Origin of the sequence: Pseudoalteromonas sp. NZS127 (assembly GCF_015864805.1) — a bacterium.
Taxonomy (GTDB): Bacteria; Pseudomonadota; Gammaproteobacteria; order Enterobacterales; family Alteromonadaceae; genus Pseudoalteromonas; species Pseudoalteromonas nigrifaciens.
This window is the reverse complement of sequence record NZ_JADYWN010000001.1, coordinates 287,206-344,876: the sequence shown is the minus strand read 5'-3', so window position 1 is coordinate 344,876 and position 57,671 is coordinate 287,206. Positions and strand designations below refer to the sequence as shown.

Below are 57,671 nucleotides of genomic sequence, written 5' to 3'. Positions count from 1 at the left end.
GCTTTCTAAACTCTAACCCCTGCGCGGCCGCTAACCATTCAACAGCAAGTACGCCCTGGGTGTTATCGGCCATTTCCTTCAAGCGCCTTGCCGCAAAAGTGGCCATAGACACATGATCTTCTTGATTCGCCGAGGTTGGCAAACTATCTACAGAAGCTGGGTGGGCAAGTGATTTGTTTTCAGATGCCAGGGCTGCGGCAGTTACTTGGGCGATCATAAAGCCTGAGTTTACGCCGCCATTTTCAACTAAAAAAGGCGGCAATTTAGATAGGCTAGAGTCAATTAGTAAAGCAATTCGGCGCTCGGCAAGTGCGCCAATTTCAGCAATGGCAATTGCTAAGTTATCGGCGGCCATTGCCACCGGCTCTGCATGAAAATTACCGCCAGAAATAATATCACCCACATCAGCAAATACCAGCGGGTTGTCGGTTACGCCGTTAGACTCACATAATAAAACTTCTGCCGCCTGGCGAATTTGGGTTAAGCAAGCACCAAGCACTTGTGGCTGACAGCGTAAAGAGTAGGGGTCTTGTACTTTTTCGCAATTTACGTGTGATTCACTAATTTGTGATTGTGGACCTAACAAGGCTCTAAATATAGCTGCAGTATCTATTTGCCCTTGTTGGCCTCGAATTTCATGAATACGCGCATCAAATGGTGCTCGGCTGCCCATGGCCGCTTCAATACTCATAGCGCCAATTACGCAGCTTTGTGCGTATAAATCTTCTGCTCTAAATAGCCCTTGTAATGCAAAAGCAGTCGAGGCTTGGGTGCCGTTTAAAAGGGCTAAGCCTTCTTTAGCGGCTAAGGTAAGTGGTTTTAGCCCCGCAATTTTAAGCCCTTGCTCGGCACTGATTATTTGCCCTTGGTGGCGCATGTGGCCTTCGGCTAGTAACGGCAAGCACATATGAGCAAGCGGTGCTAAATCGCCCGATGCACCCACCGAGCCTTTTTTAGGCACGCAAGGGTATACTTGGCTATTAAGCAACTGGATAAAAAATTCAATGACCTGCAAACGAATACCAGAATAGCCACGCGACAGTGAATTAATTTTTAAGATGATCATTAAGCGTACGGTACTGTCATCCATATACTCGCCAATACCTGCCGCATGCGAAAGCACAATAGAGCGTTGTAATAGCTCTAGTTCGTTATCGGCAATTTTGGTGTTAGCTAATAAGCCAAAACCGGTATTAATACCATATACAGTACGGTGCTCGTTAATTACGTTTTGTACTGTTTGTGCGCTGGCAGCTATTTGTGACTCGGCATGCTTTATAAGGCTCAATTTTACCGGTGAATTATTAATTTTTCTTAGCGTGTTTAAATCAAGCGATCCGGGGGTGAGAGTAAGTTCAAGCATGATCATTCCTCGTTTAACATTGGTAAGTCTAGGTTTTGCTCTTTTGCACAATTTTTTGCTATATCGTAGCCTGCATCTGCGTGGCGCATAACTCCAGTTGCAGGGTCGTTCCACAGTACGCGGGCAATACGCTGTTTTGCTTCGTCGCTGCCATCAGCCACAATAACTACGCCTGCATGTTGGCTAAAGCCCATACCTACACCGCCGCCGTGGTGTAGCGATACCCAAGTAGCACCACTGGCAGTGTTAAGGAGTGCATTGAGTAATGGCCAATCAGATACCGCATCAGAGCCATCTTTCATAGCTTCGGTTTCGCGGTTAGGGCTAGCAACCGAGCCTGAGTCGAGGTGGTCGCGACCAATAACAACTGGGGCTTTAAGCTCGCCATTTTTAACCATGTTGTTAAAAGCGAGCGCAAGACGGGCTCTGTCTTTTAATCCTACCCAGCAAATACGCGCCGGTAAGCCTTGAAACTGAATGCGTTCACGCGCCATATCAAGCCAGTTATGTAAGTGTGCGTCATCGGGGATTAACTCTTTAACTTTGGCATCGGTTTTATAAATATCTTCGGGGTCGCCCGACAGTGCCACCCATCTAAATGGGCCAATGCCTTCGCAAAATAAAGGACGAATATACGCAGGGACAAACCCCGGAAAATCAAACGCGTTACTTACTCCTTCATCAAATGCCATTTGCCGAATATTGTTGCCATAATCAGTGGTAGCAGCGCCCGCTTGTTGCAGCGCGAGCATAGCGCTTACTTGCACCGCCATTGATTGCTTAGCTGCTGTTACAACCGCTTTTGGGTCTTGTTCGCGCATTTTAGCTGCATGTTCCATGCTCCAGCCTTGCGGTAAATAGCCATTTAGCGGATCGTGTGCTGAGGTTTGATCGGTGACCACATCGGGAGTAACGCTACTTTTAACTAAAGTGCTAAACACATCGGCAGCATTACCAAGTAACCCGACCGAAAGAGCGTCACCTTTTACGCACGCATCAGTTATAAGTTGTAGTGCGTGTTCGAGGTTATTGGCTTTAATATCTACGTAACCGGTTTTTATTCTAAAATCGATACGGGTTTCATCGCATTCCACCACTAATGCACAAAAGCCTGCCATAGTTGCAGCAAGAGGTTGTGCGCCGCCCATGCCACCAAGCCCGCCAGTTAATACCCATTTACCTTTAGCACTGCCAGCAAAATGTTGTTTAGCCATGGCCACAAAAGTTTCGTAAGTGCCTTGCACTATGCCTTGTGAGCCAATGTAAATCCAAGATCCCGCGGTCATTTGCCCGTACATCATCAAGCCCTTTTTATCGAGCTCGTTAAAGTGCTCCCAATTAGCCCAGTGCGGTACTAAGTTAGAATTAGCTATGAGTACTCGCGGCGCATTACTGTGGGTTTTAAATACCCCTACAGGTTTACCCGATTGTACGAGTAGCGTTTCGTCATCTTCGAGTCTATCGAGAGTTGCTATAATTTTGTCGTAACTGGGCCAGTCACGTGCAGCGCGACCAATGCCGCCATAAACAACTAATGCATGGGGATGCTCTGCAACGTCAGGGTCTAAGTTATTCATTAACATGCGTTTAGCGGCTTCGGTTTGCCAACTTTTAGCGCTAATTTTATCGCCGTGGGGGGCGCGTATTGTGCGGTTGTTGTCGAGTCGATTGTTCATATTTACTCCTGTTGTAGTTTTTAATTATTATTTTTAAAAGTTAAGTGACCACCTAAACGATACTTACTCCCTGGTGAAACAAGTCGGGCATAACTCACAATGCCGTTGCTTGACCAAGTACGGCGAATGAGTTGCAGGCAAGGTTCTTGACTCGATAAGTTAAGCCACTGGCACATTTGTTTATTGGGCATAATGGCTTCCACTGTATGCGTTGCTTGGGTAAGCGGGGCTACATTCGATAAGTACTCATGTGGAGTAAGTAGCGTAAAATTTTGTTGTAAGTACTGCGTGGCAAAAGTGGGATTTACAAAGCGCTCCTCTATTTGCAGTGGTTTAGTATTTTCGTTATGCAGCAATACACTGCGATACACAGTGCTGTTAACTTTAATACCCAGTGCAATGGCAATACTAGTGATTGCGGGTAGCGACTCAAGGGCCAATACCGTACAGCTATAATTACCATTGCGTTCTTTTACTTCATCGGCAATATTTTTAATTTCAAGCAATGACGACTGCGATTTAAAGCTAGCAACAAAGGTGCCTAACCCTTGGCTGCGAGTTAAAATTCCCGCCTCGGTTAGCTCGCTTAATGCGCGTCGAGCGGTCATACGGCTTACAGAAAATTGATTGCTTAGCTCGTTTTCAGAAGGCACACGCTGGTTTTCTTGCCATGTAGCACTGCTAATTTTATCAACTATAAACTGTTTTATTTGTGCAAATTTAGGCGTTGTCATGGTGTATTTAATTGTATTAAAAATAAACTATAAGATTAAGATGGCATAATTACCTTGTATATACAAGATGGGTTGTTAGACTATATTTTAGTCATTATAAAAAACACAAGGGCGCGCAATATGCAAAGTGCAACACCAGGTTATGAATTAGAAGATATTGATTTACTGCTTACCGATGCCAACATTGCCACTATGGATAGTGCTGTAGAGGCGCCTTATGGCGCGATAGAAAATGCAGCCTTAGCAATCAAAAATGGAAAAATTATGTGGCTAGGTGAGCAAAAAAACTTACCTAGTTTTGATGTGTTTGCAACGCCTACCTTGAGTATAAAAGGGCAATGGTTAACCCCAGGGTTAATAGATTGCCACACGCATTTAGTATTTGCAGGCTCTAGATCAGAGGAGTTTGAGCAGCGCTTACAAGGGGTGAGTTATGAGCAAATTGCTGCCCAAGGTGGCGGTATAACTAGTACAGTTAAAGCCACCCGCGCTGCCGATCATGAGCAGTTATTTGTAGCCGCCAAAGATAGGTTAAATACGTTACTGGCAGAGGGCGTGACAACTGTTGAAATAAAGTCGGGTTATGGACTCGATACTGCCAACGAAGTAAAAATATTAGAAGTGGCGCGCTTACTTGATGAGCATCACCCTATTAATATTAAAACCACCTTCTTAGGGGCGCATGCGCTACCACCAGAGTACAAAGGGCGTAGCGATGACTATATTGATTTAGTATGTAACGATATGCTTGATCAGGTAGTGGCTAATAACCTTGCTGATGCGGTTGATGTTTTTTGTGAGAATGTAGGCTTTAGCTATACCCAAACTAAGAGGGTGTTCGAGGCGGCAAAAAAACATAACTTGCCAGTAAAATGCCATGCCGAGCAGCTCTCTAATCAACACGGTGCTGAGCTGGTGGCGCAATTTAACGGGCTATCGGCTGATCATATTGAATACCTAGATGAAGATGGCGTAAAAGCGATGGCACAGGCCGGCACAGTAGCAGTATTGTTGCCTGGCGCATTTTACTTTTTAAGAGAAACACAACTTCCGCCAATAGCTTTGCTTAATCAATATAAAGTGCCTATAGCGATTGCTAGCGACTTTAATCCGGGCACCTCACCGCTGTGTTCGCTACAATTAATGATGAATATGGCATGCACATTATTTAGATTAACACCCGAGCAGTCACTTGCTGGAGTAACTCGTAATGCTGCTAAAGCTTTAGGATTAACAGACCGCGGAGTTTTAAAAGTAGGTGCGAGGGCCGACATTGCACATTGGCAAATAAGCCATCCAGCACAATTAAGTTACCAGTTTGGGGTAAATAAACTGTTAAACTTATGGATTATGGGTAAACTTATTTAGTCACACCTTTACCCCAGACCGATAAGTAGGCCTTAATATTTATGCTTTTATTTAATTTTTTAGCCAGTACCAGTAGTGCTAATTTGAGCTTGCTTAGCGACAGTGGCTTGCCGGTTTTTTTTAGTGGCGCCTTACTTATGGCGATGATCGCTACCTTGCTGAGCGTAAAAAATACAGCATCTAGATTAAGCTACTTATGCACAGGGTTAATAGGGTTGGCTATTTTAAGCAGTGGTGCTGCATGGCTTAGCGCTTTACTCGCATTAGGTTTTGGCTTTAATTTGTGGCATGCAATTGTACATAAAAACAAGCTGTTAATTATATTAAGTGCACTTGCTGCGGTGTTGTTTATAGCATTACTTATAGCCATTGCAGCGTTTGGCATTGCACTGTTTTGGATTGTTAGTGCGGTGTTGTTATTATCATTAACTGGGTTTATTACTAATAATGAGACACTTAATCAAGCGCCCTTGAAGCAGCAGCAAGCAGCACCTGAACATTACATCGAAAGCTCTCCGCTGGCCTCTTTTGCCGATAAACAAAAATTACGTCAAGGTTATAATACGTGGCGTAATAAAGCACCGTCACTAGGGGCGTTGGTAATTCTTCGTTTAGAAGGTTTTGAGCAAGTTAATCAGCATATTGGGCGTGATTTTGGTGATTTACTGCTTGCTCAGTCGGCGAATAGAATAAAAGAATTACTCAATAATGATGGCATTGTATCGTTAGAGGACGATGAAAAACTAGCCCATTTAGGAGGGCTTAATTTTGCTTTTATTTGTAACTTAGCCAGCCATAAACACTTGCATGAAAAAATAATTACCGAAATATTTGGCGCTACACTTAAACCTTTTAATGTGGCTAACTGCACTATAGAAGTGACCGCAAGAGCAAGCTATGTGCATTGTAATGAGCAAGATGAAGACTTTGATAATTTAATTAAATCGGCTTATTTAGCACTTGATAGCCAGCCAAAACAACAGGTGGTTGCTTATCATCAACAAATGATGATCGAGCAGTTAGAGCAGCAAGCACGATTAAAAGAGCTTGCAGAAATTGATTTCACCAATGAGTTCGAGCTGTATTTTCAGCCGGTTATTGTAAATGATAATGGCCAAATTGAATTTTTAGAACTATTACTGCGTTGGCAGCATCCTAAGCAAGGCATACTTTCAGCGAGTCGTTTTATTGATGATATTAGAATTGCAGGGCTTGCTTACCCACTGGCTATATTTGTTATAGAGCGCGCTGCTGAACTTGCAATGGCATTGCGTATGGAGGGCTTTGCAGTGCCATTGAGCATTAATGTATTTGGCCCTGAAATGCTCAATGAAGAGTTTGTAGAATTTGTAACGAGTGCTATGAAAGAGCATAACTTAAGGCCTGGCGATTTAATTGTTGAGTGCCCGCTACATATTTTTACTAACCTAGATGACAAAGGGCGAGCCATGATTGCGCGGCTTAATAATATAGGCTTAAAAGTGTGTGTTGATGGTTTGGGCGATAACCCCGTTTCGCTCTCTAAGTTACCTAGTTTAGCGGTAGAATACATTAAAGTCGCGCCAGCATTAACTGCTGATTTTAGTAATCAAAACAATATTCGCAGCCTAGTTGTTGGTATGGTACAAATGCATAATCAACAAAGTACTAAGGTTATTTTTGAAGGGGTTGAAACCCTAGATCAGCTTAAATTTGTAAAAAGCCTAAAAGGCTATGCTGCACAAGGCTATTATTTTGGCCACCCATTAAGCAGTGTTGGTTTAATGAGCTGGTTAAAGCAGTGGCAATTAGCGCAGCAGCAAAGTAATTAAGCACACTCTTTGGCTTGCAGGTAACTATTCACTAGTGCGCTAATAACTTGTCCGCAATGCACTTTACCGGCTTTAATCCCGCTGGGATGTTGAATGGGAGCTGCTTCGCATAAGTGTAAGTAGTGAGAGTGGCGGTTGCTTGCAGCTAAATGCACAAAGTGCTCAGCGTCACTTACGCTAAAACCACTACAGGTATAAGCACTTACAGGCATAAATGCAATGCTATCTAAATCAACCTCAACACCTAGAGGCGCTGCATCAAAACTCTTCAGCGCATTGCTCACTGCTTGAGTTAGATTAATTTCACGTTTAACGGCGATTGACTGATAGCTATTAAAAGTAAAATTAGCAGCGGCTAACGCATCTATAATAGCTTGATTGTTTTTTAGCTCGTGCAAGCCAATAACATGGTAACTTTTTAAACACTGCGCGCTGTACGCATAGCTAAAGCCATTACCACTGTGGCGGCCTTCGCATTCTCGAAAGTCGGCGTGGGGATCAAAATTTATAGCGTTAATAGCGGTGTTTTTATACTTAGCTAACGCTTTTATAATACCTAAGCAATTATTATGGCCACCACCAATAACAATGGGTTCAAGCCCCGCTTTAAATATTAAACTTAATATAGCTTCTACGCGTTGATCAAGTTGCTCACATAACTCACGCAACTGTGTTAAATGGGCAGGTTTTTGGTTGTCGAGTAGAGCGCTTTGCGCCATTAAATCAGCTGTGTGCACTTCGCCAAGTAACAGTACTTTTTGCGTGGCAATAAATTGATTATAAGGCTGGTTTAAAAAACGTTGTAAAAAAGCCGGCCATGCTTGCTCTGCACCCCCGGCTCCTAAGTTTGCTTTTGGGCCAATATCTTCACAAATACCCAGTAACACGTAGCGCATGCCAAATTGTGCGGCATCGCTAAGCGCTTGTTGTATATTTACGTCGGTATCGAGTAATGACATTGACTGCCATACTTTGGTTTCGTTAGCGCGACTAGTGCAAAACGACTTAACCGCGCTTTCATCGTAAACGTTTAAATAGTGCGCCACGTTATATTTCTACGATTTCCAGTTCTAGCTCTTCTGCAGATAATACAATGCCGGTGCTGTCGGCATAAATAAAGTCATCATCAAAAAACGATACGCCAGCAAAGTTAACCCCAATGCCGTCTTCGCCTGCGCCTTGGCTATCTGCTGCAACCGGAATAGAGGCAATAGCTTGAATGCCTAAATCAAGCTCTTCAATTTCGTCTACGTGGCGTACAGCCCCGTAAACAATAATACCTTGCCAGTTGTTTTCAAGTGCAAGTTCGGCCAGTTCAATATCGATAAGCGCACGACGAGTAGAGCCACCACCGTCAATAAGTAGCACTAGGTCTGTACCATCTTGAGAAAGTAATTCACGGATAAGTTCATTATTTTCAAAACATTTAACCGTTTTAATGCGGCCACCAAAGCTGTGTCGGCCACCAAAGTTGATGAACATAGGTTCAAGCACGTCAACCACATCGGCAAAGTGGTCACATAAGTCAGAAGTGCTGTAATCCATTATTTTATCCTCAAAAGATACATTAGTTTATGCTTCAGTATACCCTCCTTATATGCAATAACAACGACTTAATCGCAGTAAATTTAGGCAAAATAGGCGGCTAATAAATAATTTGTAATCATTGGCCTATACAATGTATAGGCCTTAAGTTATTGCTGGCATATAATCCGCAACTAAATAATTGCGCGGTTAATTAAGCTAAATAACGTCACTTTAAAAAGTGCTCAGCAGTGCAGGTGTTTTAGTGTTTTTCGGTATTTCTTTCTTTGTTAAAAGCTTAAGTTATTTAAGTGTAAGTAACAGAGTTGCTCATTAAATTTTTAAAGGTGTAACAATGATTGTTTTGCAAAACTTGACCATTAAGCGGCGTTTACAGCTAAATGCTTTAACTGTTGCTTTGGCCATGCTAGCTTTTTTATATGTAATTATCACAGGTTCACAAACCACGTTAAAGTTAACGAACATCACGCAACAGGCCGAGCAGTTAAACATTCATCAGTTGCAGTTAAGTGCACATGAAAAAACCTTTTTGTTTTATAAACAGCCACAAGCACTCTCATTATTTGAACAAGAATACGCACAATTAAATAAACAAATAATTCAATTACAATCGCAAATGCAAGATTCAGAGATTGATACACAGCAGATAACCCTCTATATGCGTTTAATAAAAAGCTTTTATAGTGATTTTAATGAGGTTGTGCGACTGCAAAAAAGTATTGGCTTACATCAAGACGATGGGCTTTATGGGCAACTGCGAAGTGCTGTGCATGAAGTAGAAAGTTTGCTCAATCAACAAGATGAATACCAGCTATTGACCCTAATGCTACAGCTAAGACGTGCCGAAAAAGACTTTATGTTACGTTTGGATGAAAAATATTTAGCAAGTTTTCAAGATCATGTTGATACGTTACAGCAAAAAATAACGAGCTCATCACTAAGTCAAAACATTAAAAGTAATTTAAAAAACCTACTGTCTAATTATCAAAGTGCTTTTCAAACATTGGTAAAAGCGCAGCTTGAATTAGGTGTTGATCTAGACTCTGGCGCACTTGGGCGCATGCAACAAAGTGTAGAGCAAAGTGATCAGTTGGTAATGCAGCTAGTAGCAGATACTAAATTGCAAGTTGAAGCCAGTATAGCTAAAGCACAGTCGGTCGCTATTATGGTGTTTATTATATCGGGTATTATAGTTTTAACCCTGGTTTACTTAACCAGTCGCTCTATCATTGTACCTGTAGAGCGTATTTACCAATCTATAAACAAGATTCGACGCAATAATGATTTAACAGTAACCATTGAGCAAATTGGCAATGACGAAATTACGATTATGTCGAAAGATTTTAATAGTTTAATTGGTGACTTTAATAACCTTATAAATGAGGTGAGTGGGGCTTTAAATGCGTTAAATATCGCGACTGAAAATTTATCAGAAAGTACCGCCGCAACCAGCTCGGGTATGCAAGATCAATTACATGAAGCCGATATGGTGGCCACTGCGGCGACCGAAATGCAGGCGACCATTCAAGATATTTCACATAATACCGAAGCTGCTGCTAAAAAAGCAGAATCAACTAATTTAAGTGCGCAACAAGGTCGTAGTGAGGTTGAGTCAACCGTCGCGCATATTAGAGGGTTGTCTGACTCTTTAGAGCATGCGTCAAGTGTCGTTTCTTTATTAGAAAAAGACGGTGAAACAATAGGCTCTGTGCTTGATGTTATTCGTGCGATTGCCGATCAAACTAACTTGTTAGCGTTAAACGCTGCTATTGAAGCCGCTAGAGCGGGTGAGCAAGGCAGAGGGTTTGCTGTGGTTGCAGATGAAGTGCGCTCATTGGCTCAACGAACACAAGAATCTACAAGTGAAATAGAAGGTATAATAAATACTCTACAACAGCGCACTCAAGAAGTGGTGAGTATTATGCATCAGTGTCGCTCACAAGGTGATGAAAGTGCATCGCAAGCAAATAGAGCTGGTGAGTTACTCGGAGCAATAACCGAAGATGTGCAAACGATTATGGAAATGAGCACACAAATTGCTGTGGCAATTGATCAACAAAGCCAAGTAGCATCTGAAGTAAATAAAAATGTGGTGAGTATTCGTGATATTGCCAGAAACACCTCAGGGCACGCTGCTAACAATGCGCAAACAAGCGAAGAAGTATCAGCGCAAGCACGAGTGCTTTTTGCTGCAATTGACAAATTTAAGGTTTAAAACTTAGCAATAAAGTACCCGTATAGTTTAAGGAATAAACTTTATGGGTACGCTGTCTTTAGAGTTATTGTGCTCACTAACCCGCTTTAAATACTCATCCCATAGAGTCGCTTGCTGCGCCTGTAGTTTTGCAAAATATTGCCAGCTAAATAACCCGCTATTGTGGCCATCGTCAAAATCTAAACGCAGTGCGTAATGACCAACATGAGCAATGTTTTTAATACCAACGGATTGTTTATTGAATACTAATTTCATTGGCCCTGAACCATGTCCTTGCACTTCTGCAGAAGGAGAGTGCACACGTAAAAATTCACAACTAAATACGGCTTGGCTGTCATCATCAAAGTAAACATCTAAATTTTTGCTAACGCTGTGGTAATGTACTTTTGTTACGTGTTTCATTTTTATCTCATTAAAAAGCCCCCAGTGCGGAGGCTTTTAGTATAACTGTTTATGCAGCTAATTTTAATTAAAGAATGTAGCGGCTTAAATCTTCATCTTCAACTAGCGCACCTAAGTGTTTTTCAACATAAGCGGCGTCAACTACCAGTGATGTTCCGGCTTGCTCTGAAGCGTCATATGAAATTTCTTCCATTAGTTTTTCCATTACCGTATGTAAGCGACGAGCACCGATGTTTTCGGTTTTTTCGTTAACTTGCCAAGCGGCTTTAGCAATGCGCTCAATTGCATCATCACTAAATTCAATAGTAACTTGCTCAGTTTTAAGCAGTTCACGCTGCTGCTCGGTAAGCGATGCATGCGGCTCTGTTAAAATACGTTTAAAGTCATCAGCAGTAAGTGCTTCAAGCTCTACACGAATAGGAAGGCGACCTTGTAGCTCAGGGATCATGTCTGATGGCTTAGCCATTTGAAATGCGCCCGAAGCAATAAATAGCATATGGTCAGTTTTAACCATGCCGTGCTTAGTGCTAACCGTACAACCTTCAATTAATGGTAGTAAGTCGCGCTGTACGCCTTCACGACTAACGTCTGGACCTGATGAGTCACCGCGTTTACAAATTTTGTCTATTTCATCAATAAATACAATACCATTTTGTTCAACTGCAAAAATAGCCTGCTCTTTTAGTTCTTCAGGATTAACTAGCTTAGCGGCTTCTTCTTCACTTAATAATTTAAAGGCTTCTTTAATTTTTAACTTACGCTTAGTGCGCTTATCGCCACCCATGTTTTGAAACATGCTTTGCAACTGGTTGGTCATATCTTCCATACCAGGGGGGGCCATAATTTCTACGTTTGGTTGTGCTTGAGCTAAATCAATTTCGATTTCTTTGTCATCTAATTGGCCTTCACGTAGCTTTTTACGAAACGTTTGACGAGTTGAAGAGCTGTCATCGCGTTGGCTTTCGCCATATTGATCTTTAGCTGGTGGTAAAAGCGCATCTAAAATACGCTCTTCGGCTGCTTCTTCAGCGCGATGCTTAAACTTTTTAGTTTGTTGCTCACGCGTCATTTTAATCGCAACATCGACTAAATCGCGGATGATGGTTTCAACTTCCTTACCAACATAGCCAATTTCGGTGAATTTAGTTGCTTCTACTTTAATAAATGGCGCGTTAGCAAGCTTAGCTAAACGGCGCGCAATTTCGGTTTTACCAACACCCGTTGGGCCAATCATTAAAATATTTTTAGGTGTTACTTCATTACGTAAATCATCACTTAGCTGCATCCGGCGCCAGCGGTTACGCAGTGCAATAGCAACGGCTTTTTTAGCTTTTGCTTGACCAATAATGTGCTGATCTAGCTCGTGAACAATTTCTCTTGGGGTCATAGCAGACATAGCGGTTCCTGTTACAATTCTTCGATAGTTTGAAAGTCGTTAGTGAATACGCAGATATTGCCTGCAATGGTTAGGCTTTTTTCTACTATTTCGCGAGCACTTAAATCGGTGTTTTCCAGTAAGGCAGTTGCTGCCGATTGGGCAAAGTTACCGCCACTGCCAATGGCAATTAAGTCATTTTCTGGCTGTACTACATCACCATTACCGGTAATGATTAAAGAGGCTGTTTCGTCGGCTACAGCAAGCAGTGCTTCGAGCTTGCGCAAAGCGCGATCGCTGCGCCAGTCTTTGGCCATTTCAACCGCGGCTTTAGTGAGGTTACCTTGGTGCATTTCTAGTTTGCTTTCAAAGCGTTCGAAAAGGGTGAAGGCATCAGCAGTACCGCCGGCAAAGCCAGCAATTACTTTGCCATTATAGAGGCGTCGAACTTTACGGGCATTGCCCTTCATTACTGTGTTACCAAGCGAAACTTGGCCGTCGCCGCCAATTACAACATTGTTGCCGCGGCGTACACTTACGATAGTAGTCATATTATTCCTCATCATCGAGCTGCAGGGGCAACTCGTAAAAAACGATTATGAAGAGGTTATATGGGTGAATGGTTTATTTTCAAGTCCAGCCCCAAATTCCGCAGCCGACTATTTTTACACGTTTAAGTTTATTTTTATCGCTCTCAGCTTGGCGCTTGGTTTTATAGGGGCCTAAGCGTACTTTATACCAAATGCCACTGCTGCCTGTGGTCTCTTTTATTTCAGAAATAAGCCCTGCAAAGGCTATTTTAGCTTTTAGCAATTCAGCCTGCGGGTAGGTTCTAAACGAACCGCATTGCATAACGTAAGGGCCTTTTTGTTCAAGTTCTTTTACTTCAACCTGAATTTCGTGGTTTCTAATTTCTTTAATAAACGCAGGCGTACGTGGTACAACAACTTCTACAGGAGTTGTAGGTACAGGGTTAGCTTGTTTTTCAACTAGCTCAGGATCGGCGTTATTTTTAATAAACCATAAGCCATAAGCAAAACCTGCCACCAATAAAGTAACAATTAAAACTAACAGTATTGGAAAGGGTTTTTTAGCGGGCGCTGATTTCGCTTTTTTGCGGTTTGCTGGTTTTTTGTTAATGTAATCGTGCTGTGCCATAGCTTTATTTTGGCCTTAACCTAAATCATGTCTATAGGGTCTACGTCTAGGCTCCAGCGTACTTTTTGTGCAAGTTTGCTAGTGCTTAGATAATCAACCATTTGCGCAAGATATTGGTGCAATACGCGGCGATCTTGCGCTTGAATGTGTAATTGAAAACGATACATACCTGCTACTTTTTCAAGAGGAGCAGGTATTGGACCGAGCAATTGTATACCAGTTACCCCGCTTACTGGAACCAAATCTGTCAAAAAGTCGACGACTTGTTTTATATTGTGTCCTTGGGCGCGAACAATGGCCATATTTGTGATTGGTGGTAGGTCTGCATCTTCACGTTCACGCAGTGCAAAGCGAGCAAAATCCTGATAACCATTATTAACCAAATCTTGTAATAGTGGGTGCTCAGGAAAATGTGTTTGCAATAACACTTGGCCTGCCTCACCTGAGCGCCCAGCACGCCCGGCCACTTGCGTAACAAGTTGGGCTAAATGCTCAGTTGCTCTAAAATCACAGGAGTATAAGCCGCTGTCTACGTCTAAAATAACCACTAAACTTACATCGGCAAAGTGATGCCCTTTAGCCAACATTTGCGTGCCCACTAAAATGCGCGCGCCGCCTAGGTTTATTTCATCCAGTGCTTTTTCAAGGCTGCCTTTACGACGAGTAGAGTCGCGGTCGATACGTGTAACAGGGGTTTGTGGAAATTCACTCGATAAAAACTCTTCTATTTGCTCAGTGCCTTTACCATTAGGAAAAATTTGCGTGCTACCGCAGTCGGGGCATTGGTGTGGAACATGATATTGATCGCCACAGTGATGGCAAATCATTTGCCCAATAGCTTTATGAAAAGTGGCACTGGTGCTGCAACGCTTGCATTCGCTTAACCAGCCACATTCATGGCAAATTAACGTGGGCGAAAATCCACGACGATTTAAAAACACCATCACTTGTTTGCCACGTTTTAAATGTTGGCGCATGGTAGCAAGGCTGGCATGGGCAATGCCTGCTTGGTCGGGCTGGCCTTTCATATCGAGTAATTTAAATTGGTTATCGGTAGCGGTTTGCGCGCGCTCAGTAAGGCTCAGTAGTTGGTATTTATTATTAATTGCTTTGTGCAGGGTTTCGAGTGCCGGTGTTGCACTGCCTAATATAAGCGGAATTTTATGCTGATATGCACGATACGCAGCTAAATCACGGGCATGGTAGCGCAGCGTGTCTTGCTGTTTAAAAGACGAGTCATGTTCTTCATCAACCACTATCATGCCGAGCTTTAAAAATGGCAGAAAAATACTCGAACGTGTGCCTATTACTATGGCGCAGCTGGCTTTTTCGCAAAAACGCCAGGTTTGTAAGCGTTCATTATCGGTTAAAGCTGAATGCCAAAGCATAATGGGGGTGTCGGGAAAGCGGCGGCGAAAGCGGTTAACGGTTTGCGGGGTTAAGCCTATTTCGGGCACTAATATTAGTGCTTGTTCGCCGCGCTTTAGTACTTCTTCTAAACATTGTAAGTACACTTCTGTTTTGCCGCTACCGGTTACACCTTCTAATAAAAAGCTGCTAAAACCGCTGCTTTGATTAATTGTGGTGCAGGCAATCGCTTGCTCTTTGTTAAGTGTTGGTTTGCTACCCACTGTTGGGGCTACACTTTGCCAGTGGTTATCATGCTCAATTGACTGCGTTATGAGTGCCTTATCTATTAAGCTATCAATGGTTTTTTTACTAAAGCCCAAAGCTTTTAACTCGGTTAATGACGACTTGCCTGATTGCGATAGCTGCTTTAGTAAATTAAGTTGAGTCTTAGCTTTTAATGACGGCAGCAGCGCGCCTTTTTCCGTTAGGGCTACCATATTAATGCTGGTTTTATCAGGCGATTCGCCTTGGCGTAGTGCGCTTGGCAATGCAATATGAATGGTTTCACCCAGCGGGTAGCAATAATAACGGGCAGTAAAGCGCAGTAACTCTATGTGCTCTGCAGATAAAATTGGCGTATCGTCGATAATTTCAAAAATTGCCTTTATTTTGTTTTCAGGCACTTCGGTTGTTGTTTTAAGCGCTAAAACCACGGCTACTTTACGTTGATTACCAAAGGGTACTAACACCCGCATTCCGGGTTTTAATGGCGCAGAAGCTTCACCAAGCTGGCTATCTACTTTATAATCAAAGGTGCGCGGTAGTGGAACTTTTATAGCAACTTCAACAAAATACATAGTAACTCAACTGTTAAAAAAATAATGGGGGAGGGCGTGCTAATACTTGGCCCTAATGTACTAAAAATACAGCTAAAAACCTACTACCAAATAACCTTGTTTACTCAAAATGGTTATTTTTTTAGCAAAAATACTAATTAATGCTTGTGTGCTTGATGGTTGTTGGATAAAATCCGCCACCAATAAATTTGTTTTAACGACGTATGGTGCCAGACTCCGGGTTTGGAGAGCGATGCGGCCTTAACTAGAGGTTTCTATGAAAGAAGGTATTCACCCTAAGTACGAAGTAATTTCTGCAACTTGTTCATGTGGAAACGAATTCGAAACTAGCTCTACTCTGTGTAAAAATATTCACCTAGACGTTTGTTCTGCGTGTCACCCGTTTTACACTGGTAAGCAAAAGATTTTAGACACTGGCGGACGTGTTGATCGTTTCAACAAGCGTTTCGGTGCACTTGGTAGCAAAAAGTAATTATTGCTATTTAGTTAAAAAAAGCATCTTAGGATGCTTTTTTTATGCCTAAAAATCCTCTAACTTCCCCCTAACCTCGCTAGTTTTAAGTTTATTGCTTTTGCATAACTATTTCCTGTTCTTATTCTCGGTATGCATAAACCTTTGCAGACAAATGACCTAATATTCTCTATATTTTTAATAGCTTAATTTTAAACTCGGTTTCTAAAAGTAGCCAACATGAAGCTATGTGTTGTTAAAGCAGAATAAATAATCGCTTTTAGCTGATTTTATTCACATTTTAAAAACGCTGTTTTGTGAATAATACTTTTAACTAAAATAAGCTTGAAAAGTGCCTTTTAGCACAATTTATATTTATGAAAAGTAGCGATGTTTTTATCGAAGTTGCTGAAAATTCGCTTAAAATTAACAGATCTAGCATATAACAGGATAGACCTGATATTGCTTGGAATTTAAAAATAATAAGGGTATCGTACTTTAAGGCATGTTAAGTGTCGCTTTACTCCCTCTCACTTTAACTTAAATTGCAGGATATAATCGCGTTATGTCGGACTTTCGTGAACAAGCACTACATTATCACTCTCACCCCGTTCCAGGTAAAATCAGCATTGAGCTAACCAAGCCTGCAGAAACGGCTCATGATCTCGCTTTAGCTTATAGCCCCGGTGTAGCTGAGCCGGTGCGTGAAATTGCTGCTGACCCTGTAAATGCCTATAAGTACACAGGTAAAGGTAATTTGGTTGCAGTGATCACCAATGGTACTGCTATTTTAGGTTTAGGAAATTTAGGGCCTTTAGCGTCAAAACCGGTAATGGAAGGCAAGGCGTTGTTGTTTAAACGTTTTGCAGGCATTGACTCAATTGATATTGAAGTAAAACACCGCACCACCGAAGACTTTATAAATACTGTGGCTAATATTGCTGATACTTTTGGCGGTATTAACCTTGAAGATATTAAAGCACCAGAGTGTTTTGAAATTGAAAAGGCGCTTATTGAACGCTGTAGTATTCCTGTTTTTCATGATGATCAGCACGGCACGGCTATTGTAACGGCTGCAGGCATGATAAATGCGCTGGAAGTGCAAGGCAAAGATATTGAAGATGCAGTTATTGTATGTTTAGGTGCCGGCGCTGCAGCGATTGCTTGTATGGAGTTATTAATTAAGTGTGGTGCACTGCGTGAACATATTTATATGCTTGATCGTAAAGGTGTTATTCACACTCGCCGTGATGATTTAAACGAGTACAAACAGTTATTTGCTAACAATACCGATAAGCGTACATTACAAGATGTAATTGAAGATGCTGACGTATTTGTTGGTGTGTCGGGCCCTAACTTATTATCGGCCGATGATTTAAAATTAATGGCAGCAAAGCCAGTCGTATTTGCTTGTTCGAACCCAGACCCTGAGATTGATCCGGCACTGGCACACGGCGCACGTAGCGATTTAATTATGGCAACAGGGCGCTCAGATTACCCTAACCAAGTTAATAACGTGTTGTGTTTTCCGTTTATTTTCCGTGGTGCACTTGATGTGCGTGCCAGTGAAATTAACGATGAAATGAAAATTGCAGCAGTTGAAGCTATTCGTAGTATTGCCAAAGAGCCGGTTCCACCAGAAGTACTAAAAGCTGCCGGTGTAGATAAGCTAGCGTTTGGTGCAGAGTATATTATTCCTAAGCCTATGGACCCGCGTTTATTGCCGCGTATTGCTAAAGCAGTTGCATTAGCAGCCATTGCTTCAGGCGTAGCGCAAATAGAGCTGCCAGCAAACTATATGGAATAAGCAGCATTATGTTGCTCGGTATTAAGTTACTTCAGTGTAATTTATAGCCATAAAAAAACCTCAGCATGGCTGAGGTTTTTTTGTTTAAAAGCCGCTGTTTAGTCTTCGTTTAAAACAGGAACTTCTAAGCCCATTTCTTGCATTATTTTTTTCACTTCTTCAGGCACTTTTTCGGCGTTATCTTTACGTAAATCATCATCGTTAGGTAACGGTTGCCCAGTAAACGCATGCAAAAATGCTTCACATAATAGCTCGCTATTAGTTGCATGGCGTAAGTTATTAATTTGCCTACGGGTGCGTTCATCGGTTAGTACTTTTAATACATTTAGCGGGATCGAAACGGTGATCTTTTTAACTTGCTCTGATTTTTTCCCGTGTTCTGCGTATGGGTGAATATACTCGCCATTCCATTTTGCCATAAGATGTATCGTTGCCTCAGATTATTAATTGCTCACCCTACTAAAAAATAGCGCGCATATGCGTGAAATTCTATCGATTTAAACAAATTAGTCAAATACTTGTTGCACAGATGGCTAGGTGTTTAAATGTTTTGACTTCTTAAGTTGAATGAATTACTGTTTTAGACGTCTAAACATCTAAATAAAGCAGGTAATAAATATGAGTGAAAAAAATAAAGCGACAATTGCAGTTCGCAGTGGTGTCGATGCTGATAAGCACCATGGCGCGGTTGTGCCTCCGCTGTATTTATCAACCACTTATTCGTTTGCCGACTTTGATACAAAACGTCAATATGACTATGGCCGCAGTGGTAATCCAAATCGTGATACTTTAGCCCAAGCACTCAGCGAACTCGAAGGCGGTGCTCGCGGCATTATTACTGCAACAGGAATGGCTGCCGTACATTTAGCCACTCAGCTGCTTAATAGTGACGATACGTTAGTGATCCCCCATGATTGTTATGGCGGCAGCTATCGCTTATTTACCTCATTACAAAAGCGCGGCCTATTAAAACTCGAAGTGTTAGATTTAACTAAACCAGAAAGTTTGCAGCAAATTTTAGTAATCAAACCTAAGTTAATTTGGATAGAAACCCCTAGTAACCCTATTTTACGTTTAACTGATATTAAAGCAGTAACCGATATTGCGAAACAATGCGGTGCTTTGGTAGCCGCAGATAACACTTTTTTATCGCCTGCATTACAAAACCCGATTAAATTTGGCGTTGATATTGTGGTGCACTCAACCACTAAGTACATAAATGGCCACTCAGACGTGGTTGGCGGTGCGGTTATTGCTGCAACTGACGAACTAGGTGAAGAACTGGCTTGGTGGGCAAATAATATTGGTATAACGGGGGCACCGTTTGATAGTTACTTAACTTTGCGTGGCTTGCGTACTTTAAATGTACGCTTACGGCAGCATCAAGAAAATGCCTTAGCTATTGCTAAGTACCTTGAAAGCTCAAAATTTGTTAGCCAAGTATATTACCCGGGGCTAGAGTCGCATCCACAACATGAATTGGCTAAAGCACAGCAACTTGGTTTTGGTGGCATGGTTAGTTTTGACATTAAAGGTGATGTAAATGACGCAGCTGCATTTTTAACAAACCTTAAAACATTTAGCTTAGCTGAATCTTTAGGTGGCGTAGAGAGCTTAATATGCCACCCAGCAACAATGACGCATGCAGGAATGGAAGCCGAGGCTCGTTTAGCCGCTGGCGTTGGCGATACGCTTATTCGTGTGTCGGTAGGTATTGAAGATGTAGCAGATTTATTAGCAGACTTTGATCGGGTATTTAATTTAGTGCAACCAGGTCAGCACAATAACGCAGGTAAAGCAGGTGCTAGCGCAAGTAGTAATGTTAAATTGAGCGCTGCTCACCCGGCGTTGTGGTAATTAATATGACTAATAATATTCATAAATTTGGTGGTTCGAGTTTAAGCTCAGCCGAGCGCTATAAAAGCGTTGCAAAAATAATTTTAGGGCAAGCTCAGCCCGGTGATTGTGTAGTGGTATCGGCTGCAGGAAAAACCACAGATACATTAGTAAAACTGTGGCAAAGTTATCAGCAGCACGATACTCAAGCGCTCGCTGATATTGTATTGCAATTAAACAATCATCAAAGTGATTTAATAACGCAGCTACTGCAGGGCGATTTAAAGCGCAGCGCCTTAACCACTCTAAATGAAGAGCTAAGTTTAGTTGCTAAATTAGCGAGTACTGAGCAGTTGCAAGAAGCGGCGCTACTCGCCCATGGTGAGTTGTGGTCAGCTCGTTTGCTCGCAGCGTATTTACAGCAACTTAATGTTGCTGCATGCATGCAAGACGCAAGAGGCTTGTTTACGCTAAGTGATGGACAATTATTGCATAGCCAAAATACGCAGCAGTGTAGTGAGCTTATTAGCCAGCACAAAATTAACGTGGTAACAGGGTTTATTGCGGCTAATACCCAAGGCGATACGGTCACTCTTGGTCGCAATGGTAGTGATTACAGTGCAACCTTATTGGCAAGTTATTGCAATGCTAAACAAGTATATATTTGGACCGATACACAAGGGATATTTAGTACCGACCCACGTAAAGTTAACAAGGCCATTAAATACGCTAAGGTATGTAGAGCGCAAGCTAACTTATTGGCAAGATTAGGTAACCCCGTTTTACACGCTAAAACATTATCGCCACTTAAAAATACCGATATAAAGCTTGCGGTGCGCAGTAGTTTTGACGTGCAAGCAAGCTCAACAAATGTAGTGAAAGAGGGCTGTGTAAAACAAAAACGCTTTATTACTACATTAGAAAATATAGATTTACTTAGTGTTGAAGGGCTAGTTGAGGGTGAGGTAACTCAGGTTAGCCAGCTTATTCAACATAGTTTGCATCATTTTAGTAGCGCAGGTGAAACTTACCTAATAGTACCGGCAGTAGCGACCCATCAAGTAGTTAGTTACTTTGCAGGAAGAGCCAATATTAGCGAGTCTAACCTACATGGTTGCGCGCTAGTTGCTCCTGAGCAAGATATAAACTTATTGAGCACTCAGGCACGCGAGTTGCTCAATTTGCATAATATTGAACCTCGCTTTGTGCATCAAGATAGTGGTTATGTATTGCTACTGACGGATCAGCTTATTGATAGTGATGTGCTTAATGTGCTGCACGATAAACTGATCACTAAAGGCCAAGAAATTGCCTTAATAGTGGCAGGGCTTGGTAACGTAGGGGATGTATTTGTTAGCCAACTATCGGCGCAGCTAGCACGCTTATCAACCGACTTTAATATTAAGTTAGTGGGATTAGCACGTTCGCAAAAACTGCTATTTAATCCCAGCGGCATAAATGTACAGCACTGGAAGAACCAATGGCAGTTAGAGGCTGTTGACTATAGCAGCCAAGATTTATTAACCGCTATTGGCCAGCTTGATTACGAGCATAAAGTGGTTATAGATATAACCGCCAGCGAGCAATTTAGTCAGTTATACCCAGATTTTGTTGCGCTTGATTGTCATTTAATTAGTGCTAATAAGTATGCTGGTACCGCGCCAACTCCTTGGTATAAAGCGTTGCAGCACAATATTGCGCAGCGCAATTTATATTGGCGCTATAACGCTAGTGTGGGTGCCGGTTTACCAATTAATTTTGCCCTTGCAGATTTACAAAACAGTGGCGATAAAATAACACGTATAGAAGGTGTTTTTTCGGGTACGTTATCGTGGTTATGTAGTATGTATAATGGCGCAACTGCATTTTCTGAGTTATTACTTGAAGCGCAACAAATGGGTTTTACTGAACCCGATCCGCGCGAAGATTTATCGGGGCGAGATATGCAGCGTAAGCTACTTATTTTAGCGCGAGAGTTAGGGGTTGAATTAGACCTTAACGACATTGCCTTAGCGCCGTTAATGCCCGGTGAGCTAGCACTAGGTAGCTGGGATGACTTTTTAGCTAATAAACATAAGCTCGACACTTTTATTGAAGAGCATGCACGCAATGCAAAATTACAAAACGCGGTACTTCGTTATACAGGTTTACTGAGTATTGGGCCCGATAGCGTAACGGCCAAAGTAGGGTTAGCGTATGTTACGCCCAATGACGCATTAGCAAACTTAACCCCGGGTGATAATATTTTTGTTATTAACAGCCAGTGGTACAGCAATAATGCCTTGATTATACAAGGCCCAGGTGCTGGTAAGGAAGTGACTGCAGCAGGCGTTCATTCTGACTTATATTGGCTGATAAAAAACTTAAAGTAATAATTAAATAAAACAAAAAACGGCAACCTAAAGAGGTTGCCGTTCTTTTAGCGTAATTAACCATTTAGCTAATGAGAGATGTGCTTATGGTTAAAATAGCTCTTCTTCTGTTTTGGTGTTTTCTTCAAAAATATCGCTTGGCTGCGAAAGCACATAACTAGTTGGGGTAGTGCCTTTTTCAAAGTATTCAAAGCGGCTAGTGTAATCATTTTTGTGGCTTAATAAGCCAGTCGCTAAATCAATACGAATAGAAACTAATCCTTCAGGTGGTTCAATTGGCGCTTCTGGTTGCCCATCAAGAGCTGCCCTCATAAATTCATTCCATGCCGGTTGAGCTGTTTTAGCGCCCGATTCAGCCCCTGTTATTTGACCACTATCAAGGTTGTTGTTATAAGCAGAACGACCTAGAGTATTGCCAGGGTTGTCAAAGCCAACCCATACTGAGGTGAGTACATTGCGGTTAAAACCACTAAACCAAGTGTCAACAGAATCGTTTGTGGTACCTGTTTTACCCGATAAATCACGACGCCCTAAACGCTGTGCTCGCCATGCAGTCCCCGTCCAGCCTGTTTTATTGCTCCAGCTTCCGCCGCCCCAAATTGCACTGTTCATAGCGTCTGCAATTAAAAAAGCATTTTGTTTAGAAATAATACGTGGGGCACATTGCACTGTTTGCTGCGCTTTTTCACCTTGCTCAGTATTTTCTATCGTTAGGCTGCTGTTATTTTCGATAGCGAGGGGCTGCGTGTTCTCATCGCAGGCTAGGGCTGGGTTTGCTTTAAATAACACTGTACCAAAGGCATCTTGAATTTCAGATATAAAATACGGTTCTATTAAATGCCCGCCATTAGCAAACGCGCTCATACCACGAGCAAGTTCTAATGGAGAAATGGAAGCACTACCAAGCGCTAAAGATTCACTGCGGTTAATGTCTTTATTATCAAAACCAAATTTGAGTAAATGATCGGCAGTACGTTGCAAGCCTACACCACGTAGAAGACGAACCGAAATAACGTTTTTAGATTGCGCCAATGCGCGGCGAATACGAATTGGGCCATTATAAACTGCAGGGCTGTTTTTTGGGCGCCATGCAATACCTTGGCTTTTATCCCATTGATTAATTGGAGCGTCGTTTAAAATGGATGCTAAAGTGTAGCCTTTTTCCAGAGCTGCAGAGTAAATAAAGGGTTTAATGTTTGAGCCAACTTGGCGTTTAGCTTGCACTGCACGGTTGTACTGGCTTTGCTCAAAACTATAACCACCAACAATTGCTTTAATACGGCCATCTTGAGGGTCTAAAGACACAATGGCACTAGAGGCTTCAGGAATTTGACTCAATAAATAATTATTATCGTCGTTTTTACGTAGCCATATTTGTGCACCTGGTACTAATATTTCAGTTGCAGCTTTAGGAGCAAAACTTTGGCGGTAACGCGTAATATATTTACGTGCCCACTTTAAGTTATCCCATGTAAGTGTTGCCAGCTCACCATTTTTTAGTAAAACGTCGGCTGTTTTTTCGTTAACTGCCAATACCACTGCTGCTTGTAAGTCGCCAAGCTGTTTTACGTCTTTTAGCTGGTTAAGAATTTGCGCTTGGCTTAATGCTGGTTGTGTTTGCGCATCCCATAATAAACGCTCTGGACCTCTAAAACCGTGGCGCATATCGTAACTATGTAAGTTATTTACTAAAGCCGTTTGCGCAGCTTGTTGAACGTGGGACTCTACCGAGGTAAATATTTTAAAGCCAGAGTTGTACGCTTTATCAATACCGTATTTAGCAACCATTTCTGCACGCACCATTTCAGATATATAAGGTGCGTATAAATCTATTTCAGCGCCATGAAAAACAGCCGTTATAGGTTGATTAATAGTCTCTTCATATTCGCTTTGGGTTATATAACGTTCAGACAACATTCTACCAAGTACGACATTACGACGCGCTTTAGCACGCACTGGATTGCGAATAGGATTAAGCGCTGAAGGTGCTTTTGGCAGGCCGGCAATCATTGCCATTTGCGCAAGGGTTAAGTCTTTTAGTTCTTTACCGTAATAAACTTGCGCTGCTGCACCAATACCAAACGCCCTATTACCTAATTCAATTTTATTTAAATACAGCTCAAGAATTTCGTTTTTGCTTAATAAGTTTTCAATATGTATCGCGATAAAAATTTCTTTTACTTTACGAATGTAGGCTTTTTCGCGGGTTAAGAAAAAATTACGTGCTAGCTGCATAGTAATAGTACTAGCGCCTTGTTTTTTCTCTCCGGTAGATATAAGTACAAGCGCAGAGCGGACTATACCTATTGGGTCAATACCAAGGTGATCATAAAAGCGGCTGTCTTCGGTGGCTAAAAATGCATTAATGAGAGGTTGTGGTATTTGGTCTATTGTGACCGGAATTCGTCGTTTTTCACCAAATTGATTGATCAACAGACCATCTTTAGTGAATACTTGCATAGGAGTTTGTAATTGCACGTCTTTTAAAACTTGCACACTTGGGATATCAGGTTTAACGTAATAATAAAGGCTGAACAAAGTGATCAGTCCAAATAATGTGCAAATGATAAAAAATTGTAAAGTTCTTTTTAATAAAATCACTGATATTTCCCTAAATGGACTCCCAATTACAAGTTGAGGCTGCTAGTATATATTGATTAAAAAATGAATAGTATTTTTTCAGATAATAATTATAACTTGTTTATTATTAAAACAAAGGCAAAGTTGCAAACATGCTAAGTCAACTATTTAAAAAGCCATCGCCGATGATGGTAGGCATTGATATAGGATCGCACTCTATCAAAGCTGTACTGTTAAGTGAAACAGACACTGGGCTTCGATTAGAAGCACTTGCAATTGAACCTATGCCAAAAGGCGCCATGAGTGAGCGTACTATTCAAGATATTGAAGCAATTGGTAATGTAATAACTAAATTAAAACGAAAATTACCTAAATCACTAAAAGAAGCTGCGGTGGCTGTTTCAGGCCAGACCGTGATCACCAAGGTGATTTTCATGGATGTCACCTTAAGTGACGCTGAATTAGAATCGCAAATTGAAATTGAAGCAGACAGCTTAATTCCTTATCCATTAGATGAAGTTAATCTTGATTTTGAAAAGCTATCAACCAATGCCGCCGATCCTAGTAAAATGAATGTATTGCTTTCGGCTGCGCGTACTGAAAGCGTTGAAGCACGTGTTGGCGCGTTAGAAGCGGCTAACTTGGTTGCTAAAGTGGTTGACGTAGAAAGCTACGCATTAAGCCGAGCAATGGATGTGTACTATCAACAGTTACCAAGTGATGCATTTAATAAGTGCGTTGCAATTGTCGATATTGGCGCGGTATTAACACTCGTAAGTGTAGTGCAAGCGGGTGATACAATTTATACCCGCGACCAAGTGTTTGGTGGCGATCAATACACTAATAGTATTGTTACTTATTATAATAAAGGCTTTGATGAAGCTGAAATTGGTAAAGCAACCGGCGACTTACCGCCAAATTATACCTTTGAAGTACTTGCACCTTTTCAAACAGCCTTGCTACAACAAGTGCGCCGCGCGGTGCAAATGTTTTTAACCACCACGGGTAAAGATCAGCTAGATTATATTGTATTAACCGGTGGTACAGCTATGATTAGCGGTTTTGAGCGCTTATTAGTCGAAGAGTTAGGTATACACACAATTGTAGCCGAGCCATTTGTAAATATGGAAATATCTCCTAGAGTTGACCGTAATGTATTACAGCGTCATCGCACGCAATTTGCTATTGCAACAGGACTCGCTTTGAGGAGCTTTTCATCATGCCACATATAAATTTACTGCCTTGGCGTGAACAACAGCGTGAAGACTCAAAAAAGAAGTTTATTACTTCATTAATTGCAGTTGTTGTTTTGTGTTTTTTGAGTATGTATTTATTGAGCTCATTTTATGGCGCTTTAAAAGAGGGTCAAAATCTAAAAAACAATTACCTTAGTGCAGAAATAAGTATGCTAGATAAAGAAATAAGAGACATTAGAGAGCTAGATAAGAAAAAAGAAAACCTGCAGCAGCGTATGCGCTTAATTGAAAACCTGCAAAGGAGTCGTAATTTAGGCACGCAAATTATGGATGAAGTCGCAAAAATAGTACCTGCAGGGGTTTATTTAACTAAGCTAGAGCGACGCGGTAATCAAATTCATGTACTTGGAAAAAGCGAATCGAATAATCGCCTTTCAACCTTGTTACGTGAAGTGCAAGGTTCTTATTTATTAGAGCGCCCAGTAATGCAAGGTATTGTTGCTGGCGATAAATCTTCGCGTTTGTTGAGTGATTTTAATATGGAATTTTATGTAAAACCATTCGATAAAATTGGCGAGGTACATGATGAACCTTGATTTTAAAGCATTTAAAGATGTAGATTGGAATGAAATAGAACTTGATAATATAGGTGAATGGCCGGTTATTGTTAAAGTTATTTGCGGTGCTTTTATTGCGGGTTTAGTGTTGTTTTTTAGCTATAGCTTATTAGTTTCAGATGAAATAGACAGTTATCACAACGCGGTAGCCAAAGAGGTGGAGCTGCGCACTACTTATCGCACCAAATATGCGATAGCCAGTAAACTAGATATTTATCGACTGCAAATGATTGAAATGGAAGATAAGTTTTCTCAGCTATTAAAACGCCTACCAACCTCTAATGAAACCCCAGGCTTATTAGATGACTTATCTTATGTGGGTACTACCAGTGGCTTAACCTTTTTAAAAATTGGTTGGTTGCCTGAAGTTGAAAAAGAATTTTATACCGAACTGCCAATAAAAATAGAAGTGGTAGGGACCTACCATGAATTTGGTCAGTTTGTAGGTAAAGTGGCTCAATTACCGCGAATTGTTAGTTTACATGACTTTTCTATTTTATCATCTGGAGAAAAGCAGTTAACATTTAGTGTGATTGCAAAAACTTATCGCTACGAAGAGGGGACTAAATAATGAATAAACTCCCTTTAGTGGCTATTTTTACAACGTTATTGAGTGGCTGTAATAGTGACACTTCTGAACAAAAAGAATTTATTGATCAGGTAAAAGCAAGTACAACCCCCAGAGTGGAGAAAATACCAGAGCTCATTCAGTTTGAGTATTTTGAATACAATGCAGGTCAATTGCGCAGCCCATTTGTAGCTCCACAACCTGAAATTATACAAAATAAGTTAACGCAAATTAAAAATTGTTTGCACCCAGATCCAGATAGAGTTCGTGAGCCATTAGAAAAATATCCGCTAGATAACCTAGCGATGAAAGGCACATTAGGCTCTAATAGCCAAACATGGGCACTTATTACTGCTGCTGATGCAACGCTGCATAGAGTAACCGTAGGGAGTTACTTGGGCACTTACGACGGAAAAGTAAAAAAAGTGAGTAGTGACTATATTGAGTTAATAGAATTAATCCCTGATGGATCTGGCTGTTGGAAAGAGCGTCAGACTAAATTAGAAATGTTAGAGGCGACAATTGATGGCGCAAATTAATAACAAAAAAGGTCATACAAATATGTATAAGGATGTAGGTTCGCTTCATCGTGTATTGTCAGCTTTATTAGTGATTTTTGCACTATTAATAGCCAAAACTGCGGTAGCTGAGCCGCTACTTTATGACGTGCGCTATAATCCATTATTAAAAGGCGAAACCGAACTACAACTGGTATTTGATGAAGAATTAACCCTGCAACCAAGTATTCAAGTGTTCAATAGCCCAGCGCGTATAGAAATGCTTTTTACCAATGCACAGTTAGATCAAGGGTTAGCCGATGTTGCTGTTAATTTGGCTGGAATAAATAATGTAACCAGCGTAATGACAAGTAACGGTTTAAAAGTAACGGTACATCTTGAGCGTTTGAAAATTTATGAAACTCAGGTTAATAATAATTTGGTCTCGCTGCGTATCTCTGATAATCCATTAACCGAGCAAGCGCTAACGACTGAAGATGCTGCAGATAGTATTGGCGGTAGCTACATTAATCGTATTCAATCTATTGATTTTCGCCGTGGTGAAAAGGGCGAAGCTAAAGTGTTGGTATTTTTGCAAGATACTCAAGCCGCAATAGAAGTACATGAAAGTGGCGGTAAAATTATTGCAGAGTTTCATCACACTGATATTTTAGATGATTTATTATACGAATTAGATGTACTTGATTTTGGTACTATCGTAAGCAATATAGAAACCTTTAAAGAAGATAACCTGAGCCGAATTGTTATTGAGCCAAACGCAGCATTTACGTTTACTTATCAGCAAATAGATAATATTTTTACCTTAAATGTTGAGAAAGACGAAACCCAAAATGCTTACCTTGATGGTGGTAAAGAATATCAAGGTCGACCAATGACCCTGAACTTTCAAGACATTTCGGTACGTGCAGTCTTGCAAATTATAGCCGGATACAACGACTTTAACTTAGTAACCAGTGATTCTGTAACGGGCAATATAACGCTACGCTTAGATGGCGTGCCATGGGATCAAGCGCTTGATGTGGTACTCAGAATAAAAGGCCTTGATAAGCGTATGGATGGCTCTATTTTAATGGTAGCCCCATCAGAAGAGCTTGCAGCACGTGAAGCAAAAGACTTAAAAGCAAAGCAACAAGTAGAAGATTTAGAGCCTTTGTACAGCGAGTACATTCGCTTAAATTATGCAAAGGCCGAAGATTTTGCAGATTTACTAAAAACGGACACTAACAGCATTATAACCCCAAGAGGGAGTGTGTCGGTTGATCAGCGTACCAATACATTATTAATGAAAGATACGGCAAAAAGTATCGAAAGCGTACGCCGCATGGTCGAAACGCTAGATATACCCGTAAAGCAGGTTGTAATTGAAGCGCGCATGGTAACCGTACGCGACAACGTTACAGAAGATTTAGGGGTACGTTGGGGCTTTAGTGATCAGCAAGGAACCGATGGTATTTCAGGCACCCTAGAGGGGGCTGAAAACATCTCTAATGGTAATATTCCAAGTTTGTCTGATAGATTAAATGTAAACCTGCCGGTTGCTAATCCTTCAGCTAGCATAGGTATGCATATTGCTAAACTAGCTAATGGTACGTTAATTGATTTAGAGCTAACTGCGCTTGAAGAAGAAAATAAAGGTGAAATTATTGCCAGTCCGCGAATTACTGCGGCTAACCAGCAAAAGGCGAGGATTGAACAAGGTACCGAAATACCTTATGTTGAATCAGCCTCTAGTGGTGCGACAACAGTAAGCTTTAAAAAAGCAGTACTTAGCTTAGAAGTAACACCGCATATAACACCTGATAACAAAGTTATTTTGAATTTAATTATCACTCAAGATACCCGAGGTGATACAGTACAGACCGGAACAGGCCCTGCGGTTGCAATTGATACGCAACAAATTGAAACGCAGGTACTGGTAGAAAATGGCCAAACAGTTGTTTTGGGTGGTATTTTTCAACAGCAAATTATTAATTCGACCAAAAAAGTTCCTTTATTGGGCGACATTCCATACATTGGAAGACTGTTTAAAAGTACCAGTGAGTTTAACGAAAAGCGTGAACTACTGATTTTCGTCACTCCTAAGATACAAGTTGATTAGGGCGTGATTATATTTGAATATTGATTTTGCAGCACTCTACTTAGTTTACTAAGTAGAGAATATGCAGTGTGGTTACTTCCCAAAATATGCGATAGCAGCATAAAACCAACATGCGCTGCCCTTCGGGTGCACTCTAGTGTTATTTTGCGCTTTACTGTGTGAGTTTTACATAACATTACGTAGTAAAGTTATCAGTAATTTGATAAATACAACTTTGGATTGCACAAATTTTAACCATGAAAAATAAATACTCCCTAAAATAAGCTAATGTTTTGTTAACTAATGGATGATTATTTAGATTAATTGCTCGTTATATGGCTTTTTATGCTAATTGACTTGAAATACCCAACCGATTACTGAGATAATCCTCTCCTTAATTTTGGGGCCAGGTCGTTAGGCGGGGTTTTATTTCAAATTTTAGAGTTCGTTTGTACTAAAAGATATGGCTGAGAAACGTAATATATTTCTAGTTGGCCCCATGGGGGCTGGCAAAAGTACGATTGGTCGTCACATCGCTGACCAATTACACCTTGAATTTGTTGATTCTGATCAAGAAATCGAACGCCGTACCGGTGCAGATATTGCCTGGGTGTTTGATCTTGAAGGTGAAGAAGGCTTTAGACTTCGTGAAGAATCTGTTATTGGCGATCTAACCGAAATGCAGGGTATTGTACTTGCAACCGGTGGTGGTTCAGTAATGAGTAAAGAAGTTAGAAACAAGCTTTCGGCTCGCGGTATTGTAGTATACCTAGAGACACCGATTGAAAAACAAGTTGCACGCACACAACGCGACAAGCGTCGCCCATTACTGCAAACAGAAGAAGCACCTCGTGATGTATTAGAACGTTTAGCAGAAGAACGCGAACCGTTATATAAAGAAGTGGCTGATTTTGTTGTACGCACTGATGAGCAAAGCGCTAAAGTTGTTGCTAACCAAATCATCGAGAAATTGGATTTTTAATTACTAATATTAAAGGAAATAGCTAAGCATGCTTGAATTATCTGTTAATTTAGACGAGCGAAGTTACCCTATTTATATTGGTCAATCTACACTTCAAGATAATGGCCGCCTAGTTCATCACATTGGTGATTGTCGGCCTATCATCATTACTAACGACACTATTGCGCCTTTGTATTTACAAGGCTTATTAGCGCAGTTAGCAACATTGAATCCACTGCACTTTATTATTCCTGATGGCGAGCAATATAAATCGCTTACCTGGTTTGAAAAAATATCGGCATTTTTACTCGAAAATAACTGTGGTCGTGACACCTGCTTAATTGCATTAGGTGGCGGCGTTGTTGGTGATTTAACTGGTTTTGTTGCTGCATGTTATCAGCGTGGCATTCCCTTTATTCAAATGCCAACGACACTATTATCACAAGTTGATTCGTCGGTAGGTGGAAAAACAGCGGTAAATCATCCACTAGGTAAAAATATGATTGGGGCATTTTATCAGCCACAAGCCGTTTTTATCGACACACAATCATTACATACTTTACCTGCGCGCGAGTTTGCAGCCGGTATGGCTGAAGTGATTAAATACGGTTTGATTTACGATACTGAGCTATTTGCTTACTTAGAGCAAAATGTTGAGCGTTTACAGCAATTAGATGAAGCCTGTTTACAGCATATAATTTATAGGTGCTGTGAAATTAAAGCGCTAATTGTAGCTCAAGACGAAAAAGAGCAAGGCCTAAGAGCACTATTAAACTTAGGTCATACCTTTGCGCACGCAATTGAAGCGCAAATGGGGTACGGTGTTTGGCTACATGGCGAAGCAGTAGCAACAGGTATGGTACTTGCTGCAAAACTAGCATATACACGCCAAGATTTAACCGCTGAGGACGTTACTCGTATCTCTGGTTTAATTGCGCAATATAGCTTACCCACGCAGATCCCGCCGGTAATGACCAGCGAGCATTTTTTGCAGCATATGCGTAAAGACAAAAAGAATAAAAAGGGTACTATCCGCTTTATTCTGCCCACCCAATTTGGACAATGTGCATTAGTGGATGATGTTTCAGATGACCAAGTTCGAGCGTTAATCGAGCAATAATGCAGCCACAAATTTTACCAAGCCGTGCGGCGTTGGTGGATAGAATCGCACTGCAATTTGAGTACGGACAAAACCTGATTGTTTTACTAGGCACCTCTGGCCTAGGTAAAAGCTACCTACTCGAAACTTTTATTACTGATAAATATAACGATTTTAATAAAGCATTTGTGCAAGTAACAGCGCAAATGACTGACATTCAATTAATGAGCGAGCTATTAGAGCAAAGCTTTAATGCACCTTTAATTGATCATAGCTTGAGCCTATCCGAAAACTTTTATCAATTATTACAACAGCAAGCTTGTGGCCCTTGTTTATGGGTGCTAGATAACGCCAGGCACTTATCAGAAGAATTACAGGTAGAGTTAGAACTACTGGCTAAAAACTCCCCCAGTACGCTTTATATTATGCTTGCTGCGCAGTCAAAACTGGCCTTTGCAGCGGCAATAAACATTCACTTAGAGCCATTAAACCAAAGTGAAAGTAAGCAGTTAATGCGTTGGTATTTTAGCGACCTGCCTTATGATGAAGACCCAGTTTATCAAGCTTTTATAGCTGCGGCTCAGGGTAATCCTAATTTATTACTGAGCTGGCAAGCAACAGAACATATAGCGGATGTTGTTGTAAAAGATAAAGTATCTTGGCGTTTACACTTATTAATTTTGATGTTAATTATTCTGTTTTTAATAATTGGCTTGTTATATAAATCAGACATGACCCAATGGTGGCAACAATATTATCAGCAAGCTGAGCCTGAAGTGCTCACAACGGCAATTTCGGTTAAGCAAATACAGCAGCCATTAGCGAATAGCGAAAATAGCGTTATTGCAGCGCCACCTAACTTACCTGCAAGCACAGTTGAGCTACAAACACCGCATAATGATGTGCCTGCAATTATGCAAAGTCTGACTGCGAAGCAAACAACTCCCAGCTCTAAAAATACACCATCGGTAGAGCCAAAGATATTAGCAGCGCAGCCACACAGTAATATTTCAGCTCAGGTTGAGAGCAAAATACTCACAGGTAATGCATGGTACTTACAACAGCCAGACACAAATACAGTTATTCAATTATTAGCGATTACTCAGCAACAAGTCAGTGCTGAATTTATTAACCAGCATAAACTACAAAAAGTAGCGCATACCTATCAAACTAAAAGAAACAATAAAACTTGGTGGGTGGTAACAGTGGGTAGTTTTACTGATATGAATGCTGCAAAGTTAGCTATGAGCGCTTTGCCTGCAGAGGTTAAAATAAATAAGCCTTTCTATAAAAAAATAAGCAAAATAAAACAAGAAATTGTATTAGTTGATCAGTAAACTAAGCAACTTTAGTGTAAAATCGCGCAACACCAGATTGAAGTAAAGAGCCAATGCAGCAAAAGAGTAGAGCCTTCCTTAAATGGGCTGGCGGAAAATACAGTCTAGTTGAAGATATTAACGCGCGACTAAAGCAAGCTAGCCAGCAGGCTGATACTTTGGTTGAACCTTTTGTTGGTGCCGGCTCAGTGTTTTTAAATAGCGACTTTAAACACTATATTCTTAATGATATTAATGCCGATTTAATTAATTTATACAAAGAACTTAAAAACTCGCCCGATGAGTTTATAAGTGATGCTAAAAAGCTGTTTGTGGATTTAAATAATCATCCCGACGCTTACTACGAATACCGCGTGCAATTTAATCAAAGTAGCGATATATACGAACGCGCAATGCTGTTTTTATATATGAATAGACACGGTTATAACGGGCTTTGTAGGTATAACTTAAAGGGTATTTTTAATGTACCTTTTGGTAAATACAAAAAGCCGTATTTTCCCGAAAAAGAAATGTACTTTTTTGCTAAAAAAGCGCAACAGGCTACGTTTACCTGCCTTGATTACGATGACATTTTTAAACTAGTACCTAAAAATGCAGTTATTTATTGTGATCCACCGTATGTGCCTTTAAGTAAAACAGCCTCGTTTACCTCGTATGCTAAGGGCGGTTTTAATTTAGATGATCAAGCAAATTTAGCAAATTTAGCCGAGCAAGCGGCGTTTGAAAATGACACTCCAGTGCTTATCTCTAACCATGATACGGTATGGACGCGTAAAATTTATAGCCAAGCAACATTAGATCAAATTCAGGTAAAGCGCACTATTAGCCCCAAAGGTGGATCGCGTAATAAAGTGAGCGAACTAATGGCTATGTACTTAGCACCGAAACAACAATCGCGTAAATCGAAATAATAAAAACAATAAAAAGCATAATAGCTATTATGATAATGCTAACTGGCGAGTGGTGTTTAAAATCTGCGTGGCGTTTATTGTTAGATTGCACCCCAAAAAATGCAGCAAGTACACTTTGTAAGGCGCTAAAAAATTGTCGCATGTTTAAAATGATGGTTTTAAAGAGGGAAGCTTTTTAGAATCACCAGAGCTTGTAAGTAACTCTAATAAATCTAAATAATGAAACTGTGCACTGCGGCTATCGCCTGTTATCCATGAAGACCAAGACGATTCATCTACTATTTTAAGGCAAGCACTTACAGCTGTATCTGTAGAAGTTGTTTGTTTTTGCTGGCAATTGTTAATTGCCGTTAAATCTTGCTCAGAACTTGAGATAAAATTTAACGCTCCAACAAACAAAAATGCTGACGCCATTAATATCCCTGTTTTAAAAGCACGCATGATTTAAACCTAATAATTTGATCCTTTTTTAAGCATAACAAAAATTGCTTAAATAACAAACTTAAATTTTAGCATTAGCTTCTAAAGTCGAATAAAAATAAAGGCTTATCAATAATCTTTATTTTTATTAAGCCATTATATTTGTCGCGATTACTTGGGTAACATCATTAATTAAGTTACATTAACGCAATATATTATTCATTGTCGGATTAACTATGTTGAACCCAGAAAAAAAATACTTAATAGCCCCTTCTATTTTATCTGCTGATTTCGCTAAACTAGGTGAAGATGTTGATAGTGTACTTGCTGCGGGTGCCGATGTGGTTCACTTTGACGTGATGGATAATCACTATGTGCCTAACTTAACTATTGGCCCTATGGTGTGTAAAGCGCTTAGAAATTACGGTATTAAAGCGCCTATTGATGTGCATTTAATGGTTAAACCGGTTGATAGCCTTATTCCTCAGTTTGCCGAGGCCGGCGCTTCAATTATTACTTTTCATCCAGAAGCCAGTGAGCATATTGACCGCACATTACAATTAATAAAAGATCATGGCTGCCAAGCTGGTTTAGTGTTTAATCCAGGTACTAGCTTGAGCTTTCTTGATCATGTGATGGATAAAATTGATGTTATTTTAATTATGTCGGTTAATCCAGGGTTTGGTGGACAAAGCTTTATTGCGCATACTTTAGAAAAACTACGCCAAGCAAAACAACGTATTGTAGAATCGGGTCGCAATATACGCTTAGAAGTTGATGGCGGAATAAAAGTCGATAACATTGCCGCTGCTGCAGAGGCAGGAGCTGATATGTTTGTAGCGGGTTCAGCCATTTTTAACCAGCCAAATTACCAAGAAGTTATCGATCAAATGCGTGAGCAATTAGGAAGTGTTAAATAATGAAGTACGACCTAGCCCTGTTTGATTTAGATGGCACCTTAGTAGATAGTGTATACGATTTATACATAGCACTTAATCTTACTTTGAGCGACTTAGCATTTCCGATTGTTAGCCAGCGCTTAGTAGAAAGCTGGGTTGGCAATGGTATAGAAGTATTAGTAAAACGCGCACTGAGTGGCGAAATGCAAATAAGTGAGCATTTAGATAAAGCACTTAGCGATAAAGCATTTTCATTATTTTACCAACATTATGAACAGCAAGTAGGTGAATATAGCGTACTTTACCAACATGTTGAAACTGGGCTTGCTGCCCTACGTGGTATGCCCAAGGCATTGATCACTAATAAAGATCGTTTATTTACCGAAAAATTACTGGATAAGTTAGCCTTAACGAGTCATTTTGAGCTAATAATTTGTGGTGATGACATGGCTAAAAAGCCATCAGCAGAGCCGTTGTTATTTGCCTGTAATAAACTAAATGTTGAGCCCAGTAAAGCGATTATGATTGGCGACTCTAAAAGCGATATACTAGCTGCCAATGCAGCTAAAATTGACGTTATTGCACTGAGCTATGGTTATAATCAAGGTGAAAACCTTAAGGACTATAATCCACAGTACCTATGCGATAACTTCTTAGATATAATACCTGTTCTTACACAGCGCTAAGTGCTGTTAATTAAGCAAAATAAAGGAAAATCATGAGTAAACCAGTAGTTTTAAGTGGCGTGCAGCCAACCGGTGGTATGACAATAGGCAACTATGTTGGCGCTATTAACCAGTGGCTAAAGTTACAGGAAGACTATGATAGCTACTTTATGCTTGCAGATCTTCACGCAGTAACTGTGCGTCAAGACCCTGAATTACTTCGCTCGCGCGTTTTAGATGGTGTAGCGCTTTATACTGCTTGTGGTATTAACCCAGAAAAAGCCGCGTTATTTGTGCAATCGCAAGTACCAGAGCATGCACAACTTGCTTGGGTATTAAATTGTTATGCACAAATGGGCGAACTTAATCGTATGACCCAGTTTAAAGATAAGTCGGCAACGCACGCGCACAATATTAACGTGGGCTTATTTGCTTACCCAGTATTACAAGCGGCCGATATTTTATTATACCAAGCAGAGCAAGTGCCGGTAGGGGAAGATCAAAAGCAACACCTTGAACTAACCCGCGATATCGCAACACGTTTTAACAACCTGTATGGCGAGGTGTTTAAAATACCTCAAGCGTATATTCCAGAGTTTGGCGCGCGAGTAATGAGTTTGCAGGATCCGCTGAAAAAAATGTCTAAGTCTGATGAAAATCTAAATGGTTTTATTATGATGTTAGATGAGCCAAAAAAGATTGAGAAAAAACTGAAAAAAGCAGTTACCGATTCAGACGAACAAGCGCGTATTTACTTTGACCGAGCTGAAAAGCCTGGAGTGTCAAACTTACTTACCTTGTTAAGTGTGGCAACTAAACGTTCAATTGAGGATTTAGTGCCAGAGTACGAAGACAAAATGTACGGCCATCTGAAAAAAGACACTGCAGATGCTGTAGTGGCAATGATTGAGCCAATTCAAGCGCGTTTTAAAGAGATCAGAGAAGATCAAACACTCCTTAATAACATCATGAAGCGTGGCGCAGAAAAAGCCAGCAGCCAAGCCGAAGGTACGTTAAAAGCTGTGTACGATGCACTTGGTTTTATTCCTCGCGGTTAAACCTTGCTAGTTAAAATGCTCAATAAAAATGCCGCTTTATTTATAAAGCGGCATTTTTGTTTTATTAGTGTATTTGGCGGTTAATAAAAGAAGTTAACCACCAAATACACAAAAAAATGAATAGCTACCCAGCTAAGCTGCACTCGTTATTTAAGCAGTTCTTTTAAATAACGGCCAGTATGCGAGCGCTCACACTCGGCTACTTGCTCAGGTGTACCTGCAATGAGTATTTCACCACCGCCAGCTCCGCCTTCAGGGCCTAAATCGATAACCCAATCTGCGGTTTTAATAACATCGAGGTTATGCTCAATAACAACAATAGTATTACCGTGATCGCGCAAGCGATGAAGTACAACAAGCAGCTGTTCAATATCGGCAAAGTGTAAGCCTGTTGTTGGTTCATCAAGTATGTATAGCGTTTTACCGGTATCGCGTTTTGACAGCTCGCGGGCTAATTTAACTCGCTGTGCTTCACCGCCCGAAAGCGTTGTAGCTGCTTGGCCTAAACGAATGTACGATAAACCTACGTCCATCAGGGTTTTAAGTTTGCGTGCAATGGCCGGTATTTTATCAAAGTAGTCGTGGGCATCTTCCACTGTCATGTCGAGTACTTGATGAATATTTTTACCTTTATACAGTACTTCAAGGGTTTCGCGATTATATCGTTTACCCTTACATACGTCGCACGGCACGTACACATCAGGTAAAAAGTGCATTTCTACCTTAATTACGCCATCGCCTTGGCAAGCTTCACAGCGTCCGCCTTTAACGTTAAAGCTAAAGCGACCTACTTTATAACCACGAGAGCGCGACTCTTGCGTACCGGCAAATAATTCACGAATACCAGTAAAAATACCAGTATAAGTAGCCGGGTTAGAGCGTGGTGTGCGGCCAATGGGGCTCTGATCAATGTCGATCACTTTATCAAAATGCTCAAGCCCTGAAATTGATTTATACGCAGCAGCTTCGGCAGTTGTTGCGCCATTTAATTCAGTATGCGCAAGCTTAAATAAGGTGTCGTTTATGAGCGTAGATTTGCCCGAGCCAGACACACCTGTTACACAGGTCATTAAGCCAAATGGAATTTTTAAATCAACATTTTTTAAGTTGTTACCAGTAGCACCAAATAACTCCAGCCATTTGTCGTTAGTGGGGTGGCGTAATTTAGGTATTTCTATTCTACGTACACCGGATAAAAACTGCCCAGTAACCGATTCTTTACAGGCTAAAATATCGTCGCGAGTACCTTGGGCAATTATATGCCCGCCATGCACACCAGCACCTGGGCCAATATCAATAATGTGATCGGCTGCGCGAATGGCATCTTCGTCGTGCTCAACCACAATGACCGTGTTACCTAAATCGCGTAAATGCACCAATGTTTTTAATAATCGGTCGTTATCGCGCTGATGCAAACCAATTGATGGCTCATCCAGTACATACATAACACCCACTAGGCCTGCGCCAATTTGGCTTGCAAGGCGAATACGTTGTGCTTCACCGCCCGAAAGCGTATCGGCACTTCTATCGAGTGAGAGGTAGTTTAAACCCACGTTAATTAAAAACGATAAACGGTCGCGAATTTCTTTTAATATTTTTTCAGCTATTTGGCCTCTTTGTCCGGTTAGTTTTAACCCTTCAAAAAAGTCCATTGCTTCACCAATACTCATATGAGTAATAGTGGGTAAGTTAGTTTGGCCAATAAATACATGGCGCGACTCTTGGCGTAAACGCGAGCCATGACAGCTAGGGCAGGCCTGGCTGGTTTGATACTTTGCTAGTTCTTCACGTACCGAGTTTGATTCAGTTTCACGGTAGCGACGGTACATATTATTAAGTACCCCTTCAAACTCGTGATTACGGGTAATTAAATCGCCGCGGTCGTTACGGTAGCTAAAGGCTATTTTAGTAGTGTCTGAGCCTTCTAAAATGATTTTTTGCGAGGTTTTATCTAAATCCTGATATGGCACATCTAAATCAAAATTATAATGCTGCGCAACGGCTTGTAGCATTTGGTAATAATAAAAACTGCGTTTATCCCAGCCTTTAATTGCGCCACCGGCCAAGCTTAGTTCAGGGTTTTGTACTACGCGGTTTGGATCAAAATATTGGCGTACGCCTAGGCCGTCACAGCTTTGGCATGCTCCGGCTGGATTGTTAAACGAAAACAATCTTGGCTCTAACTCGGTCATGGCATAGCCACAAGTAGGGCAGGCAAAATTAGCCGAAAACAGCATTTCTTCTGCGCTGCTGTCATCCATATAAGCTATGTTAGCCACGCCACCCGACATTTCTAATGCAGCTTCAAATGACTCAGCTAAACGCTGTTGTTGGCCATCTTTTACTTTAAAGCGGTCTACAACTACTTCTATAGTATGTTTTTTATGTAGATCAAGTGGCGGTGGATCCGATAGGTCACATACTTCGCCATCAATACGGGCACGAATGTAGCCTTGGCTCGCCAATTGCTCAAGGAGCTTAACATGCTCACCTTTACGCTCTTTTATTACCGGTGCAAGCAACATGAGTTTACTGCCCTCAGGCAGAGCTAAAACAGTATCGACCATTTGGCTAATAGTTTGTGCGGCTAACGGTAGGTCGTGAGTTGGGCAACGCGGTTCGCCCACGCGGGCAAACATTAAACGTAAATAGTCATAAATTTCGGTAATCGTACCCACAGTCGATCGCGGGTTGTGCGATGTTGACTTTTGCTCAATAGAAATAGCCGGAGAAAGACCTTCAATATGATCTACATCGGGTTTTTCCATCAGTGACAAAAACTGCCTTGCATACGCAGAAAGTGATTCAACATAACGACGCTGCCCCTCTGCATACAAAGTATCAAATGCAAGCGAAGACTTACCCGAACCAGATAGGCCAGTAATAACAATTAGCTTATCACGTGGGATGGTTAGGCTGATGTCTTTTAAATTGTGCGTGCGGGCGCCTCGGACTTCAATGTTTTCCATGCTATCTCGTCTATTACCAAAATTATTTGTCCAGTATCGCATAATACGTAACATTATTAATCTATGATCAATGAAAAATCCTTACTTATGACGATTAATTATTAGTAAGCTTATGGTAGAATCTCAGCCTAAATTTTCCACACAGTAAGATCACGCAAATAATGACCGCATCTTCACTTAATTCACGAGAAAAACGCGCTGCTATATCGCTAGCTAGTGTGTTTGCATTTAGAATGCTCGGCTTATTTATGCTGATGCCTGTATTAGCTATTTATGGCCAATCATTGGAGGGCTTTTCGCCTATCTGGATAGGCTTTGCTATTGGCGCGTATGGTTTAACCCAAGCGGTATTGCAAATACCTATGGGTCGATTGTCTGATAAAATTGGCCGTAAAAAGGTTATTGTTGGCGGCTTACTAATGTTTGCGCTGGGCTCGGTAATAGCGGCATTAGCCGATTCAATTCAAATGGTTACAGTTGGGCGTGCGTTACAAGGTATGGGCGCTATAGCCAGTGCATTACTGGCGTTTGCTTCCGATTTAAGCCGCGATGAACAACGCCCCAAAGTAATGGCTGTTATTGGTATGAGCATAGGCATGAGCTTTGCGTTTGCTATGTTACTTGGGCCAATCGTCGCTGCCTCGTGGGGTATTTCGGGGGTATTTTGGTTAACCGCAATATTAGCTATGGTCGGCATATTTATAGTGACTATGCTAGTACCTAACGCGGTTAATAAAGCTCCTAAAGGCGATACGCTCGCCAGCTTTAGCGATATTAAAAAATTGATTAAACACCCGCAGCTAGCGCGCTTAAATGCGGGCGTATTACTATTACATTTAACCCTCACTACTATTTTTGTAGTGTTACCGAGTCAGCTTATTAAAGATGGCTTAGTGGCCGATAATCACTGGCATTTATATATCCCAGTATTATTTTTAGCTTTTTTATTAATGGTGCCTATTATGATAATCGCCATTAAAAAAGAGAAAGAAAAGCAGGCATTTATTGGCTCCGTTATACTGTTAATGTTGAGCATGCTGGCTATGTCGGTATGGGTTAACAGTATTGTAGGTATTGCTGTTTGTATGCTGTTGTATTTTGTTGCATTTAACTTTTTAGAAGCCACCATGCCAGCGCTAGTATCGCGTATTGCACCAGCAAGCCAAAAAGGTTCTGCCATGGGTGGGTATTCTACTAGCCAGTTTTTAGGTGCCTTTTTAGGCGGTATGCTTGGCGGTTATGTAGCACAAACCACAACAACGCAAGCGGTGTTTGCGGCAGCGGCACTTGTTGGGTTAATATGGCTTATTATTGCGTGGAAAATGCAAGTCCCACCCAAAAGTAAAGTTATTAGCTTAATGACCAAATTAGACTCAGAAGAGCAGGCACAGTCGCTTGCTTCTCTGTTAGTTGCTTTACCTGGCGTAATAGAAGCAACTGTAGTGCGCGACGAAAGCCGCAGCTACTTAAAGATTAATGATAAAGAATTTGACCTAGACCAAGCACGTAAAGTAGCTGGTTTAATCTAACGTTTATAGGAGATAGTTCCATGGCACGCGGTGTGAACAAAGTAATTTTGGTTGGTAATTTAGGACAAGATCCTGAAGTACGTTATATGCCTAATGGCAACGGTGTAGCAAATATCACCTTAGCAACTTCAGATAGCTACAAAGACAAAAACACTGGCCAAATGGTTGATAAAACTGAGTGGCACCGTGTGGTATTTTTTGGCAAGTTAGCAGAAATTGTTGGTGAATATTGCCGTAAAGGTTCACAAATTTATGTTGAAGGTAAACTTCAAACACGTAAATGGACTGACCCACAAGGCCAAGAAAAATACACGACTGAAATTGTAGTTGACGGTTTTACCGGCCAAATGCAAATGTTAGGGAGCCGTGGTGGCGACCAGCAAGGTGGGCAACAAAGTGGTGGTTACCAAGGTAATCAATCACAAGGCGGACAGCAAAGTGGTGGTTATCAAAATAACCAATCACAAGGCGGCCAACAAAGTGGTGGTTACCAAAGCAACCAGGGGCAAAATAACCAACAGCAAGGCGGTTATACTCCACAACAGCAGTCTGCACCAGCAGCACAGCCACAGTCGGCTCCTACACCACAACAAAATAACCAATATCAGCAGCCACAAGGTGGTTTTGCACCACAGCAAAGCAGTGCACCACAACAGCAAGGTGGCTTTGCTCCTAAACCGCAAAATGCTCCACAAGGCGGCGCGTCTAACCCAATGGAACCAACCATTGATTTTGACGACGACATACCATTCTGAGGAATACATAAATAGAATATAGAGTGTCAATTTAGGCATTTAATATTATCTAAACCCAGCGTAACTGCTGGGTTTTTTGTTTTTAAAATGAGGTTTTAAATAGAGTTCAGGGTAGGTTAATATTATTAAAGCGATTGATATTGATAATAGTTTGCATTAACATGCGCCTTCGGTTTTTATCTGAGAAATAGGCATGTCTCTTAAACGTTTAGCTTTAGTAATAATCTTTGCAGCATTAGCGCTCACTGGTTGCGGAGCTAACTCAGCGCCTATTTTTTCACAAGCCAGTTACCAAATCCAACTAAACGAAGACAGTGTTGCAAGCTTAATGGTTGCTGCAACCGATGCAGAAAACGACCTTCTGACATTTTATTTAGCAAATGCTGCGGCTAACGGCGCAGTTGCTGTTAATGCTAATAGTGGTCATATTAGCTATACCCCCAAAGCCAATTTTAATGGCGAAGATAGCTTTCAGGTTGCAGTATCTGATGGGGGAAACCTAACTACTAGTCGTGTGCTGGTAGTTGTTACAGCAATTAATGATGCACCGGTTATTCATACCGATAAAGTGATTGTGAGCGGTGGTGAAATTAAACGCGGCAAAGTTAATGTATCCGATGTAGATAACGACCCCCTCAGCTATAGTATTTCACGCCCAGCCGAGCATGGCACTTTGCTAATTAACGCTAGCAATGGCGAAATTAGTTACCAAACTACACGCCTAGAAAATCAAGAGGATAGTTTTGAGCTAACGGTTGCAGATGGCAATGGCGCTGTGGTGAGTAAAAACTTAATTATAACCACTAATTTGTCGACTAATGCTGATCGCGCTTATTACTACTATGCCAGTGATGAATCGCATTTAAAGCAGGCGGAGTTACTTGCAAGCGAGTTACAAAATGATATTAATCTAAGCGCAATAAATGCATCGCTTGCAGTAGGTTATGCACAAGCTGGATTAAATAGTGAAGTTACACGTTTAACCTCGGTTGATAAAATAGCGCGTAATAATATACGCGCTATTGCCTTGTTAGAGGTAGCTACCTTATATAGTAAGCAAGGCAATAACGAGCAGGGTAATGAACTGCGTTTAACAGCAAAAAACCTTTATGCAGAGTACGTTGCAGCCAAAGGAATTAGTGCCTTTAATAGTGAGGATCAGCGTTTTTATAATGATTTAGCTTTGTCTTACTTACAGGCGGGTGAGTCTGAATTGGCAAGTGTTAGTTTTAATATTCTCGATATTTTATTTAGCTCAGCGCTTGGAGAGGAGCAAACAACGCAAGCCTTGTTACTTTTTTTTGGTTATCGCGACCGAGTAGAGGATGTGGTTAATAATTGGCGTCAATCTCGAAACCAAGCCGACTACGATTATGCACTTAGTATGGCCGATAGGTTGTATCGTTATGCCAATATGATTGGCTACAGTTATGTAAAAAATAATAAAAATGGCAATCAAGGAAAACCCTATTTTAGCTCACGCCAAGCAGCGCTGAGTAATGTTATGGCAAACTACCTGGCGTTAAATGCAACACAAAAAGCCAAGTCAGTACTGGCCGATATATTTGCTTTATATGGGGTTGTTAATATAGACGCAGATTATCCGCGTACAGCTAATCAATATGCAAACGTAACCAGCATGGAATACCCGTATGGCTTAATTAACACCGCAGCATACTTTGTGCAGCTTTATCCGGCACTTGATGTTGAAAGCAAGTTTTTAAGCGCCTTTGAAAAAGACAGTAGTCATTACCAGTTAGCTAAAAATAAGGCAGCAGATGCACAATTGCTAGCACATGTACGTAATTCGGCCGATATAGATAGTAGCTTGCAATTAATTTTAGCAACACGTGATGCTAATAATTTACGCCCACTGTTTACTCAGCTAGTTGCATTTAATGCGAGTAAACTAGGTGCCTCGGGAATTTATATTGAGTTAGGGAATTATGACGCGGCAGCTAAGTTTATTGCCACAGGCATTGAGTTACTTAGCTCTGAAGCATATTTAGCACAGAATATTAAAAACCACGTATTTGTTACTGGTGCTACAGGGTGTCAGCTTGCGTTAGAGCAACTACTCACCATTATAAATATTACACATGACGAAAAGTACCAAACTCAAGCGGCTAACACACTACAAACATGCCGCGAAATAGCATTAACAAAATACAGCCAAGTAGATGGTATTAACGTATTTAAAGAGGATGTTGTTGATGCCAATATCGATCTTATTCCTTATCACCAAGCTTTAGGTCAAACCGCCGAAGCCGCGCCATTAGTTAATAAAGTGCAGCAGTATATTGCAACTTACACTGAGCAAGCGCTAATACAAAAAATTACGGATATTGGTAAGTTGGGTAGTGCGCTTGGCTTAAATGGTCAGTTTGCTTTAGCAAACCAGTATTATGCGCAATATATACAGCTGGTAATACAGGGTGAAGAAAAGGTCGCTCTCGCTGAGCGTTTTGCTCTTAGTGAGAAATTTTTTGATGGCTCTAGCAAATCAAAAATTAACTTTAAGCAGTACTTAAATCAGCTGTTGTATGTAGCGGGCACAAAAGCAGAATATGCCTCATTAATTACTGCAGCTAAAAGTATGTGGGCAGAGCTTATTGATTGGAATTTGGCGCGCTTAGAAAATGCTTCATTGCAGTTACAAGTGCGTTATTTGCCTGTGTTTGCAGATCAATACGCCCAGCTTACTATGTTTAAAAGTGCTTATAAATTAACAGAAAAAGAAGTTTTAGGTGTAGTAGAAAAAGACGCTATAGCAACAAATGTTATAGGCAGTTTGAGCCGTTTTGACGCCTTTATAGGCTCAGAGGTTGCCAGTGTTGACACTGATAACGATGGCAAGGCGAACTTTTTTACCGCCCATGCAAGCGCACAAATGATTGCTAATTCAGGGATAGAATTAGACTTAGATAGCGACAACGACGGTGTCAACGATGACAGTGATGCGTTTCCATTAAATCCGAATCGATATTAAATGCAATATTTAACATTTATAGCGCTAGCTTGTACTTCGCTCACGCATGTTGCAGCTGCAGCGCAAAGCACAGTGCTAGATGAAGCAAGTGCAGCAGAGAAAACACCGGCTAAAGTAATTGCTACAAGTCACTACCAACAATGTAAAAAAAATACTGATACTTGCAGCGAAAATATCGAAATTATAGAGGTAACAGGGCAGCGACCAAACCCTATTTCGGTAAGTAGCCAAGGGGTGTATACCCTTGACAGAAAAATGCTGCGAGACTATCGCTTTGGTAATGGTAACTTAAACGATGTTTTAGGGGTTTTACCTGGTGTGCAGTATGGTGAAACTGCTTATGCTGCGGATCAGGTTAGTAATATTAAGCCATCGGAAGTGTCGCTTGCAGGTGCACAAGGTAATGCTACAGGGTATTTAATTGATGGATTATCTAATAACTCAAACCTTAATAATGACAGCGCCAATTTTGACAAAAACTTAGCGCAAGATGTAAGTGGCCACACTCAAGCTGTTTTTTTAAATTTAGATTTAATTGACCATTTAGAAGTATACGACAGTAACATACCGGCAAAATACGGTAATTTTACTGGTGGACTAGTTAAAGCCGAAACCCGAAAAGCGGGCGATAAACTGCAATTTGGCATTAATTATCGGCAAACGAGTGACGATTGGGTTGAGTATCATAAGCTTTATGCCCCCGACTTTAGTGGCGATAACGAACTTAACAGTGCTATTTTTAATAAGCGTGATTTAAGTACCTACATTGCTACCCCACTAACCGATAAGCTGGGGTTTATTGGCCAATTTCAATATACGCAATCACAAGAGAGCCTACAGCAATTAGGGCAAACACGACTACAGCAGCAAACCAATTATAACGGTTTAGTAAAACTAGATTATGCAGCAACCGCTAACGATGACTTTTCATTTAGCTTTTTATTTGCTCCTTATAAAGGTGATTACTTTGATGTAAATGCTAAAAACAGTGATTACAACATTGAAGGGGGAGGCAATAACGCATCACTTACTTGGCAAGCAGATAGGAGTTGGGCTTATATTAAAACCCAGCTTGGTTATAGCGATAGTCGCAACAGTAAAAACACCAGTTCGATACGTTATGCTTGGCTAAATATACCGGGTACAGATTGGGGTAATATTGATGGCTCTATTACCAGTTTAGAAGGCGGCTTTGGCGATATAGAAAAGCGACAACAAACGGTCAGTTTAAAACAAGATTTCGAGCTTGCCAGTAAGACATGGCTGGGCGCTTATAGTAATTTATCGTTTGGTTATGAGTTAGCTCAGCAAAACTCAGTATTTGACCGCCTAGAAGATGCAATTGTATATAATGGCGCTATTGTGTCGCCGCAAATAGATTGTGCAGGTTATACACTTGACTGTATTGAAACGCGTTTATATCAACCAGTGGCAGATATAGAAGCAAAACTTGGACACGCACTTGATTTATCAAATCCCGATGATTTTTTAATTTATCAAAATAACTTCGCTACAACAGGGCAGTATTTTCAATATCGCCAAATTACACCTAAATCAACAGCTAGTGTAAAGCTTAATCAATTGTCGGCTTATGTAGAAAATGAATTTGAATGGCAAAATTACAGTTTAAATTTAGGAGTGCGTTACGATTATAACGATTTTCTTAAAAACCATAATTTTGCCCCACGACTACGTGGCAGCGTATCGGTATTTAATGATCAAGGTAAAATAGTGCTCGGTGCTAATCGGTATTATGCAGACGACTCAATTAGTTATAAGCTAAACCAAGCCATGCAGCCTAGCTATACCGAAGTGCGGGCTATTTATCAGCAACAGCCACAGCAATGGCAAGCGCAGTTAAGCAACCGCGGCTATCGTTATGTTTACTCTGATTTAAAAACGCCGTTTAGTGATGAGCTGTCGGCTGCTTATCGTCATCAATTACTAGGCGGAACGCTGGAGTTAAAATGGCTGTATCGAGAGCAGCAAGATGCGGTTAACCGTGTAAAAGGCACTAACGATGTAGGCGAAGCCACTTTATTTGGTGCTAACTCGGGCAGTAGCCGGTATCAGCGTTATACCTTGTCTTGGATGGCAACTTACAATAATCAACATGTTGAATTTAATGTATCGCATGCAACTAATACCACCAGTCGCGAGCAATTTGATGGTGAACCGCGCTCTTTTAATGGCGATGGGGACGCTTTTTTAGATTTTTCGTATGATGATAATGAGTTGGTTTTTTTACGCTCTGATCATTACGATATTGCCGGAAGTACTAATAAAGCTAATTATTATTTAGTAACTCGACATGATATGGAGTTAGAAAAACAAGACTTTAACCGCCCTGTTATTGCCAATTTAAGCTGGGGTGGGCAGTGGGATAATTGGACGCTATCGGCCTACGCGCGTTACAACGGTGGGCAAGATGCCATTTACGCCACAGGCAAAACGCAATCTATTAAAGAAGCCAGTAATATTTGTGATGGATGTGCGCCAAATCGCCGTGAGTACCCTGTGTACCGTATTGAAAAACGCCCGGCATTTTGGCTGTTAAATACCAGTGTTAAATACACTGTGGCGGTAGCTAATAACTACCAAATAACTTTGAGCTTTGAGGCGGAAAACATCTTAAATAAACGTACCTATCAAATTAGCCCGTATAATACAGGCATTGAGTTAGGACGTCGGTTTTGGCTAGGGGCCAATATTAATTACTAAAACTTACTGAGTTATTCGCATTTATAATCAGGTGCTTACTATATAATAATCACTACGGTATTTAATTTAAAGCCGCGTTTATAACTCAACCTAAATACACTTTTATACTTAATATGATAAAAATTATGCGCCTACTATTTATTTTTACCTTATATTTTGTTTTCTCTGGCTGCAATTTAGTCAGCGCACAAGCTATCGATTTTACTCAGTTACGTGAGCAATATTTAAAGCCGCAAGCTCAGTGGCCTAAACCCAATTTAGATGCAGATATTACCCATGCTGAAATTACACTTTTACCAGAGGTAACATTTCCTAAAAACAATCCATTTAGTGCCGCAAAAATGCGTTTAGGCGAGCAGTTGTTTAACGACCCTAAACTATCTCGCTCTGGGCAAGTGGCTTGTGCGAGTTGTCACGATCGAGATTTAGGCTGGGCTGATGGCCGCAAACTTTCTTTTGGACACGATAGGTTAAATGGCAAGCGTAACGCACCAAGTATAGAAAATGCAGCATTTTGGCAGTCTTTATTTTGGGATGGACGCGCGCAAACTTTAGAGCAGCAGTCGTTAATGCCCGTTGAAGATCCCGTTGAAATGAACTTTACTATTGCAGAGCTAGAAGCGCGGATCAATCAAGATCAAGCTTATCAAAAAAAGTTTAACCAGGTATTTGGGCAAAGCGAAATAACCGCTACACGCATTGCCCAAGCTCTTGCTACCTACCAACGCACTATAGTGTCGCGCAATTCGGCCTTTGATTACTTTGTAAAGGCTGGTGAAACTCAAGATAAAAAAATAAAGCAACAGCTACAACAAAAACTCAGTGATCAAGCGTTGTGGGGGCTGCACTTATTTAGAACTAAAGCACGGTGTATTAATTGCCATTCTGGAGCGCTTTTTTCAGACAATAAATTTCATAATTTGGGGTTAACTTACTATAAACGAAAGCGTGAAGATCTTGGTCGTTATAATGTGACCAAAAACCCTGACGATATAGGCAAATTTAAAACTCCCAGCTTAAGAAATGTGATGAATAGTAAGCCGTGGATGCATAATGGTGTGTTTCCTTCTATTGCGGGTGTTTTAAATATTTATAATGCTGGTGGCTTTGTTTTTAATAAAGATCCTAACGATCCTTTGTCACCACAAACATCTAAAATACTGCAGCCTTTATCGTTAACGAGCAAAGAAAAAAAAGCTCTTGAGGCATTTTTACACTCTATTACTAGCGCTCCGGCTGCGGGTCCGCACAAAACGTTTATAGTACAAGAGCTAAATGAGGTATAACGTTTTAAGTTATTTAGAGAAGTTTATAAACATTATTTCTTAGCTATAAATGCAATACTAAACTTTTACTATTACCTTGTGCTTATTGGGATCTTAGACAACACTTTAGCTAGTAATTTAACTAGCGAGTGCATTATGCAAAAGGGTAAGCTTAAGTTTATTAACCGCTTTAAGGCTCATCTTGTTGTGTTGCTAAATTTAATTATATTAGCGGCAACTCGCTGGGTTACTCATTTAGCAACTCTAGTAGCGCCATTGAAATCAAGGTGTAATGTAAAGCATAAAATAGAGGCAGAAACAGCGCCTACTAATACTTTAGATAATGATCGCCCTTTGAGTGAGAGTACGGCTGCAGCTTATAATATATTTGCCCTGATCGAGTGTCATTGTCATTTTGATCCCAGTACTGATCTAGAAGCTAGTTTTAAAATTCTACTTGCAAAAAACTTACCTGCGTTAAACTATATTTCAGTTAAATTATTAAGTGCGGGTAACTTAGCGGTAACCATAAAGCATATTCCAATCATTAAGTTAGAGCTGTACATTGAGCGCTTAAATTTTTGTGCACTAACAATATGTAAAAAGCATCAAAAACACTTAACGGCAAAAAATGTAAAAATAGGCCTGTGTAATTACAGAGCAAGTGCTAATCAAACACTGGTTTATCAACAAGCAAAGTCTGCGTTAACTTTATCGCAGCAAAGCCCATTACAGCATTGTCATCGCTTGGGAATAAGCCATAGCCGAGTAAATATATTTTCGAATAACCAAATAATAAAAAGCATTAAAAAAAATAAATTTGTAATTTATTTTCAGCCTTTATTTGAACTCGATAGTGGGCGTATTTTGCAACATGAAGTGTTGATTAGAGTACGCGGTGGCGCTAATGAGTTGCTGCTAGCTAATGCTGGCATTAATCAGCTAGATAATGATCAAGACGCATTTTTATTTGATCAAGCAATTATCATCAAAGTTAAAAAGCTATTACTAGCAGATACTTCAGCCGCAATTATTAGCATTAGCTTACATCCTAAAAATTGGTTTAACAAAGCGTTTTGGCAATGGCTAATAACGCAAGTAAGCGATTTTAAAATAGAGCATAAACTACAATTTGAAATAAATGCAGCAGACTTTTTTAAATATCAAATACGTTTACAAGGCGTATTAAAAATAATAACTAAGCTAAATTATCAGATTATTATTGATGGTATTAAAAGTAGCGACCATATTATTCAACTGGTTAATTATCCACAAGTTTTAGGAGTTAAATTAGCCTACGATTTAGTGCACTCAATAGAGGCAAGCACGCATCAACAAAGTTGTGTAAAAAACATTGTAAATGCTTGCCAGTTATTAAATATAGCGGTATTTGCTAGTGACGTAGAAACCAAACAAGAGCTACAAATGCTTACTATTTTAGGGGTAGATGCCGCGCAGGGGTTTTATTTTACGCAGTTGTTGCCTGATTTTACACAAACCGTATTTCATTAATTTTAAATAAGTCCTCTGTATTTTAAACCATCTAATCCTTGTAACCCACCCGTATGAACCGCAATAATTTTACTGCCTGGCGCAAAGTAGTCCTGCGCAATTAATTGCCACAAAGCATGCATCATTTTACCAGTATAAATAGGCTCTAATGGCAGTTGGTGCTCAGTTTTCATGTATTGGCAAAACTGCCAAAGTTCGGCAGAAAACTTACCATAACCACCACCATGAAAATCACATAATAATTGCCAATTAGTTTGTGAAGCGGCTTTAGGGCTAAGCGCTTTAATTTCATCGCGTAAATAGTCAGCTTGTTTTAGTACCGCAATTCCCAGTACCGTTGTATTAACTGAACTGCCTTCAATAAGCCCCGCTAAGGTGCCACCGCTTCCTGTGGGGCAAACTAAGTAGTCGTGCTTAGGTAAGCTCAGGGCAAGCTCTTTACAACCCTCAAGCGCCAGTTTATTTGTCCCACCTTCAGGTAAAATATAGGCATTAGGGAAACGCGATTGCAACTGCGTTAAATAATCGCTTTGGCTACGTTGTTTGTACTCTATACGTGTGATTGGGTGTAGCTGCATACCACATTGCTGTGCGAACAAAAGTGTAGGATTGTTAGGGTCTAGTTCTGGGCCGCGAATAATCCCGTGCGTTTTTATATTAAAAAACTTGCCAGCCGCCGCACACGCATGAATATGATTAGAAAAAGCACCACCAAAAGTGAGTAATTCAGTTTTTTTAAGCGCCTGCATCTGGGCTAAATTGTATTTAAGCTTTCGCCATTTATTTCCACTTATGAGGGGGTGGAGTAGATCATCGCGCTTAACGGCTAAAAATATATTTTTGCGCTTTAATAAATCACTATCTATTTGTTGTATTTGGTTGTTTTCATTTATTTTAAGTTTATTTAACATTATTTATGATAATCACTTGGCAAAGTAATGAAAATGTACGGCAGTTAGTACATCGACTAATAATAATAGTAGCTATATGAAAAGAAAACTGTTTTCACTGTTTTCCTTGTTCAAGCGTAGTTTAGATAAAAATACAGTTGTGGGTGTAGCAACATATGCTAATACCGTTAATGCAGTCTGTTTAAAAAAACAGTATGGACACTGGAAAATACACAAATATCACAGTGTAGAGATCACTGAAAAACATGACTATACTGCTGCAATTACGCTATGTACGCAACAGGTTAGTAGTGATGTGTGCGCAGTGAACTTAGTTATTCCTCATTCTCTTTATCAAATTGTACAAATAGAAAAACCCGCACTAAGTGATGAAGAGATCATTCAATCGCTACCGTGGACAACGAAAGATCTAGTCGATATTGATCCTGAAAATATTGTTGCTGATTTTATTGATTATCCAATTACATTGCCGATGCAAAGTAAAAAAATGAACGTGTTTATTACCAGTAAGCTGCAGTTATTGCCGTTTATAGATAGTTTTAAGCAGGTAAAGCCTCTTTTACGGACTATGACATCAGAGGAAATGACTCTTGTAACTCTACTCGGCACGAGTAAAGACGCCCACATGCTCATTGTGCAGCATGCCAGCTTTGAGCCACGTATTTTAATTATTCGCGATGGGCAGCTATTACTTACTCGGCGTTTAAATGGCTTACTGGGTATGTCAGATAAAGATCAAAGCCAAGAGTTGGTAGAGGCATTTGGACTTGAAATTCAGCGTTCTATGGACTTTTTTGAGAGCCAGTTGAAGCAGCCACCTATTCGCAGTATTCAGCTACAGTGTGACGATTTGACGTCACTAACACTTAGAGCAGAGTTGGCTGAGTTTTTACAAGTTAAAGTGATTGATTTTAAACCAACCCTAGACCTAGCACAGCAATTAGAAACGCAATATTACTACGCATTGGGTGCGGCTTATCAATTAACTGAGCCGGAGTCTGTGATATGAAAACCCGGATTAACTTTTATCAAAAGTCCTTACCTGTAAGGCGTGATCCAGTATTACTGCAAAATATGCTAATGCTGTGGGGTGGCGCGTTAATTATTATTGCTATTGTGTGGTCACTTTATACTTGAATTCGAGTATTGTTATTTTAGGAATTTTAGCAGTAGTAGCAGCACCGCGCTTTTTAAACCTGCAAGGTGATGCGAACGCATCTACGCTAGAAGGACTACAGGGATCAATTCGCAGTGGCATGAATATAGTTAACGGTAAGTCGATTATTGCCAGTGAGCAAAAAGAAGCGACAGCAACTGTTGCAGTAGATACTGGAGATGTAGCAACTGTATACGGTTACCCTGCAGCGACACAGGCAGCGTTTGAAGCATTTTTAGATGTAAAATTTGCGGCTGATAACACTGCCGATTTTAATCTTGTTGAAATTACAGCTGACAATAAAGTGATTATTTTCCCAAATAGTTATGTGCAAGCTGATGATTGTCGCATTGAATACACTCAAGCAACAGCTGCAGTTACAACAACAGCACCAATTAAAACAGTTGTTACAGCGCCTGTAGTTACTTTAGTGACAGATGGCTGTTAATTACATAAATGATCAGCAGTGGTAAGCAGCAGCGCGGTTTTACCCTCGTTGAATTAATTATTACTTTAATTATTTTGGGAATACTGTCGGTAACGGCAGTTCCCAAATTTTTAGGTAGTTCAACCGAGGATGCGTACTCGTATCGAGACTGCACATTAAATGCACTGCGAACAGTGCAGTTACGTGCCATGCAAAATACGGCGACCACAAGCTGTCATAAGCTTTACATTACCGCTAGGTTAATTGCAGGACCAACACCCGATACCTGCTCAGGAGGGGCTGATATAAACAACAGTGAGCACCTAGTAATACAAATTAATAGCCAAAAAAGTGATATTACCTTTAACGCATTAGACAGTAACGGTAATGTGTTTACCCAAGTTAACTTTGATCCCCTTGGCAGGGTTGATCAAAACTGCACAACGCAATGTCGAATAGATATAGGGTTAGCCGCGGTATGCATTAGCGGTGAAGGGCTTATTTATGCCTGCCCTTAAACATAAGGGCTTTACCTTAATAGAGTTAATTGTTGGTATTGTGATGTTTGCAATTGCGCTGAGTATTATTACTGCACTTATTGCGCCTCAAGCTCAAAAAAGTGCTGAGCCTATTGTGGCATTACGTGCTTCGGAGTTTGGGCAATCACTCATGAACGAAATTCAAAGTAAATCGTTTGATCAGTACAGTGAGCGAAGCGCTCCTTTTAGGCGTTGCGGCGAAATATCTTTGGGCGCAAAGGCTTGTACCGCAGCGGCAGACTTAGGCCCAGATAATTCAGAAACACGTACCAGTTATAACGATGTTGACGACTATATAGCACTTACGGGGCAACCAATAACCAATAGTTTAGGTGTTTTATTACCGCAATATAGTGGCTTTAGTTTGGTTGTTAAAGTGCAGTACGACAGTGATTTTAATGATGCCACTAGTAATGATGGCACCACTTTTAAGCGCATTACTATAGAGGTTACTTCACCTCTGGGTGAGGTTTACGGTTTTAGTGCTTATTAAAGGGAATTATTAATGCATAGCATAACGCGACAATACGCATTTACCTTAATTGAGCTATTACTGGTAATGGTAATTTTAGGTATTTTAGCCGTTAGTGCATTTTCGTTTATTGGCGCAGGTGTAAGTATTTACGCTCAAGGCGTGGAGCGTCAAGAAGCAGTAGCGCAAGCGCGGTTTTTAATAACCCGCATTAGTAAAGAGCTACGCCATGCAACACCTAATTCACTTAGGTTAAGCTGTGATAACGACAGTAAAGGGGCGTGTAATACTCATCAGTGCCTTGAATTTACCCCTTTTTATCAGCTACTCATTATACAAATTATTTACCGACCACAGCCCCGTTTAATATTACCGCAGTTGATTTTGAACTTAATAACTTAACTAAACCACAAGCGGGTAACTGGGCAGCAGTTTATCCATTAAATAGCGATGATATATATAACGAAAACAATTATAAACGCTTACAAGTTTTAGCATTTAATAACACGGCAGGAAATGCTATTGATCAGTGGCAATTTAGTAAAGCATTTGCAGCAGAATCACCCAGTAAGCGATTATATTTATTAGCTGAACCAGTTAGTTTTTGCGTAGAAGGGCGGTTTTTATATCGCTATATAAATTATGCTTTTAATAGCGCCCAGTCAGATGCGCCTAGCTTACAAGTACCCCCCGGTGTTAAGCGAGATTTATTGGGGATTTATATTGCAAATAACCTAGCAAGCAACTTGTTTTTTACCATAGAGCCGGTGGCCTTACAGCGAAATGCTGTACTTAATGTTAATGCACAAATGCGCTTTAACGAAGCCGAGGTAATGAACTTTAACCATGAGGTGCATGTGCCAAATGTACCTTAATAATTATCAGCAAATTACCCGCTCACCCACAAAGCAACAAGGTAATTTAATTGTTGTGTGTTTAGTGATTATTGTTGCCTTATTAGCACTTGGCTTAGCATTAGTTAAAGTGCTGAGCGGGGCCGCGCAGCAAAATACTATAGAATATTATGGCGCGCGAGCATATATGGCGGCACAAAGTGGTTTAGAAAGCGGTTTAACCGAATTATTTCCGCTTAATAGCGCTGCACAAAATTGTGCCTTAGTTACTACAAGCCGAACCTTTAAAACAAATTACTTATCGTTTTGTGATGTATCTATTAGCTGTACAGAGTACCTGGATTTACCCGATAGCAGTGCGCGCTCGGGAACGGTTAATATTTATTATTTACAAAGTAGTGCTACTTGTGCGCCAATTGATTGCCCATTGGGGGATGCATGTAGAAAAGATTACTGGCAAACGCAACGCACATTAAGTGTAGAGGCTAAAACGTTACCATGATAAAAAATACTCTCGTGCTTATATGCTTAGCAGCATTTTTATTTAGTAATAACAGCAATGCTGCAGCACCTAAAATTGAAGGGCGTTTTATTGAATTACAAAATACCTACACATCACCGGTATGGACAAAGGTTAATTTCCAGCAGCAATATATAACTCCTCCAGCTGTTTTTATGCTTTCAACTAACCAAGGTGGTAACCCAGCAATTATTCGAGTTAAAAATATCACCACTACCGGGTTTGAAGCGCTTCCTTGGAGCCCTCCGGTGAGGATGGTGCGCATATTAATATGGGCGCACATTATTTAGCGGTGGAATACGGGGTTCATGAGTTCCCCGACGGCACCATTATGGAAGTAGGGAGCACCGATTTACAGCTAGAGGTACAATATGGTGCCAAATCTGGTTTTTCTCCATTTACTCCAAAGGGCTATAAGCCGCTTACTTTTTCCCATTCGTTTACCCAGCGGCCAAATTTATTTCATTCACTACAAACGCTTAATAGTTTAGATAGTAACCCTCCAGCACAAGCTTTGGTGCCCTTTTTAACTATTGCGGTAGAAACAGCCTCGTTATCTACCAGCGGAGTAAATATTGCTCTAGAAGCTTCTGAAACGGCATTCGGTATAATTAAAAGCGAAAAAGTAGCATATTTAGCGGTAGAGCCCAGGGCTAATCGCTTATTCACAGATGATAATGACGTGGAAGTTATTTGGGAGAGCTTTTTTACTGGTTTTGCTGTAGATGGTTGGAACGATGGATGTAATTATTTTAATTTTATTAATCGTTATTCGCAATCGCCTTTAGTTGTTGCAAGTAAAAACTCGCGTGTAGGGGACGATGGTGGCTGGTTGCGAAGTTGTAACTTAAGAGCTAACCGAGTCGGGTTGGTGGTCGATGAAGACCGAGATGGCGATAATGAGCGCTCTCACCCTAAAGAAGAAGTATCTATTTTAGCCATGACTAGCTCGTTTGTTTCTAGCGGCGAAATTTTAAGTTGTGACACCTTATTTCCAGGCGCGCTATCTACTTATAATGATGGTTTGGTGCAGTTAGTCCAAGGCGTTAAAGTAACAGACAATAACGCGCAATTTATTACGACTACTAATTTAACGTCTTTGGCACTAACTGATCCTGCGTTATGTAACGGCCAAGCTTGTTTAGCAAGTGGCAATAACTCTTTAACACCTAGCCAGGCAGCTCAAGTACCTACAGTGGTTAACGATGGCAGCTCTGTGGCACCAGTACCAGCCTCTTTAGCAGGAGATTATTTTTATGATGAGTTGCAGCTTGCTATGCTGGAGGATCAATACAGAGTAACGGCTCCTACGCGTATTTTTTTAAAAAACACGAGTTCGTTACTCTCAACCTCATTTTTAAATATAGGTAAAACCAATATAGTAGTAGATTCGGGAGCGTATCTTGCTATTTATGTTGATGGTGCAATTGCGATTGCCGCCAATGCCAATATAGCTGCTTATATTGTTGCTACCGGCGAGGTAAGAATAGCGCAAAATGTAACATACGAAGGCTCTATTACCTCAGGCACACAAATTATTACCGAGGGTAGCTCTACTTTCGATGCCATACCAGTACCAGATAATATTCCAGGCTTTTGTGGTATTTATAAACCTATATTGCTAGATCATTATCGAATATCAATGAGTGATAACCAAGGACTGACTTGCCAAGCTAAAGATATGGCATTAACCGCCTGCGCAAATGATACTTGCGATGTTTTGTTTGATCAGCCATCAAGCTTAAATTTATCGCCAGATAATGGTGGTAAGCAGAGCTGGGTAACCGGTGAGAACATCAGCTTTACTGGTACTACTAATATACAGT

Annotated in this window: 51 protein-coding genes (2 of these 51 only partly in view); 35 read left to right on the top strand and 16 right to left on the bottom strand. The window is 40.7% G+C overall.

What is annotated here, in order from left to right; translation table 11 throughout:
* The 3 genes in view from hutH to hutC are tightly spaced (at most 20 nt apart) and all read right to left on the bottom strand, a layout consistent with a single transcriptional unit that may run on beyond the window.
* A protein-coding gene (gene hutH, locus I6E78_RS01580; RefSeq protein WP_086997263.1) for a histidine ammonia-lyase crosses the window boundary here: on the bottom strand, positions 1 to 1,363 show its 5' portion. 170 nt of this gene lie to the left of the window's left edge; only the first 1,363 of its 1,533 coding nucleotides appear in the window; the start codon lies at positions 1,361 to 1,363; its stop codon lies beyond the left edge, outside the window.
* 2 nt (positions 1,364 to 1,365) lie between these two features.
* Positions 1,366 to 3,039, bottom strand: a complete 1,674-nt coding sequence (gene hutU / locus I6E78_RS01575; protein ID WP_197181837.1) for a urocanate hydratase — start codon at positions 3,037 to 3,039, stop codon at positions 1,366 to 1,368.
* 20 nt (positions 3,040 to 3,059) lie between these two features.
* Complete coding sequence (hutC, locus tag I6E78_RS01570) at positions 3,060 to 3,773, bottom strand: histidine utilization repressor (RefSeq protein WP_011329381.1); 714 nt, start codon at positions 3,771 to 3,773, stop codon at positions 3,060 to 3,062.
* Between the two features lie 120 nt (positions 3,774 to 3,893).
* Between hutC and hutI the strand changes: the two genes are divergently transcribed.
* The gene (gene hutI / locus I6E78_RS01565; protein ID WP_197181836.1) at positions 3,894 to 5,141 is read left to right on the top strand and encodes an imidazolonepropionase; all 1,248 of its coding nucleotides are present in this window, start codon (positions 3,894 to 3,896) and stop codon (positions 5,139 to 5,141) included.
* Positions 5,142 to 5,182: 41 nt separating this feature from the next.
* Complete coding sequence (locus I6E78_RS01560) at positions 5,183 to 6,952, top strand: EAL domain-containing protein (protein WP_404936204.1); 1,770 nt, start codon at positions 5,183 to 5,185, stop codon at positions 6,950 to 6,952.
* On the opposite strand, the gene I6E78_RS01555 is transcribed toward I6E78_RS01560, so the two are convergent.
* Positions 6,949 to 7,998, bottom strand: coding sequence for a formimidoylglutamase (locus I6E78_RS01555; RefSeq protein WP_179808229.1), 1,050 nt, complete (start codon positions 7,996 to 7,998; stop codon positions 6,949 to 6,951). The genes I6E78_RS01560 and I6E78_RS01555 overlap by 4 nt on opposite strands.
* Position 7,999: 1 nt before the next feature.
* A complete protein-coding gene (gene rraA, locus I6E78_RS01550) occupies positions 8,000 to 8,497 on the bottom strand; it encodes a ribonuclease E activity regulator RraA (RefSeq protein ID WP_011329377.1) in 498 nt (165 codons plus the stop codon).
* A 334-nt stretch (positions 8,498 to 8,831) separates the two neighbouring features.
* Here rraA and I6E78_RS01545 point away from each other — a divergent pair, with 334 nt between their 5' ends.
* A complete protein-coding gene (locus tag I6E78_RS01545) occupies positions 8,832 to 10,712 on the top strand; it encodes a methyl-accepting chemotaxis protein (protein ID WP_197181835.1) in 1,881 nt (626 codons plus the stop codon).
* 27 nt (positions 10,713 to 10,739) lie between these two features.
* Here I6E78_RS01545 and I6E78_RS01540 read toward each other — a convergent pair whose 3' ends face one another.
* The 5 genes from I6E78_RS01540 to priA all read right to left on the bottom strand — a co-directional run bounded on the left by I6E78_RS01540 (position 10,740) and on the right by priA (position 15,854).
* Positions 10,740 to 11,114 (bottom strand): gamma-butyrobetaine hydroxylase-like domain-containing protein, encoded by a 375-nt coding sequence (locus I6E78_RS01540; protein WP_011329375.1) that lies wholly within the window; start codon positions 11,112 to 11,114, stop codon positions 10,740 to 10,742.
* A gap of 67 nt (positions 11,115 to 11,181) precedes the next feature.
* Positions 11,182 to 12,510 (bottom strand): HslU--HslV peptidase ATPase subunit, encoded by a 1,329-nt coding sequence (gene hslU, locus I6E78_RS01535; protein ID WP_011329374.1) that lies wholly within the window; start codon positions 12,508 to 12,510, stop codon positions 11,182 to 11,184.
* Between the two features lie 11 nt (positions 12,511 to 12,521).
* Entirely contained in the window at positions 12,522 to 13,040 is a 519-nt protein-coding gene (gene hslV / locus I6E78_RS01530) for an ATP-dependent protease subunit HslV (RefSeq protein WP_011329373.1), read from the bottom strand.
* Positions 13,041 to 13,119: 79 nt separating this feature from the next.
* On the bottom strand, positions 13,120 to 13,647 hold the full coding sequence (locus tag I6E78_RS01525) for an SPOR domain-containing protein (RefSeq protein WP_197181834.1): 528 nt from the start codon (positions 13,645 to 13,647) through the stop codon (positions 13,120 to 13,122).
* A gap of 20 nt (positions 13,648 to 13,667) precedes the next feature.
* A complete protein-coding gene (gene priA / locus I6E78_RS01520; protein WP_197181833.1) occupies positions 13,668 to 15,854 on the bottom strand; it encodes a primosomal protein N' in 2,187 nt (728 codons plus the stop codon).
* A 256-nt stretch (positions 15,855 to 16,110) separates the two neighbouring features.
* Here priA and rpmE point away from each other — a divergent pair, with 256 nt between their 5' ends.
* Both rpmE and I6E78_RS01510 read left to right on the top strand, forming a co-directional pair.
* Positions 16,111 to 16,326: a 50S ribosomal protein L31 gene (gene rpmE / locus I6E78_RS01515; protein ID WP_011329369.1), complete on the top strand. Its 216-nt coding sequence runs from the start codon at positions 16,111 to 16,113 to the stop codon at positions 16,324 to 16,326.
* Positions 16,327 to 16,870: 544 nt separating this feature from the next.
* Complete coding sequence (locus tag I6E78_RS01510) at positions 16,871 to 18,112, top strand: malic enzyme-like NAD(P)-binding protein (RefSeq protein WP_011329368.1); 1,242 nt, start codon at positions 16,871 to 16,873, stop codon at positions 18,110 to 18,112.
* 98 nt (positions 18,113 to 18,210) lie between these two features.
* Here I6E78_RS01510 and metJ read toward each other — a convergent pair whose 3' ends face one another.
* On the bottom strand, positions 18,211 to 18,531 hold the full coding sequence (metJ, locus tag I6E78_RS01505; protein WP_006793094.1) for a met regulon transcriptional regulator MetJ: 321 nt from the start codon (positions 18,529 to 18,531) through the stop codon (positions 18,211 to 18,213).
* A 199-nt stretch (positions 18,532 to 18,730) separates the two neighbouring features.
* On the opposite strand from metJ, the gene metB reads away from it, so the two are divergent.
* On the top strand, positions 18,731 to 19,969 hold the full coding sequence (metB, locus tag I6E78_RS01500; protein ID WP_011329367.1) for a cystathionine gamma-synthase: 1,239 nt from the start codon (positions 18,731 to 18,733) through the stop codon (positions 19,967 to 19,969).
* 5 nt (positions 19,970 to 19,974) lie between these two features.
* On the top strand, positions 19,975 to 22,320 hold the full coding sequence (locus I6E78_RS01495) for a bifunctional aspartate kinase/homoserine dehydrogenase II (RefSeq protein WP_197181832.1): 2,346 nt from the start codon (positions 19,975 to 19,977) through the stop codon (positions 22,318 to 22,320).
* A 90-nt stretch (positions 22,321 to 22,410) separates the two neighbouring features.
* On the opposite strand, the gene I6E78_RS01490 is transcribed toward I6E78_RS01495, so the two are convergent.
* The gene (locus I6E78_RS01490) at positions 22,411 to 24,921 is read right to left on the bottom strand and encodes a penicillin-binding protein 1A (protein ID WP_011329365.1); all 2,511 of its coding nucleotides are present in this window, start codon (positions 24,919 to 24,921) and stop codon (positions 22,411 to 22,413) included.
* A gap of 131 nt (positions 24,922 to 25,052) precedes the next feature.
* On the opposite strand from I6E78_RS01490, the gene I6E78_RS01485 reads away from it, so the two are divergent.
* From I6E78_RS01485 to I6E78_RS01445, 9 genes are all read left to right on the top strand, one after another.
* Entirely contained in the window at positions 25,053 to 26,132 is a 1,080-nt protein-coding gene (locus I6E78_RS01485) for a pilus assembly protein PilM (protein WP_011329364.1), read from the top strand.
* Complete coding sequence (locus I6E78_RS01480; protein ID WP_089368805.1) at positions 26,120 to 26,692, top strand: PilN domain-containing protein; 573 nt, start codon at positions 26,120 to 26,122, stop codon at positions 26,690 to 26,692. Before I6E78_RS01485 ends, I6E78_RS01480 begins: the two co-directional genes overlap by 13 nt.
* Positions 26,682 to 27,284: a type 4a pilus biogenesis protein PilO gene (locus I6E78_RS01475; protein ID WP_197181845.1), complete on the top strand. Its 603-nt coding sequence runs from the start codon at positions 26,682 to 26,684 to the stop codon at positions 27,282 to 27,284. Before I6E78_RS01480 ends, I6E78_RS01475 begins: the two co-directional genes overlap by 11 nt.
* Positions 27,284 to 27,820 (top strand): pilus assembly protein PilP, encoded by a 537-nt coding sequence (locus I6E78_RS01470; RefSeq protein ID WP_179808009.1) that lies wholly within the window; start codon positions 27,284 to 27,286, stop codon positions 27,818 to 27,820. The genes I6E78_RS01475 and I6E78_RS01470 overlap by 1 nt, the downstream gene beginning before the upstream one ends.
* Positions 27,807 to 29,897, top strand: coding sequence for a type IV pilus secretin PilQ (locus tag I6E78_RS01465; RefSeq protein ID WP_197181831.1), 2,091 nt, complete (start codon positions 27,807 to 27,809; stop codon positions 29,895 to 29,897). Before I6E78_RS01470 ends, I6E78_RS01465 begins: the two co-directional genes overlap by 14 nt.
* Positions 29,898 to 30,339: 442 nt before the next feature.
* Entirely contained in the window at positions 30,340 to 30,858 is a 519-nt protein-coding gene (gene aroK / locus I6E78_RS01460; RefSeq protein ID WP_008466255.1) for a shikimate kinase AroK, read from the top strand.
* A gap of 28 nt (positions 30,859 to 30,886) precedes the next feature.
* Complete coding sequence (aroB, locus tag I6E78_RS01455; RefSeq protein ID WP_089368802.1) at positions 30,887 to 31,957, top strand: 3-dehydroquinate synthase; 1,071 nt, start codon at positions 30,887 to 30,889, stop codon at positions 31,955 to 31,957.
* Positions 31,957 to 33,273, top strand: a complete 1,317-nt coding sequence (locus I6E78_RS01450) for an AAA family ATPase (protein WP_197181830.1) — start codon at positions 31,957 to 31,959, stop codon at positions 33,271 to 33,273. Before aroB ends, I6E78_RS01450 begins: the two co-directional genes overlap by 1 nt.
* 53 nt (positions 33,274 to 33,326) lie before the next feature.
* On the top strand, positions 33,327 to 34,184 hold the full coding sequence (locus I6E78_RS01445; RefSeq protein ID WP_011329357.1) for a Dam family site-specific DNA-(adenine-N6)-methyltransferase: 858 nt from the start codon (positions 33,327 to 33,329) through the stop codon (positions 34,182 to 34,184).
* On the opposite strand, the gene I6E78_RS01440 is transcribed toward I6E78_RS01445, so the two are convergent.
* Complete coding sequence (locus tag I6E78_RS01440) at positions 34,141 to 34,326, bottom strand: DUF2970 domain-containing protein (RefSeq protein ID WP_182683869.1); 186 nt, start codon at positions 34,324 to 34,326, stop codon at positions 34,141 to 34,143. The genes I6E78_RS01445 and I6E78_RS01440 overlap by 44 nt on opposite strands.
* Before the next feature lie 2 nt (positions 34,327 to 34,328).
* Complete coding sequence (locus I6E78_RS01435) at positions 34,329 to 34,625, bottom strand: hypothetical protein (RefSeq protein WP_182683870.1); 297 nt, start codon at positions 34,623 to 34,625, stop codon at positions 34,329 to 34,331.
* Positions 34,626 to 34,840: 215 nt separating this feature from the next.
* Here I6E78_RS01435 and rpe point away from each other — a divergent pair, with 215 nt between their 5' ends.
* The 3 genes from rpe to trpS are packed head-to-tail and all read left to right on the top strand — an operon-like array spanning position 34,841 to position 37,226.
* Entirely contained in the window at positions 34,841 to 35,524 is a 684-nt protein-coding gene (gene rpe, locus I6E78_RS01430) for a ribulose-phosphate 3-epimerase (protein ID WP_089368799.1), read from the top strand.
* Positions 35,524 to 36,189 carry a phosphoglycolate phosphatase gene (locus I6E78_RS01425; RefSeq protein WP_182683871.1) on the top strand — a complete coding sequence of 222 codons (666 nt, stop codon included), beginning with the start codon at positions 35,524 to 35,526 and terminating at the stop codon, positions 36,187 to 36,189. The genes rpe and I6E78_RS01425 overlap by 1 nt, the downstream gene beginning before the upstream one ends.
* 32 nt (positions 36,190 to 36,221) lie before the next feature.
* On the top strand, positions 36,222 to 37,226 hold the full coding sequence (gene trpS, locus I6E78_RS01420) for a tryptophan--tRNA ligase (RefSeq protein ID WP_011329353.1): 1,005 nt from the start codon (positions 36,222 to 36,224) through the stop codon (positions 37,224 to 37,226).
* Between the two features lie 146 nt (positions 37,227 to 37,372).
* Here trpS and uvrA read toward each other — a convergent pair whose 3' ends face one another.
* Positions 37,373 to 40,195 (bottom strand): excinuclease ABC subunit UvrA, encoded by a 2,823-nt coding sequence (uvrA, locus tag I6E78_RS01415; RefSeq protein WP_182677587.1) that lies wholly within the window; start codon positions 40,193 to 40,195, stop codon positions 37,373 to 37,375.
* 161 nt (positions 40,196 to 40,356) lie between these two features.
* Here uvrA and I6E78_RS01410 point away from each other — a divergent pair, with 161 nt between their 5' ends.
* From I6E78_RS01410 to I6E78_RS01385, 6 genes are all read left to right on the top strand, one after another.
* Positions 40,357 to 41,724, top strand: coding sequence for an MFS transporter (locus tag I6E78_RS01410; protein WP_058374257.1), 1,368 nt, complete (start codon positions 40,357 to 40,359; stop codon positions 41,722 to 41,724).
* A 20-nt stretch (positions 41,725 to 41,744) separates the two neighbouring features.
* A complete protein-coding gene (ssb, locus tag I6E78_RS01405; RefSeq protein WP_197181829.1) occupies positions 41,745 to 42,479 on the top strand; it encodes a single-stranded DNA-binding protein in 735 nt (244 codons plus the stop codon).
* A gap of 193 nt (positions 42,480 to 42,672) precedes the next feature.
* On the top strand, positions 42,673 to 45,468 hold the full coding sequence (locus I6E78_RS01400) for an Ig-like domain-containing protein (protein WP_197181828.1): 2,796 nt from the start codon (positions 42,673 to 42,675) through the stop codon (positions 45,466 to 45,468).
* Positions 45,469 to 48,189: a TonB-dependent receptor plug domain-containing protein gene (locus I6E78_RS01395; protein ID WP_197181827.1), complete on the top strand. Its 2,721-nt coding sequence runs from the start codon at positions 45,469 to 45,471 to the stop codon at positions 48,187 to 48,189. It abuts the gene before it with no gap.
* A 125-nt stretch (positions 48,190 to 48,314) separates the two neighbouring features.
* Positions 48,315 to 49,475, top strand: a complete 1,161-nt coding sequence (locus tag I6E78_RS01390; protein ID WP_197181826.1) for a cytochrome-c peroxidase — start codon at positions 48,315 to 48,317, stop codon at positions 49,473 to 49,475.
* A gap of 135 nt (positions 49,476 to 49,610) precedes the next feature.
* On the top strand, positions 49,611 to 50,966 hold the full coding sequence (locus I6E78_RS01385) for an EAL domain-containing protein (RefSeq protein WP_140391181.1): 1,356 nt from the start codon (positions 49,611 to 49,613) through the stop codon (positions 50,964 to 50,966).
* Positions 50,967 to 50,968: 2 nt separating this feature from the next.
* On the opposite strand, the gene I6E78_RS01380 is transcribed toward I6E78_RS01385, so the two are convergent.
* Positions 50,969 to 51,877: a 1-aminocyclopropane-1-carboxylate deaminase/D-cysteine desulfhydrase gene (locus I6E78_RS01380; RefSeq protein ID WP_197181825.1), complete on the bottom strand. Its 909-nt coding sequence runs from the start codon at positions 51,875 to 51,877 to the stop codon at positions 50,969 to 50,971.
* Between the two features lie 76 nt (positions 51,878 to 51,953).
* Here I6E78_RS01380 and I6E78_RS01375 point away from each other — a divergent pair, with 76 nt between their 5' ends.
* From I6E78_RS01375 to I6E78_RS01345, 10 genes are all read left to right on the top strand, one after another.
* Positions 51,954 to 52,886 carry a hypothetical protein gene (locus I6E78_RS01375; RefSeq protein ID WP_011329344.1) on the top strand — a complete coding sequence of 311 codons (933 nt, stop codon included), beginning with the start codon at positions 51,954 to 51,956 and terminating at the stop codon, positions 52,884 to 52,886.
* The gene (locus I6E78_RS18810; RefSeq protein ID WP_269435612.1) at positions 52,883 to 53,014 is read left to right on the top strand and encodes a hypothetical protein; all 132 of its coding nucleotides are present in this window, start codon (positions 52,883 to 52,885) and stop codon (positions 53,012 to 53,014) included. Before I6E78_RS01375 ends, I6E78_RS18810 begins: the two co-directional genes overlap by 4 nt.
* Positions 53,011 to 53,481 (top strand): MSHA biogenesis protein MshA, encoded by a 471-nt coding sequence (locus I6E78_RS01370; protein ID WP_231617920.1) that lies wholly within the window; start codon positions 53,011 to 53,013, stop codon positions 53,479 to 53,481. Before I6E78_RS18810 ends, I6E78_RS01370 begins: the two co-directional genes overlap by 4 nt.
* An 8-nt stretch (positions 53,482 to 53,489) precedes the next feature.
* Complete coding sequence (locus I6E78_RS01365; protein ID WP_197181824.1) at positions 53,490 to 53,978, top strand: prepilin-type N-terminal cleavage/methylation domain-containing protein; 489 nt, start codon at positions 53,490 to 53,492, stop codon at positions 53,976 to 53,978.
* Complete coding sequence (locus tag I6E78_RS01360) at positions 53,965 to 54,492, top strand: prepilin-type N-terminal cleavage/methylation domain-containing protein (RefSeq protein WP_197181823.1); 528 nt, start codon at positions 53,965 to 53,967, stop codon at positions 54,490 to 54,492. The genes I6E78_RS01365 and I6E78_RS01360 overlap by 14 nt, the downstream gene beginning before the upstream one ends.
* Positions 54,493 to 54,504: 12 nt before the next feature.
* On the top strand, positions 54,505 to 54,873 hold the full coding sequence (locus I6E78_RS18595; protein WP_231617919.1) for a PulJ/GspJ family protein: 369 nt from the start codon (positions 54,505 to 54,507) through the stop codon (positions 54,871 to 54,873).
* Between the two features lie 308 nt (positions 54,874 to 55,181).
* Positions 55,182 to 55,346: a hypothetical protein gene (locus I6E78_RS18590; RefSeq protein ID WP_231617918.1), complete on the top strand. Its 165-nt coding sequence runs from the start codon at positions 55,182 to 55,184 to the stop codon at positions 55,344 to 55,346.
* Positions 55,336 to 55,827 (top strand): agglutinin biogenesis protein MshP, encoded by a 492-nt coding sequence (locus I6E78_RS01350; protein WP_231617917.1) that lies wholly within the window; start codon positions 55,336 to 55,338, stop codon positions 55,825 to 55,827. Before I6E78_RS18590 ends, I6E78_RS01350 begins: the two co-directional genes overlap by 11 nt.
* On the top strand, positions 55,824 to 56,135 hold the full coding sequence (locus I6E78_RS18585) for an H-type lectin domain-containing protein (RefSeq protein WP_231617916.1): 312 nt from the start codon (positions 55,824 to 55,826) through the stop codon (positions 56,133 to 56,135). Before I6E78_RS01350 ends, I6E78_RS18585 begins: the two co-directional genes overlap by 4 nt.
* On the top strand, positions 56,117 to 57,671 hold the start of the coding sequence (locus I6E78_RS01345; RefSeq protein ID WP_231617915.1) for a DUF6701 domain-containing protein. The gene runs 1,889 nt beyond the window's last position; the window shows 1,555 of its 3,444 coding nt (coding positions 1–1,555); its start codon is at positions 56,117 to 56,119; the stop codon falls past the right edge of the window. Before I6E78_RS18585 ends, I6E78_RS01345 begins: the two co-directional genes overlap by 19 nt.

Coding starts and splice junctions, on each gene's coding strand:
- hutU (WP_197181837.1), bottom strand. CDS start 3,039: ATGAACAATCGACTCGACAACAACCGCACAATACGCGCCCCCCACGGC.
- hutC (WP_011329381.1), bottom strand. CDS start 3,773: ATGACAACGCCTAAATTTGCACAAATAAAACAGTTTATAGTTGATAAA.
- hutI (WP_197181836.1), top strand. CDS start 3,894: ATGCAAAGTGCAACACCAGGTTATGAATTAGAAGATATTGATTTACTG.
- I6E78_RS01560 (WP_404936204.1), top strand. CDS start 5,183: ATGCTTTTATTTAATTTTTTAGCCAGTACCAGTAGTGCTAATTTGAGC.
- rraA (WP_011329377.1), bottom strand. CDS start 8,497: ATGGATTACAGCACTTCTGACTTATGTGACCACTTTGCCGATGTGGTT.
- I6E78_RS01545 (WP_197181835.1), top strand. CDS start 8,832: ATGATTGTTTTGCAAAACTTGACCATTAAGCGGCGTTTACAGCTAAAT.
- I6E78_RS01540 (WP_011329375.1), bottom strand. CDS start 11,114: ATGAAACACGTAACAAAAGTACATTACCACAGCGTTAGCAAAAATTTA.
- hslU (WP_011329374.1), bottom strand. CDS start 12,510: ATGTCTGCTATGACCCCAAGAGAAATTGTTCACGAGCTAGATCAGCAC.
- hslV (WP_011329373.1), bottom strand. CDS start 13,040: ATGACTACTATCGTAAGTGTACGCCGCGGCAACAATGTTGTAATTGGC.
- I6E78_RS01525 (WP_197181834.1), bottom strand. CDS start 13,647: ATGGCACAGCACGATTACATTAACAAAAAACCAGCAAACCGCAAAAAA.
- priA (WP_197181833.1), bottom strand. CDS start 15,854: ATGTATTTTGTTGAAGTTGCTATAAAAGTTCCACTACCGCGCACCTTT.
- rpmE (WP_011329369.1), top strand. CDS start 16,111: ATGAAAGAAGGTATTCACCCTAAGTACGAAGTAATTTCTGCAACTTGT.
- I6E78_RS01510 (WP_011329368.1), top strand. CDS start 16,871: ATGTCGGACTTTCGTGAACAAGCACTACATTATCACTCTCACCCCGTT.
- metJ (WP_006793094.1), bottom strand. CDS start 18,531: ATGGCAAAATGGAATGGCGAGTATATTCACCCATACGCAGAACACGGG.
- metB (WP_011329367.1), top strand. CDS start 18,731: ATGAGTGAAAAAAATAAAGCGACAATTGCAGTTCGCAGTGGTGTCGAT.
- I6E78_RS01495 (WP_197181832.1), top strand. CDS start 19,975: ATGACTAATAATATTCATAAATTTGGTGGTTCGAGTTTAAGCTCAGCC.
- I6E78_RS01485 (WP_011329364.1), top strand. CDS start 25,053: ATGCTAAGTCAACTATTTAAAAAGCCATCGCCGATGATGGTAGGCATT.
- I6E78_RS01480 (WP_089368805.1), top strand. CDS start 26,120: ATGCCACATATAAATTTACTGCCTTGGCGTGAACAACAGCGTGAAGAC.
- I6E78_RS01475 (WP_197181845.1), top strand. CDS start 26,682: ATGAACCTTGATTTTAAAGCATTTAAAGATGTAGATTGGAATGAAATA.
- I6E78_RS01470 (WP_179808009.1), top strand. CDS start 27,284: ATGAATAAACTCCCTTTAGTGGCTATTTTTACAACGTTATTGAGTGGC.
- I6E78_RS01465 (WP_197181831.1), top strand. CDS start 27,807: ATGGCGCAAATTAATAACAAAAAAGGTCATACAAATATGTATAAGGAT.
- aroK (WP_008466255.1), top strand. CDS start 30,340: ATGGCTGAGAAACGTAATATATTTCTAGTTGGCCCCATGGGGGCTGGC.
- aroB (WP_089368802.1), top strand. CDS start 30,887: ATGCTTGAATTATCTGTTAATTTAGACGAGCGAAGTTACCCTATTTAT.
- I6E78_RS01450 (WP_197181830.1), top strand. CDS start 31,957: ATGCAGCCACAAATTTTACCAAGCCGTGCGGCGTTGGTGGATAGAATC.
- I6E78_RS01445 (WP_011329357.1), top strand. CDS start 33,327: ATGCAGCAAAAGAGTAGAGCCTTCCTTAAATGGGCTGGCGGAAAATAC.
- I6E78_RS01440 (WP_182683869.1), bottom strand. CDS start 34,326: ATGCGACAATTTTTTAGCGCCTTACAAAGTGTACTTGCTGCATTTTTT.
- I6E78_RS01435 (WP_182683870.1), bottom strand. CDS start 34,625: ATGCGTGCTTTTAAAACAGGGATATTAATGGCGTCAGCATTTTTGTTT.
- rpe (WP_089368799.1), top strand. CDS start 34,841: ATGTTGAACCCAGAAAAAAAATACTTAATAGCCCCTTCTATTTTATCT.
- I6E78_RS01425 (WP_182683871.1), top strand. CDS start 35,524: ATGAAGTACGACCTAGCCCTGTTTGATTTAGATGGCACCTTAGTAGAT.
- trpS (WP_011329353.1), top strand. CDS start 36,222: ATGAGTAAACCAGTAGTTTTAAGTGGCGTGCAGCCAACCGGTGGTATG.
- uvrA (WP_182677587.1), bottom strand. CDS start 40,195: ATGGAAAACATTGAAGTCCGAGGCGCCCGCACGCACAATTTAAAAGAC.
- I6E78_RS01410 (WP_058374257.1), top strand. CDS start 40,357: ATGACCGCATCTTCACTTAATTCACGAGAAAAACGCGCTGCTATATCG.
- ssb (WP_197181829.1), top strand. CDS start 41,745: ATGGCACGCGGTGTGAACAAAGTAATTTTGGTTGGTAATTTAGGACAA.
- I6E78_RS01400 (WP_197181828.1), top strand. CDS start 42,673: ATGTCTCTTAAACGTTTAGCTTTAGTAATAATCTTTGCAGCATTAGCG.
- I6E78_RS01395 (WP_197181827.1), top strand. CDS start 45,469: ATGCAATATTTAACATTTATAGCGCTAGCTTGTACTTCGCTCACGCAT.
- I6E78_RS01390 (WP_197181826.1), top strand. CDS start 48,315: ATGCGCCTACTATTTATTTTTACCTTATATTTTGTTTTCTCTGGCTGC.
- I6E78_RS01385 (WP_140391181.1), top strand. CDS start 49,611: ATGCAAAAGGGTAAGCTTAAGTTTATTAACCGCTTTAAGGCTCATCTT.
- I6E78_RS01380 (WP_197181825.1), bottom strand. CDS start 51,877: ATGTTAAATAAACTTAAAATAAATGAAAACAACCAAATACAACAAATA.
- I6E78_RS01375 (WP_011329344.1), top strand. CDS start 51,954: ATGAAAAGAAAACTGTTTTCACTGTTTTCCTTGTTCAAGCGTAGTTTA.
- I6E78_RS18810 (WP_269435612.1), top strand. CDS start 52,883: ATGAAAACCCGGATTAACTTTTATCAAAAGTCCTTACCTGTAAGGCGT.
- I6E78_RS01365 (WP_197181824.1), top strand. CDS start 53,490: ATGATCAGCAGTGGTAAGCAGCAGCGCGGTTTTACCCTCGTTGAATTA.
- I6E78_RS01360 (WP_197181823.1), top strand. CDS start 53,965: ATGCCTGCCCTTAAACATAAGGGCTTTACCTTAATAGAGTTAATTGTT.
- I6E78_RS18595 (WP_231617919.1), top strand. CDS start 54,505: ATGCATAGCATAACGCGACAATACGCATTTACCTTAATTGAGCTATTA.
- I6E78_RS01350 (WP_231617917.1), top strand. CDS start 55,336: ATGTACCTTAATAATTATCAGCAAATTACCCGCTCACCCACAAAGCAA.
- I6E78_RS18585 (WP_231617916.1), top strand. CDS start 55,824: ATGATAAAAAATACTCTCGTGCTTATATGCTTAGCAGCATTTTTATTT.